Source organism: Streptomyces sp. NPDC045701 (assembly GCF_056432045.1).
Genome location: NZ_JBWKJV010000007.1, coordinates 57,672 through 114,152 on the forward strand (window position 1 = coordinate 57,672; position 56,481 = coordinate 114,152).

Annotated in this window: 52 protein-coding genes (1 of these 52 cut by a window edge); 24 read left to right on the top strand and 28 right to left on the bottom strand. The window is 73.5% G+C overall.

From position 1 onward, the window contains the following. The first annotated feature begins 111 nt into the window (after positions 1-111). The gene (locus AC07DW_RS10860; protein WP_478857306.1) at positions 112-1,302 is read left to right on the top strand and encodes a saccharopine dehydrogenase family protein; all 1,191 of its coding nucleotides are present in this window, start codon (positions 112-114) and stop codon (positions 1,300-1,302) included. A gap of 112 nt (positions 1,303-1,414) precedes the next feature. Here AC07DW_RS10860 and AC07DW_RS10865 read toward each other — a convergent pair whose 3' ends face one another. Both AC07DW_RS10865 and AC07DW_RS10870 read right to left on the bottom strand, forming a co-directional pair. Continuing rightward, positions 1,415-1,792 (bottom strand): VOC family protein, encoded by a 378-nt coding sequence (locus tag AC07DW_RS10865; protein WP_478857307.1) that lies wholly within the window; start codon positions 1,790-1,792, stop codon positions 1,415-1,417. Further along, positions 1,789-2,478 (bottom strand): endonuclease V, encoded by a 690-nt coding sequence (locus AC07DW_RS10870; RefSeq protein ID WP_478857308.1) that lies wholly within the window; start codon positions 2,476-2,478, stop codon positions 1,789-1,791. The genes AC07DW_RS10865 and AC07DW_RS10870 overlap by 4 nt, the downstream gene beginning before the upstream one ends. Positions 2,479-2,558: 80 nt before the next feature. On the opposite strand from AC07DW_RS10870, the gene AC07DW_RS10875 reads away from it, so the two are divergent. Continuing rightward, on the top strand, positions 2,559-2,867 hold the full coding sequence (locus AC07DW_RS10875) for a YciI family protein (protein WP_478857309.1): 309 nt from the start codon (positions 2,559-2,561) through the stop codon (positions 2,865-2,867). A 324-nt stretch (positions 2,868-3,191) separates the two neighbouring features. Here AC07DW_RS10875 and AC07DW_RS10880 read toward each other — a convergent pair whose 3' ends face one another. Beyond that, positions 3,192-4,277, bottom strand: a complete 1,086-nt coding sequence (locus AC07DW_RS10880) for a WD40/YVTN/BNR-like repeat-containing protein (RefSeq protein WP_478857310.1) — start codon at positions 4,275-4,277, stop codon at positions 3,192-3,194. A gap of 149 nt (positions 4,278-4,426) precedes the next feature. On the opposite strand from AC07DW_RS10880, the gene ssgD reads away from it, so the two are divergent. From ssgD to AC07DW_RS10905, 5 genes are all read left to right on the top strand, one after another. Beyond that, positions 4,427-4,843, top strand: coding sequence for a spore wall synthesis regulator SsgD (gene ssgD, locus AC07DW_RS10885; protein ID WP_478857311.1), 417 nt, complete (start codon positions 4,427-4,429; stop codon positions 4,841-4,843). A gap of 290 nt (positions 4,844-5,133) precedes the next feature. Then, positions 5,134-6,768, top strand: coding sequence for an ABC-F family ATP-binding cassette domain-containing protein (locus AC07DW_RS10890; protein WP_478857312.1), 1,635 nt, complete (start codon positions 5,134-5,136; stop codon positions 6,766-6,768). A gap of 234 nt (positions 6,769-7,002) precedes the next feature. Next, positions 7,003-7,779, top strand: a complete 777-nt coding sequence (gene ddaH / locus AC07DW_RS10895) for a dimethylargininase (protein WP_478857485.1) — start codon at positions 7,003-7,005, stop codon at positions 7,777-7,779. 117 nt (positions 7,780-7,896) lie between these two features. Then, on the top strand, positions 7,897-8,868 hold the full coding sequence (locus AC07DW_RS10900; RefSeq protein WP_478857313.1) for an acyl-ACP desaturase: 972 nt from the start codon (positions 7,897-7,899) through the stop codon (positions 8,866-8,868). A 175-nt stretch (positions 8,869-9,043) separates the two neighbouring features. Continuing rightward, a complete protein-coding gene (locus AC07DW_RS10905) occupies positions 9,044-9,985 on the top strand; it encodes a chitosanase (protein ID WP_478857486.1) in 942 nt (313 codons plus the stop codon). Between the two features lie 589 nt (positions 9,986-10,574). On the opposite strand, the gene AC07DW_RS10910 is transcribed toward AC07DW_RS10905, so the two are convergent. Both AC07DW_RS10910 and AC07DW_RS10915 read right to left on the bottom strand, forming a co-directional pair. Then, positions 10,575-10,823, bottom strand: a complete 249-nt coding sequence (locus AC07DW_RS10910; RefSeq protein ID WP_478857314.1) for a WhiB family transcriptional regulator — start codon at positions 10,821-10,823, stop codon at positions 10,575-10,577. Between the two features lie 46 nt (positions 10,824-10,869). Then, the gene (locus AC07DW_RS10915; RefSeq protein WP_478857315.1) at positions 10,870-11,496 is read right to left on the bottom strand and encodes a VOC family protein; all 627 of its coding nucleotides are present in this window, start codon (positions 11,494-11,496) and stop codon (positions 10,870-10,872) included. A gap of 386 nt (positions 11,497-11,882) precedes the next feature. Between AC07DW_RS10915 and AC07DW_RS10920 the strand changes: the two genes are divergently transcribed. Further along, entirely contained in the window at positions 11,883-12,158 is a 276-nt protein-coding gene (locus AC07DW_RS10920; RefSeq protein ID WP_478857316.1) for a hypothetical protein, read from the top strand. A gap of 59 nt (positions 12,159-12,217) precedes the next feature. Here the strand turns inward: AC07DW_RS10920 and AC07DW_RS10925 are convergent, their stop codons facing one another. Next, positions 12,218-13,207: a multicopper oxidase domain-containing protein gene (locus AC07DW_RS10925; RefSeq protein ID WP_478857317.1), complete on the bottom strand. Its 990-nt coding sequence runs from the start codon at positions 13,205-13,207 to the stop codon at positions 12,218-12,220. A 195-nt stretch (positions 13,208-13,402) separates the two neighbouring features. Between AC07DW_RS10925 and AC07DW_RS10930 the strand changes: the two genes are divergently transcribed. Together AC07DW_RS10930 and AC07DW_RS10935 are read left to right on the top strand one after the other, a co-directional pair. After that, a complete protein-coding gene (locus AC07DW_RS10930; RefSeq protein WP_478857318.1) occupies positions 13,403-15,898 on the top strand; it encodes a ThuA domain-containing protein in 2,496 nt (831 codons plus the stop codon). Positions 15,899-15,945: 47 nt separating this feature from the next. Next, positions 15,946-18,108 (top strand): OmpL47-type beta-barrel domain-containing protein, encoded by a 2,163-nt coding sequence (locus AC07DW_RS10935; RefSeq protein ID WP_478857487.1) that lies wholly within the window; start codon positions 15,946-15,948, stop codon positions 18,106-18,108. A gap of 4 nt (positions 18,109-18,112) precedes the next feature. On the opposite strand, the gene ligD is transcribed toward AC07DW_RS10935, so the two are convergent. Continuing rightward, positions 18,113-19,123, bottom strand: a complete 1,011-nt coding sequence (ligD, locus tag AC07DW_RS10940) for a non-homologous end-joining DNA ligase (protein WP_478857319.1) — start codon at positions 19,121-19,123, stop codon at positions 18,113-18,115. A 74-nt stretch (positions 19,124-19,197) separates the two neighbouring features. Between ligD and AC07DW_RS10945 the strand changes: the two genes are divergently transcribed. Beyond that, positions 19,198-20,274, top strand: a complete 1,077-nt coding sequence (locus tag AC07DW_RS10945) for an ATP-dependent DNA ligase (RefSeq protein ID WP_478857320.1) — start codon at positions 19,198-19,200, stop codon at positions 20,272-20,274. Here AC07DW_RS10945 and AC07DW_RS10950 read toward each other — a convergent pair. The 16 genes from AC07DW_RS10950 to AC07DW_RS11025 all read right to left on the bottom strand — a co-directional run bounded on the left by AC07DW_RS10950 (position 20,251) and on the right by AC07DW_RS11025 (position 36,004). Beyond that, entirely contained in the window at positions 20,251-21,591 is a 1,341-nt protein-coding gene (locus AC07DW_RS10950; RefSeq protein WP_478857321.1) for a lytic transglycosylase domain-containing protein, read from the bottom strand. The two genes, AC07DW_RS10945 and AC07DW_RS10950, sit on opposite strands and share 24 nt — an antisense overlap. Beyond that, entirely contained in the window at positions 21,588-22,310 is a 723-nt protein-coding gene (locus AC07DW_RS10955) for a hypothetical protein (RefSeq protein ID WP_478857322.1), read from the bottom strand. Before AC07DW_RS10955 ends, AC07DW_RS10950 begins: the two co-directional genes overlap by 4 nt. Positions 22,311-22,368: 58 nt before the next feature. Beyond that, on the bottom strand, positions 22,369-22,905 hold the full coding sequence (locus AC07DW_RS10960; protein WP_478857323.1) for a hypothetical protein: 537 nt from the start codon (positions 22,903-22,905) through the stop codon (positions 22,369-22,371). A 15-nt stretch (positions 22,906-22,920) separates the two neighbouring features. Then, entirely contained in the window at positions 22,921-23,490 is a 570-nt protein-coding gene (locus AC07DW_RS10965) for a hypothetical protein (RefSeq protein ID WP_478857324.1), read from the bottom strand. A gap of 14 nt (positions 23,491-23,504) precedes the next feature. Next, entirely contained in the window at positions 23,505-24,014 is a 510-nt protein-coding gene (locus tag AC07DW_RS10970) for a hypothetical protein (RefSeq protein WP_478857325.1), read from the bottom strand. Beyond that, complete coding sequence (locus AC07DW_RS10975) at positions 24,011-25,210, bottom strand: MCE family protein (protein ID WP_478857326.1); 1,200 nt, start codon at positions 25,208-25,210, stop codon at positions 24,011-24,013. Before AC07DW_RS10975 ends, AC07DW_RS10970 begins: the two co-directional genes overlap by 4 nt. After that, a complete protein-coding gene (locus AC07DW_RS10980) occupies positions 25,210-26,394 on the bottom strand; it encodes an MCE family protein (protein ID WP_478857327.1) in 1,185 nt (394 codons plus the stop codon). Before AC07DW_RS10980 ends, AC07DW_RS10975 begins: the two co-directional genes overlap by 1 nt. Then, positions 26,391-27,497: an MCE family protein gene (locus tag AC07DW_RS10985; protein ID WP_478857328.1), complete on the bottom strand. Its 1,107-nt coding sequence runs from the start codon at positions 27,495-27,497 to the stop codon at positions 26,391-26,393. The genes AC07DW_RS10980 and AC07DW_RS10985 overlap by 4 nt, the downstream gene beginning before the upstream one ends. Further along, positions 27,494-28,615, bottom strand: a complete 1,122-nt coding sequence (locus AC07DW_RS10990) for an MCE family protein (RefSeq protein WP_478857329.1) — start codon at positions 28,613-28,615, stop codon at positions 27,494-27,496. Before AC07DW_RS10990 ends, AC07DW_RS10985 begins: the two co-directional genes overlap by 4 nt. Further along, complete coding sequence (locus AC07DW_RS10995) at positions 28,612-29,643, bottom strand: MCE family protein (RefSeq protein ID WP_478857330.1); 1,032 nt, start codon at positions 29,641-29,643, stop codon at positions 28,612-28,614. The genes AC07DW_RS10990 and AC07DW_RS10995 overlap by 4 nt, the downstream gene beginning before the upstream one ends. Then, positions 29,640-30,875, bottom strand: coding sequence for an MCE family protein (locus AC07DW_RS11000; RefSeq protein WP_478857331.1), 1,236 nt, complete (start codon positions 30,873-30,875; stop codon positions 29,640-29,642). Before AC07DW_RS11000 ends, AC07DW_RS10995 begins: the two co-directional genes overlap by 4 nt. Next, positions 30,872-31,678: an MlaE family ABC transporter permease gene (locus tag AC07DW_RS11005; RefSeq protein ID WP_478857332.1), complete on the bottom strand. Its 807-nt coding sequence runs from the start codon at positions 31,676-31,678 to the stop codon at positions 30,872-30,874. Before AC07DW_RS11005 ends, AC07DW_RS11000 begins: the two co-directional genes overlap by 4 nt. 2 nt (positions 31,679-31,680) lie before the next feature. Continuing rightward, positions 31,681-32,499 carry an MlaE family ABC transporter permease gene (locus tag AC07DW_RS11010; RefSeq protein WP_478857333.1) on the bottom strand — a complete coding sequence of 273 codons (819 nt, stop codon included), beginning with the start codon at positions 32,497-32,499 and terminating at the stop codon, positions 31,681-31,683. Continuing rightward, on the bottom strand, positions 32,496-33,503 hold the full coding sequence (locus AC07DW_RS11015) for an ABC transporter ATP-binding protein (RefSeq protein ID WP_478857334.1): 1,008 nt from the start codon (positions 33,501-33,503) through the stop codon (positions 32,496-32,498). The genes AC07DW_RS11010 and AC07DW_RS11015 overlap by 4 nt, the downstream gene beginning before the upstream one ends. Before the next feature lie 188 nt (positions 33,504-33,691). Next, positions 33,692-35,230 (bottom strand): DUF6801 domain-containing protein, encoded by a 1,539-nt coding sequence (locus tag AC07DW_RS11020; protein ID WP_478857335.1) that lies wholly within the window; start codon positions 35,228-35,230, stop codon positions 33,692-33,694. Between the two features lie 120 nt (positions 35,231-35,350). Beyond that, on the bottom strand, positions 35,351-36,004 hold the full coding sequence (locus tag AC07DW_RS11025) for a hypothetical protein (protein WP_478857336.1): 654 nt from the start codon (positions 36,002-36,004) through the stop codon (positions 35,351-35,353). A 520-nt stretch (positions 36,005-36,524) separates the two neighbouring features. Here AC07DW_RS11025 and AC07DW_RS11030 point away from each other — a divergent pair. Both AC07DW_RS11030 and AC07DW_RS11035 read left to right on the top strand, forming a co-directional pair. Continuing rightward, on the top strand, positions 36,525-37,754 hold the full coding sequence (locus tag AC07DW_RS11030; RefSeq protein WP_478857337.1) for a PucR-like N-terminal domain-containing protein: 1,230 nt from the start codon (positions 36,525-36,527) through the stop codon (positions 37,752-37,754). A 224-nt stretch (positions 37,755-37,978) separates the two neighbouring features. Beyond that, on the top strand, positions 37,979-38,239 hold the full coding sequence (locus AC07DW_RS11035; RefSeq protein WP_469238568.1) for a hypothetical protein: 261 nt from the start codon (positions 37,979-37,981) through the stop codon (positions 38,237-38,239). Positions 38,240-38,282: 43 nt separating this feature from the next. Here the strand turns inward: AC07DW_RS11035 and AC07DW_RS11040 are convergent, their stop codons facing one another. Then, entirely contained in the window at positions 38,283-38,771 is a 489-nt protein-coding gene (locus AC07DW_RS11040; RefSeq protein ID WP_478857338.1) for a YchJ family protein, read from the bottom strand. 129 nt (positions 38,772-38,900) lie between these two features. Here AC07DW_RS11040 and tgmA point away from each other — a divergent pair, with 129 nt between their 5' ends. The 5 genes from tgmA (at position 38,901) to AC07DW_RS11065 (ending at position 45,358) form a co-directional block, all read left to right on the top strand. Further along, positions 38,901-39,095, top strand: a complete 195-nt coding sequence (tgmA, locus tag AC07DW_RS11045; RefSeq protein ID WP_478857339.1) for a putative ATP-grasp-modified RiPP — start codon at positions 38,901-38,903, stop codon at positions 39,093-39,095. 23 nt (positions 39,096-39,118) lie between these two features. Beyond that, complete coding sequence (gene tgmB / locus AC07DW_RS11050) at positions 39,119-40,057, top strand: ATP-grasp ribosomal peptide maturase (RefSeq protein WP_478857340.1); 939 nt, start codon at positions 39,119-39,121, stop codon at positions 40,055-40,057. A 125-nt stretch (positions 40,058-40,182) separates the two neighbouring features. Further along, positions 40,183-41,967, top strand: coding sequence for a hydroxysqualene dehydroxylase (locus tag AC07DW_RS11055; protein ID WP_478857341.1), 1,785 nt, complete (start codon positions 40,183-40,185; stop codon positions 41,965-41,967). 92 nt (positions 41,968-42,059) lie between these two features. Next, complete coding sequence (locus AC07DW_RS11060; RefSeq protein WP_478857342.1) at positions 42,060-43,388, top strand: 6-phospho-beta-glucosidase; 1,329 nt, start codon at positions 42,060-42,062, stop codon at positions 43,386-43,388. 71 nt (positions 43,389-43,459) lie between these two features. After that, the gene (locus AC07DW_RS11065) at positions 43,460-45,358 is read left to right on the top strand and encodes a M64 family metallopeptidase (RefSeq protein WP_478857343.1); all 1,899 of its coding nucleotides are present in this window, start codon (positions 43,460-43,462) and stop codon (positions 45,356-45,358) included. An 81-nt stretch (positions 45,359-45,439) separates the two neighbouring features. Here AC07DW_RS11065 and AC07DW_RS11070 read toward each other — a convergent pair whose 3' ends face one another. The 3 genes from AC07DW_RS11070 to AC07DW_RS11080 form a co-directional block, all read right to left on the bottom strand. Then, complete coding sequence (locus AC07DW_RS11070; RefSeq protein WP_478857344.1) at positions 45,440-46,228, bottom strand: SAM-dependent methyltransferase; 789 nt, start codon at positions 46,226-46,228, stop codon at positions 45,440-45,442. A gap of 114 nt (positions 46,229-46,342) precedes the next feature. Further along, on the bottom strand, positions 46,343-46,588 hold the full coding sequence (locus tag AC07DW_RS11075; RefSeq protein WP_064072405.1) for a DUF397 domain-containing protein: 246 nt from the start codon (positions 46,586-46,588) through the stop codon (positions 46,343-46,345). Continuing rightward, positions 46,589-47,452: a helix-turn-helix domain-containing protein gene (locus AC07DW_RS11080; protein WP_478857345.1), complete on the bottom strand. Its 864-nt coding sequence runs from the start codon at positions 47,450-47,452 to the stop codon at positions 46,589-46,591. A 215-nt stretch (positions 47,453-47,667) separates the two neighbouring features. Between AC07DW_RS11080 and AC07DW_RS11085 the strand changes: the two genes are divergently transcribed. The 5 genes from AC07DW_RS11085 to AC07DW_RS11105 all read left to right on the top strand — a co-directional run bounded on the left by AC07DW_RS11085 (position 47,668) and on the right by AC07DW_RS11105 (position 54,871). Then, on the top strand, positions 47,668-48,138 hold the full coding sequence (locus AC07DW_RS11085) for an ATP-binding protein (protein WP_478857346.1): 471 nt from the start codon (positions 47,668-47,670) through the stop codon (positions 48,136-48,138). Between the two features lie 5 nt (positions 48,139-48,143). After that, positions 48,144-48,566, top strand: a complete 423-nt coding sequence (locus tag AC07DW_RS11090) for a hypothetical protein (RefSeq protein WP_478857347.1) — start codon at positions 48,144-48,146, stop codon at positions 48,564-48,566. A gap of 667 nt (positions 48,567-49,233) precedes the next feature. Continuing rightward, positions 49,234-51,045, top strand: coding sequence for a S8 family peptidase (locus AC07DW_RS11095; protein ID WP_478857488.1), 1,812 nt, complete (start codon positions 49,234-49,236; stop codon positions 51,043-51,045). Positions 51,046-51,249: 204 nt separating this feature from the next. After that, positions 51,250-54,084, top strand: coding sequence for a helix-turn-helix transcriptional regulator (locus AC07DW_RS11100; RefSeq protein ID WP_478857348.1), 2,835 nt, complete (start codon positions 51,250-51,252; stop codon positions 54,082-54,084). 91 nt (positions 54,085-54,175) lie between these two features. After that, positions 54,176-54,871, top strand: coding sequence for an ester cyclase (locus AC07DW_RS11105; RefSeq protein WP_478857349.1), 696 nt, complete (start codon positions 54,176-54,178; stop codon positions 54,869-54,871). A gap of 89 nt (positions 54,872-54,960) precedes the next feature. On the opposite strand, the gene AC07DW_RS11110 is transcribed toward AC07DW_RS11105, so the two are convergent. Beyond that, a complete protein-coding gene (locus tag AC07DW_RS11110) occupies positions 54,961-56,019 on the bottom strand; it encodes a glycoside hydrolase family 43 protein (protein WP_478857350.1) in 1,059 nt (352 codons plus the stop codon). Positions 56,020-56,241: 222 nt separating this feature from the next. Between AC07DW_RS11110 and AC07DW_RS11115 the strand changes: the two genes are divergently transcribed. Then, positions 56,242-56,481, top strand: partial view of a thiol-disulfide oxidoreductase DCC family protein gene (locus AC07DW_RS11115; RefSeq protein ID WP_478857351.1) — the 5' portion only. The gene runs 150 nt beyond the window's last position; only the first 240 of its 390 coding nucleotides appear in the window; its start codon is at positions 56,242-56,244; its stop codon lies beyond the right edge, outside the window.

The window sequence follows — 56,481 nt, forward strand, 5'->3', positions numbered from 1 at the left end:
CCGCACAACCCCTGTGGACGAGCGAGCGCTCAGCTGGACGCCGGGGCGGTCCCCGCTCCCTCCGCACGCTAGCCTCTGCCTCCGACAACGGCGCGGACGGCGGAGGGCTGGATGGATTCACGGGACGGCACGGGGCGGGCCTACGACGTGGTGCTCTTCGGGGCGACCGGGTTCGTCGGCGAGCTGACCGCCCGCTACCTCGCCGCGCACGCGCCGGCGACCTGCCGGTGGGCCCTCGCCGGGCGCAGCCGGGAGAAGCTGGAGGCGCTCCGCGACCGGCTGGCCGTCGAGCACCCGCGGTGCGCCGACCTCCCGCTGGTGACGGCCGACGCCTCCGACGCGGGCTCCCTGCGCGAGCTCGCCGGATCGGCCCGGGTCGTGGCGACCACCGTCGGGCCGTACGTCTGGCACGGCGAGCCGCTGGTGGCCGCCTGTGCCGAGGCGGGCACGGACTACGTGGACCTCACCGGGGAGCCGGAGTTCGTGGACCTGATGTACGTGCGCCACGACGCGCGGGCCCGGGAGACCGGGGCGCGGATCGTGCACGCCTGCGGCTTCGACTCGGTCCCCCACGACCTGGGCGTGTACTTCACCGTGGCGCGGCTGCCGAAGGACGTACCGCTGGCCGTGGACGGGTTCGTCCGCTCCAACGCCGTCTTCTCCGGCGGTACGTTCGCCTCGGCGATGACCGCCATGGGGCGCGGCCGGCACATGCTGCGGGCGGCCCGGGAGCGCCGGCTGCACGAGCCGCGCCTGGTGGGGCGGCGGGCGCGGGCGCCGCTGGGGGCACCGCGGTTCAGCCGGGAGACCGGCACCTGGGCGCTTCCGCTGCCGACCCTGGACGCGGCGATCGTGGGGCGTTCGGCGGCGGCCCTCCCCCGGTACGGGCCGGACTTCCGCTACCGCCACTACGCGGCGGTGAAGGCCCTGCCGGTGGCGGTCGGCGGGACGGCGGCCATGGGCGCGCTGTTCGCGCTCGCCCAGGTGCCGCCCGCCAGGCGGTGGCTGATGGGCCGTTACGAGGCGGGCCGGGGACCGGACGAGGAGCGCCGGGCGCGCAGCTGGTTCACGGTGCGGTTCGTCGGCGAGGGCGGCGGCCGGCGGGTGTTCACCGAGGTGTCGGGCGGCGACCCCGGTTACGACGAGACGGCGAAGATGCTCGCCGAGTCGGCGCTGTCCCTGGCTTTCGACGCGCTGCCGCCGACCGCCGGCCAGGTCACCACGGCGGTCGCGATGGGTGACGCGCTGCTGGAGCGGCTGAGCCGGGCCGGTATCCGCTTCCGGGTCGCCGACTCGCGCTGAACCGGCGTCGCTCCGGCACCGGCACGCGCCCGCGCGCCGGGCGGGGCGGCCCACCCGGCGGAGGGGCGTCCGTCCGGTGCCCGCGGGCGCCCGCGGGCGCCGGACGGCGTCCTCAGTCGCGTACGAGGCAGAAGGGGTGCCCCGCCGGGTCGGCGTAGACGTGCCAGCCACGCGCTGGGTCGCCGTCGTCGAGCGGGGCGGCGCCCAGGTCGAGCACCTGCCGCCGCGCCCGGGCGAGGTCGGGCACGCCCAGGTCCAGGTGGAACTGCTGCGGGCGGGCGGGATCGGGCCAGGCCGGCGGGTGGTGGGGGTCGGCCCGCTGGAACGCCAGCACCTGTCCGCCGTCCAGGTGCAGGGTCGCCCAGTCCGCGTCGAGCGACCAGCGGCGGTCCGGGCGGTCCACCTCTCCGCCGAGCAGCCCCTGGTAGAAGCGGGCCAGGGCCCGCGGGTCGGGGCAGTCCAGAACGGTGCACTGCAGCCGGCCGATCATGCCGTCGCCTCCTTCAGGGCGCGTCTGCACAGGGAGTCCGCGCGGCGCGTGGTCTCCGGGATCCGGTAGCGGGGCGCCAGGTGCAGGGTGTGGGCGCAGGCGTTGTCGAGGGTGACCCGGTGGCCGGCCGAGACGAACACCGGCTTGACGCCCTCCTGGGTACGCAGCGCCCGGCCTACCTGCTCGCCGTCCGCCATCAGCGGGGCGGACGCCCCGCGCTCGGGGGCGGGCTGCTCGTACGAGAAGGTGAACGGGTTCTTGGCGACCCCGATCACCGGCAGCCCGGTGAGAACGCCGAGGTGGCTGGCGAGGCCGAAGCGGCGCGGATGGGCCCGGCCGTAGCCGTCGCACACCACCAGTCCGGGCTCGCCCCGCAGTGCGGCGAGCGCGGCCAGCACGGTCGGTATCTCACGGAAGGCGAGCAGGCCGGGGACGTACGGGAAGGACACCCGGCCGACCGCCGTGGCCTCCTCGACGACGGTGAGCGTCCGGGCGTCCAGGACGACGGCGGCCGCGGCGACGAGGTCGCGTTCGTCGTCGTAGGCCACGTCGACACCGGTGACCAGGCCGGTGCCGGGCGGCGGGCCGGGCTCGTCGAGGACGACCCGGTCACGCAGTTCGTCCTGGACGGCCAGGGCCGTCGCCTCGTCGGACGGCCAGTCGGCGGGCTTGTCGATGATCGTCATAGTGACCGTCAGCCTACGGGCGCCACCGCTGAGGTTAGACCGTCGGCGGGCTGCCGGTGGGGCGCGGTAGCGTCGCGGGCATGTTCGTACTGGAATTGACCTACACCGGGCCCCTCGAGCGGGTGGACGAACTCCTCCCGGAGCATGTCGCCTGGCTCGACACCCACTACGCGTCGGGGGTGTTCATCGCCTCCGGCCGCAAGAACCCGCGCGACGGCGGCGTCATCCTGGCCGTCGGGGAGGACCGCGCGCGGATCGAGGGGATCACGGCGACCGATCCGTTCGTCACCGGGGGTCTGTGCGAGTACCGCGTCACCGAGTTCCTCGCGACCAGGACGGCGCCGGACCTCTCCGCCTACCGCCAGCCGCTGCCCGCGCCGGGGCGGTGACCCCCGGCGCCGCCCGCACGGCCCACCGGCGGGCGCCCGGCCGACGCCGGGCGGCGGCGCCACGGTCCCGCCGGGCGCCCTGTGGCGGTGGCGCCACGACAAGCCCCTCGCCGGGCGGGCGGGCCCGGTCCTCGGCCGACCGCGCCTGCCGGGCGCACCGGGCGGCCGGTGCCCGTCCGGGTCTCCGGATCCGCCCGCGGGGCGCCCGGCCGGCCATCCGGGCGTCGGTGAACCGGGGCGCGTCCCCCGACAGCGCCGACGGTGCCCCGGCGGGCCGCCCGTCCGGGGCTTGGCCGGGCGCGGGCGGTGCCCGCCGTGCTCGGTTCACCGCTCCAGGCGGGCGACCCGGCCCTTCTCACCCGAGGCCCAGCAGCCGGAGCGGGGGCCGGCGGCGCAGTCGACCGTGTCGTACGACCCGGTGTCGACGGTCCGCCAGGTGCGGCCGCCGTCCGTCGTCAGGTCCGTCCCGGTGGGGCCGACGGCGAGGGCGGCCGACCGGCTGTGCGGGAGCCAGGCCACGCCCGAGCGGTACGCGGGCGGTGGGGTGTGCGCCGGCCGCCAGGTCCGCCCGCCGTCCCGGCTGACGGCCCCCGCCCGGGGGGACGGCTGCCCGGTGCGGTAGTCGCCGCCGACGGCGATGCCGTGCGCGCGGTCGCGGAACGCCAGGGCGAACACCCCGCGCGCCGGGTCGCCGGCGGGGATCGTCGATTCGGCGACCGTCCAGTGCAGGCCGCGGTCGGAGGAGTGGAACACGCGCGCGGTGGCGCCGCCGCCGGTGGCCAGCCACACGTCCCTGGGGCCGGAACCGACCAGGCACTGGCCGCTCGCCGCGAACCCGGCCTCTCCCGGCAGCGCGGCGGGCATGCCCGCGTCGGGCAGCACCTCCCAGGTGCGGCCGCCGTTCGCGGTGGACAGGATGCGGTACCTGCCGTCGACCGGGTCGCTCATCGCGAGGCCGTGGCGGCTGTCGAGGAACGTGACGCAGTCGTAGAAGGCCCGGGGGTCGGTGTTGCGGAACGACTCCGTCCAGCTCTCGCCGCCGTCGTCGGTACGGAGGATGCGGGAGGCCTCGCCCTCGCCGATCGCGAGCACCACCGCCCGGCGGCCGTCGAACGCCTCCACGTCCCGGAACTCCAGCTCGGCCGCACCGGGAGGCGAAACGTTCCGCCAGGTCCGGCCGCCGTCCGAGGTGCGCAGCACCGTGCCCTTGGAGCCCGCCACCCAGGCGGTGGAACGGCTCACGGCCGCGAGGCCCCGGAAGCGCACGTCCGTCCCGGTCGGCTTCACCTGCCAGCCGTGCGCCCCGGTGGCGGGGGCGGCCCGGGCGGGTGCGGCGGTGAACGCGGCCGCCAGCACCGCCCCGCACAACCCCGTTGCCACCGTTCGTATCGTCTTCCCCATCGACGTCATGGCGCGGGAACGTAGCCCACCGCGACGGAGGCGTCCAGAGCGCGCCGGTGACGCAGGTCACACCGTTCGCCAGTGCACGCCTCCGCGGAATTCGTCGTCCTCCCTGGTGCAGGAGACGTACCGCCGAGCCGTGTGTGAGGGAGCTGGCCTTGTCCACCGTCATCGAGCAGGCCGTACGGGCCCGCCTGGTAGCGTCCGCGCCCCGCATGGAATCCGTCGCGGTCACGCTGCGCTACGACCGCGGGAACCCCTTCGCCGTGAAGATGTCCTTCCCCCCGCGGGCCACCCTCGAAGGGATCGAGGTGGCCTGGGAGTTCGCCAGGGAACTGCTGGTGGCGGGCCTCGACGAGCCGGCCGGGCTCGGCGACGTACGCGTACGGCCCTATGGCTACGACCGTACGGTCGTGGAGTTCCACGCCCTGGAGGGCGTCGCGGTGGTCCACATCCGCACCTCCGAGCTGCGCCGCTTCCTCAAGCGCACCCAGCACCTGGTGCCGGCCGGCCGCGAGCACGAGTTCCTGGACCTCGACCAGCGCCTGGCCGAACTGCTGCGGGACGCCCGCTGATCCGCCCGCGCCGCGCGGCCGGCGTTCACACGGCCGGCGTGCGCGTGCGGCGTGCGGCATGCGGCCGATCCCGCGGCCGGTAATTCCGTTGCCGCCCGGACGGGACCGGGCGTAACGTCGTTCCCGCCCTTGTTGTCGCCGAACGGAGCGGGACGTTGCTCTTCTGAGGTCTCGAGACACCGTGTCGCACCGCCGCGTCAGGCGCCGTGCGCCCCGTTGTGCGACCTCGGCCATGAGCCGTCCCGGTGTCTCACCCGTTGCCCCTTTCCACACGCAACAGGGAGACCCGTATGTCTACCTTCCCCACCTTCATCACCTGCACCGACCTGTCGTTCTCGTGGCCCGACGGCACCGAGGTGCTGGACGGCTTCCAGCTCGCGGTCGGGCCGGGCAGGACCGGCCTCATCGGCCTCAACGGCTCCGGCAAGTCCACCCTGCTGAAACTGATCGCGGGGGAACTCACCCCCACCGACGGCACGGTCCGCACGGCGGGCGAGATCGGTCACCTGCCGCAGAACGCCACCCTCGACACGGCACTCCGCGTCGACCAGGCCCTCGGGATCGCCGCCACCCGTGCCGCGCTGCTCGCCATCGAGGGCGGGGACGCGAGCGAGGAGCACTTCACGGCGGTCGGCGACGACTGGGACGTCGAGGAGCGGGCGCGTGCCACGCTCGACCAGCTCGGCCTCGGGCACATCGGCCTGGACCGGACCATCGGCGAGGTGTCGGGCGGCGAGTGCGTGCTGCTGCGGCTGGCCGCCCTGTTGCTGGCCCGGCCCGACGTCCTTCTGCTCGACGAACCGACGAACAACCTCGACCTGCACGCCCGCCGCCGGCTGTACGCGGCCGTCGAGGCCTGGTCCGGCGTCCTGGTCGTGGTCAGTCACGACCGCGAACTGCTGGAGCTGGTCGACCAGATCGCCGACCTCCGCGACGGCGAGGTGACCTGGTACGGCGGCACCTACTCGGCGTACGAGGAGGCGCTCGCCGCCGAACAGGAGGCGGCCGAGCGCATGGTGCGGGTCGCCGAGGCCGACGTGCAGCGGCAGAAGCGCGAACTGGCCGACGCGCAGGTGAAGCTGGCGCGGCGCAAGCGGTACGGACAGAAGATGTACGACAGCAAACGCGAGCCGAAAATCGTCATGGGCGCGCGCAAGCGGGCGGCGCAGGAGTCGGCCGGCAAGCACCGCACCATGCACTCCCAGCGGCTCACCGAGGCCAAGGACCGCCTGGACGAGGCGGTGGAGGCGGTGCGGGACGACGACGAGATCCGCGTCGAACTGCCGTACACCACCGTCCCGCCCGGCAGGGGCGTGCTCCTGCTGAGCGACCTGGAGCTGCGGTACGGGGCGCGGGTCGGCGGCGAGTGGGAGCTGCGCGGACCGGAGCGGGTCGCGCTCGTCGGGCGCAACGGCGCCGGCAAGACGACGCTGCTGCGCACCGTCGCCGGTGAGCTGGAGCCGGTCGCGGGAGAGGTGGTGACGCACGTCCCGCTGCGCTTCCTGCCTCAGCGGCTCGACGTCCTCGACGACGACCTGAGCGTGGTGGAGAACGTCGCGCGGTTCGCGCCCGAGGCGACCGCCAACCGGATCCGGGCGCGGCTGGCCCGCTTCCTGTTCCGGGGCGCGAAGGCCGACCAGCGGGCGGGGACCCTGTCGGGCGGCGAGCGGTTCCGGGCGGCGCTGGCCGCGCTGCTGCTGGCCGAGCCGGCCCCGCAGCTGCTGATGCTGGACGAGCCGACGAACAACCTCGACATGGTGAGCGTCCGGAAGCTCGTCACGGCGCTCGGCGCGTACGAGGGGGCCCTGATCGTGGCCAGCCACGACGTGCCGTTCCTGGAGTCCATCGGCATCACCCGCTGGCTGCTGCTGGAGGACGGCGAGCTGCGCCCGACGACGGCGGACGAGGTGCTGGCGGACCGGTGACGTCCCGGCGGACAGCCCGGGCACGAGATGCCGGGGTGTCCGCCGCACCCCGCCGTCCGCCCCCGCCCCCGCTGTCCACCGGCGCGGTGGCCGGGCACTCGTCCACCGCCGCGTGCCCGGCGGAGTCCGGCCCGGCGGAGTCCGGCCCGGCGGTGGCATGACCGGCGGTGGCATGACCGGCGGCCGGCGGGGTAAGGGACGGCGGTCACCGACTTCGGGAGGCCGCCCATGCGCGTGCCCAGCGGGAGAGCCCTGGTCCGCCGTCCGAGCCCGCGCCTCGCCGAGGGCCTGGTCACCCATGTCGAGCGGGCCCCCGTCGACCCGGCCCTGGCGCTCCGCCAGTGGGAGCGGTACGTCGGCGTCCTGCGCGAGCACGGCTGGGAGCCCGTGGAGGTGGAGCCGGCCGACGAGTGCCCCGACGGGGTCTTCGTCGAGGACGCGGTGGTGGTTTTCCGCGAGGTGGCGCTCGTCTGCCGGTCCGGCGCGCGGTCGCGGCGCGCGGAGACGGCGGCGGTCGAGCGGGCGGTGGCACGGCTGGGCTGTTCGGTGCGCCGTGTGCGGGAGCCGGGCACGCTCGACGGGGGCGATGTGCTCAAGATCGGCGACACGGTGTACGTCGGACAGGGCGGGCGTACCGACGCCGAGGGCCTGGCGCAGCTGAGGGCGGCCTTCGAACCGCTGGGCGCGCGGGTCGTCGCCGTACCGGTGAGCCGGGTGCTGCACCTGAAGTCGGCGGTCACGGCGCTGCCGGACGGCACGGTGATCGGGTACGAGCCCCTGGTGGAGGCGGTCTCCCTCTTCCCGCGCTTCCTGCCGGTGCCGGAGGAGGCGGGCGCGCACGTGGTGCTGCTGGGCGGCGGGAAACTGCTGATGGCGGCGAGCGCGCCGAAGTCGGCGGAGCTGTTCGCCGGTCTCGGGTACGAGCCGGTCGTGGTCGACATCGGCGAGTTCGAAAAGCTCGAAGGGTGCGTGACATGCCTCTCGGTACGCCTCCGCGAGCTCCGCCCATAACGGCACGTAAACAACCATCCCCGGACCCGGGCTTGGCTCGCGCTTACGGCCCCCTTAACCTACGGTTTCGTAACCTACGAGCCCGTAGGTATTTCTCCCGTCCCCAGGAGCACCCGTATGACCCTCACCTCTCCCCACCTCGGCAGTTCGGACGCGTGGACCGACGCCCGGCTGCTGTACGCCTTGGAGGAGGTGGTCGAGAAGGAGCTCAACCGCCATCTCAAGGTCGTCAAGGACTGGATGCCGCACGAGTACGTCCCGTGGTCGGACGGCCGGAACTTCCCCGGCTTGTTCGACGACGGCGAGGCCTGGGAGCCGCAGCAGTCCAAGGTCACCGACATCGGCAAGATCGCCCTCGTGGTCAACCTGCTGACCGAGGACAACCTGCCCAGCTACCACCACGAGATCGCCTCCCTCTTCGGGCGGGACGGCGCGTGGGGCACCTGGGTGCACCGCTGGACCGCCGAGGAGGGCCGGCACGGCATCGTCATGCGCGACTACCTGCTCGCCTCGCGCGCGGTGGACCCGGACAAGCTGGAGCAGTTCCGGATGTCCCACATGAGCGAGGGCTTCGAGTCGGACAACCGCCACTCGATGCTGCACTCGGTGGCGTACGTCGCCTTCCAGGAGCTCGCGACCCGCATCTCGCACCGCAACACCGGCCACCAGTCGGGCGACCCGGTCTGCGACCGGATGCTGGCGCGCATCGCGACCGACGAGAACCTGCACATGGTCTTCTACCGGAACCTGCTGGGCGCGGCCTTCGAGCTCGCCCCGAACCTGACGATGCAGGCGGTGCGCGACGTGGTCGTGAACTTCCGCATGCCGGGCCACGGCATGCCGGGCTTCGAGCGGATGGCCGCGCAGATGGCGATCGGCGAGATCTACAACCTGCGCATCCACCACGACGACGTCCTCCAGCCGGTGCTGCGCTTCCTGAAGGTCCTCGAGATCGACGGACTGGGCCCGGAGGGCCTCAAGGCGCAGGAGGAGCTGGGCCTGTACATGGCCGGCCTGGACGCGGAGGCGAGCAAGTTCGACGAGAAGCTCGCGGCCCGCAAGGCCCGCATGGCGGCCCGCGGCCGCTGACCGGAACCGGCGCCCGGCGCGGGCGCGGAGCGGTGCCCCCCGGCACGGAGACGGACGTCGGCCCCGGTAGGGGCGGGCGCCCGCCCGTACCGGGGGTCCTCGGCCACGGCGGGTGCCGCGCAGGGCGCTCACAGGGGGCGCGCGGCCGCGTCGTACGCTGTGGCGCGTGAAGCCTGTGACACGCTTTTTCCTGATCGGCGCTCCGATAGCCGTCGTCGCCTCTCTCGTCTTCGGCGGAGGCGACGGTTCCGTACGCCCCGCGGACGTGGCCGACGAGAGCGCCGTCCCGGGGGCGTCCCACTCCACCGGGGCACTGAACCCGCTCAAGGCGGGCACGGCGGACGAGCAGAAGGCCCGGGAGGCCCGCATCGCCGCGATGCCGCCCGGCCTCGCCGCGCCCGGCAAGAAGGAGATCGCCGCCCGCCTGGTGGCCAGCGCGGACAACTCGACCCTCGACTGGCGCAGCGCGTACGACGACATCGAGGACATCGGCGACGGCAACGGCTACACCGCCGGGGTGATCGGATTCTGCTCCGGGACCAACGACATGCTCCAGCTCGTCGAGCACTACACCGAGGAGCACCCCGACAACCCACTGGCCCCGTATCTCCCGGCGCTGCGCGCGGTCGACGGCACCGACTCGCACGAGGGCCTCGACCCCGGCTTCCCGGCCGCCTGGCGGAAGGCGGCCGAGGACCCCGCTTTCCGCGAGGCGCAGGACGTGATGCGGGACCGCGTCTACTTCGACCCGGCGGTGCGGCTGGCGAAGATGGACGGGCTGTCCACGCTCGGCCAGTTCGTCTACTACGACGCGATGGTGCTGCACGGCCCGGGTGTCGGGCCCGACGCGTTCTACGGCATCCGCGCCGCGGCGATGAAGAAGGCGCGGACCGCGGCGGAGGGCGGCGACGAGAAGGCGTACCTCGACGCCTTCCTGGACGCGAGCCGCGCCGTGATGAAGGCCCAGAAGACCGAGCGCGAGCGCGACACGTCGCGTATCGACACCGCTCAGCGGGTGTTCCTGCGGGAGGGGAACATGGACCTGAACCCGCCGCTGACGTGGCGGACGTACGGCGAGACGTTCCGGATCACCACGCAGCCGGCCGGTAGCCCTTGAGGAAGACCCCGGCGACCGGGTCGCCCGCCTCGCGCCGCACGATCGGGTCGTAGACGCGGGCGGCGCCGTCCACGACGTCCAGTGGCGTACGGGTGCCGGCGGCGGCGGTACGGGCCTTGCGGGGCGCGGGGTTCTCGTGGACAAGGCGCGGCGGGCGGCGTTGTCGGCGGCGCAGGTGGGGCAGAGGCGGTGGTAGAACGCGTCGGCCCGCCGGTACGGCGCTTTGCGGACGTAGCAGTGGCGAGGTCTGAGGAACTCCCCCACGCTGCCCCGCCGGGTCGTCGGGGGTGTGTCCTCACGCCGGTCGAGCGCACCGGTCGGGGTGGCGGCGCTGAGCCGGGCGTCGGCCTCGGACCTGTCCCGCTGCCGGGCCTCGCGGCGCTTGTTGCGGCTCTCGCGGGCGAACGACGCGGCGAGTTCCTCGGCCAGCCTCCGCAGGTGGTCGTCCAGGGCAGCGCCCGCAGCCGCCCCACCGTACGGCCGAAGGCGGCCAACTCGTCGTCCGCTCACCGTGCTGTACTGCTGCTCCATGCGCAGGTGATCTTACGGGCGGGCCGGCCGGGCCGGCACCCGGTGGTCCGCCTGGGGCTCAACGCCCCTGCCGGCGAAGCGCGTACCGCTCCTTCTCCGACAGTCCGCCCCAGACGCCGAAGCGCTCGTCGTGCGTGAGGGCGTATTCGAGGCAGGCCTCGCGGATGTCGCAGGCGGCGCAGAGGCGCTTGGCCTCGCGGGTGGAGGAGCCCGGGTCCGGGAAGAAGAAGTCCGGGCCGGTCTGGGCGCACAGGGCGGTGTCCTGCCAGGAGAGTTCGTCGCTGGGAGCGGTGCTGTTCATCGGCATGGCGCATACGCTGCCCCGCCGCGATAAACGGCACGTCAACGAACGATCAACGGTCCCAGGGGGCGGGGGGCGCCGGTCCGCTCCGTAAGCATGGGCTTCCATGGCGTGCTGGGCAAGGGGTGCCGCCGCCCGCCGGGTTGAGGAGGAGATGGCCACCGGTGCCGCCGGGCCCGGGGGCCGAGGACGACTCGATGCCGAGCACCGCCCCGTAGAAGGCCATGGCCGCGGCCGGGTCGCGGGTGTGCAGCTCGGTCCAGCACAGGGTGTGGGGAGCGCCGACCACTTCCAGACCCTCGTGGGTGCCGGGCTGCCAGACGGCGAAGCGGGCTCCCGCCGGATCGGTGAAGACCGCTCTGCGGCCGAGGCCGAGGAGGTCCGCCGGCGGGGACAGCACGGTTCCGCCGCCTGCCCGTACCGCTGCCGCGGTGGCGTCGGCGTCGGGTGTCCGGAAGTGGACCAGCCACCCGGACTGCGCCTGCTCGGAGGGCACGGTCCTGCCGCCCGCGACGGTCCTGCCGTCGAGCCGGAACGTACCGTAGCCGCCCGCCTCGGGGCCGGCCGGCCGGAGAAGCCAGCCGAACAGGGCGCCGTAGAAGGACGCGGCGCCCCGGAGGTCGGGCGCCCCGAGGTCCAGCCAGTTCGGGGCGCCGGTGACGTACCGGGTTGTCAGCATGGTGCCGAGTCTGGTGCCGCCGCCGGAGCGCCGCACCGGGAGGGCGCCCGCGCGTATGACCGGCTCCGGCGACCGGGCCCGGCCCGTACCGTGGGACAAGTGACCGCGTCCTCGCGGCGGGCGGAGACGACGGATCCGGCGGCGCTGCCCCGGTGCCGTGACCGTCCCGGCCGCCGCTGCCGCTGTGGCGGCCGGGACGGCCGGGGCGGGTCCCGACAGGGCGCCGGCGGTGACCACCGGGTCCACCCACCCGGGCGACGGCGTCCGGGTGGCCGGGGACACCCCGGTGGTCCCGCCCCTGGGGACCACGAGCCGGGCCCGCCGGGAGGAGGCTCGCTCCACGTAGCCGCGCATGTCGTCCTTCGGCCGCTCGCGCAACCCGAGCCGTGCGCGCAACGCGTCGAGCGGTGGCCGAACTCGGCGACGCCTCCCATGCCGCCGAACCGGCGCGCCACGACGCCGTCCTGAAGGGCGGCGAAGGAGGCCGGCACCCCGAAGGAGTGCGCGACGACGGCGTCGAAGGCCCGCCCGGGAGCGTGGCAGCTCACGGGGCTGCCCCCGGGTCGTGGAGCGCGGTGATGCACGCGCTGAGCCAGGAGTCGCGCGAGGACCGGCGGTGTGCCAGGAGCACCGGCGGCTGCCGTCGTCCCACGCGTACGTGACCTCGACGGTCGGACCCGCCACGGTCACCCCCGGGGCGGGCACCGGTCGGCGCGGCCGTTCAGTGGGTGTGAGCGCCGGGGGCGGCCGGCGGCGGATGGTGCGGCTCGTACCCGGGGATCGTGCCGTCCGGCTTGGCCACCAGGAACAGGCCGGCCATGCCCATGTCGGAGTGGCTCTGCACGTGGCAGTGGTACATCCACGCGCCGGCGCCCACGTGTTCGCCGGCGACGATCTGGAAACCGAACGAGTCGGCGGGTCCGGTGATCTTGTTGTCGACGACCCTGCTGGGGTCGTCGGGGCCGGTGAGCAGACCGGTGCGGTTGTCCGCCCACCGGTGACCGTGGATGTGGAACGTGTGGTAGTACTCGCCGTGCGTGATCATGATGATCTCGACCCGGTCGCCCACGGTGGCCCGGAAGTCCGGACTCTGGTGGCCCGGCCTGTTGTTGATCGTCATGTCGTTGAAGACGATCGTGAACTGCTTGTCGGGCAGGATGTCGCCCTGACGGCGCACCACGACCGGGCCGTACAGGCCCTTGCGGATGCCTCCCGTGCCGTGGTCCGTTCCCACGACGTGGTCGTGGTAGTGCCAGTAGCCCGCGCTGCCGGCGCGCCACGTGCCGTCCTTGCGGCGGCCGGGGGCGTGGGTGCGCCAGGTGTAGGTGCGGGTACCACCGGGCTCCACATGGCTGCGGTTCATCCTGGTGCCGTCGCTCGCCACGTCATAGTCGACGCCGTGGACGTGCAGGCTGGCGGGCACGTCCATGGTGTTCTCGAACTCGATGTGGAGGGTGTCCCCTTCGTTGAGCTCGATGAGCGGCCCGGGGATGGTGGCCCTGCCCTTCTCCAGCCCGTAGCCCATCTGACCGTCCGCCAGTTTCTCCGCGTACAGCCTGAGATGCCGCACCCGACCGCCGGCCGGGGCGGTCGGCGCGGGTGCCTCCGCCGCCACCGCGACGGGCGCGGAAGCCTGGGACAACGATGTCACGCCGGTCGCGGCAACCGCTCCCCCGGCGAGGAGCCGCCGGTTGAAGCTCCGTCTGTCCATGCCGAACTCCCCAGTGCGATGCGGAGGATGACGGGGCGAGGTGCCCCCGGGACGGGCACACCGTAGCCGGGTGAACCCTGGTTCATCCACAGCCAGGACAAAGTTCGCGGGATTGCTGCCAAGCTATTGGCGCGCCGCGGAAAGAGGTCTAGCTTCATCGTCGTTTGCTGTGACCACAAAGGGGTGGGTGAACACATGCACCGTGCACCACATCACCGGTCGAGAACCCGCCGCGGACCGGCGGCGGCGCTCGCCGCCGGCGCCCTGGCGGCCTCCCTGCTCAGCGGTACGGCGGCCACCGCCGAACCCAACCCGGGCGAGCCCGGGCCCAGCGTTCGGACAACGTTGTCCCTCCCTTCGCCGCCCGGCGGGGCCGATGTGCGGGTGCTGGTCTTCCACGCCTCGGCGACGGCCGAGTCACCGGCCGTCGACGCCGGTATCGCGGCGATCGAGTCGATCGGCCTGTCGGGCCCGACGGCGCAGCGGTTCCGCACCGACGCCACCGACGACGCCTCGGTCTTCACCAGCGCCCGCAAGCTCGGCCGGTACAACGCGGTCGTGTTCCTGACCGGCGGCGGTGACGTCCTCGACCCCGAGCAGGAGGCGGGCCTGGAGGCGTACATGGAGGCGGGCGGCGGCTTCCTGGGCGTCCACGACGCGGCGCGCACCGAGCCGTACTCGGACTGGTTCACCGGCCTGGTCGGGGCCCGGCCCGCCGCGAACAGCCCCACGGCCGTGCAGCGCGCCACGGTGGAGGTGGGTGACCGGCAGCATCCGGCCACGCAGCGGCTCCCGCTGAACTGGAAGCGCCCGGACAAGTGGCTGAACTGGACGGTCAACCCCTCGGGCAGCGTCCACACGGTCGCACGCGTCAGGGAGAGCACCTACCAGCCGGGGCCGAGCGCCAACGGCTGGGACCACCCGGTCTCGTGGTGCCGTGACTACGACGGCGGACGCTCCTTCTACACCGGCATGGGCGGCACGGCCGACTCGTTCGCCGAGACCGACTTCCGTGACCACCTGCGCGGCGCGCTGCTCTGGACGACCCGGCTCTCACGCGCCGACTGCAAGGCCACCATCGACGCCCACTACACGGCGGAGCGGATCACCCGGCCCAACCAGCCCGGGCTCAACGACCAGATCGGCGAGCCGCACGGCCTGGTCGTCGCCCCGGACGGCCGGGTCCTGTACATCGGGCGCGGTGGCGCGGACTCCTCCCACCCGGTGGTGACGGACTGGAACGACCCGGACATCGGCAAGGGCAGGGGCGAGATCCACGTCTACGACCCGAGAACGGGGAAGGTCCGCCTCGCGGGCGCGCTCACGGTCTTCGGCAACAAGGGCGGGGGCGACGAGCTGACCAAGAACGAGGAGGGGCTGCTCGGGATCGAGCTGGACCCTGACTTCATGACCAACGGCTGGGTGTACCTGCACTACACACCGCACTCGCGGATCAACCGCGACACCCATATGGCGGAGCGGTACGTCTCCCGGTTCACCCTCGACCCCGCCACCGACACCCTGGACCCGGCGAGCGAGAAGGTGCTGCTCAGGTGGCCGGTGCAGATCCACAGCTGCTGCCACGCGGGAGGCGGCATGGCGTGGGACTCCAAGGAGAACCTGTACATCGCCACCGGTGACAACAACTCCAGCGGCTTCAGCTCGGGGTACTCGGGCAACAACCCGGAGCCGGACTTCCGGGGTGTCTCCTTCGCCGACGCCCGCCGCACGGCGGGCAACACCAACAACCTCAACGGGAAGATCCTCCGCATCCACCCGGAGGACGACGGGACGTACACGATCCCGGAGGGCAACCTCTTCACCGGCGACGAGCCGGACGAGGGGGGCGGCAAGACCCGTGGCGAGATCTATGTGATGGGCGTGCGCAACCCCGCCCGGATCTTCGTCGACCAGCGGACGGACATCCTGTACGCGGGGTGGGTCGGCCCCGACGCCGGAGCGCCGTCCACCACTTGGGGCCCGGCGAAGTACGACACCTTCGCCGCGATCACCAGGGCGGGCAACCACGGCTGGCCGTACTGCATGGGCAACAACCAGCCCTACCGGGACCGCAACCTCCCCGACCCGGCCAAGCCGCTGGGCTGGTACGACTGCGCCAAGCCGAAGAACGAGTCGCCCAACAACGACGGCCTGGTGAACCTGCCACCGGTCACGCCGAACACCATCTGGTACTCGCCGCAGGGCGGCGGCGTGGACTACCCGCGCGACGCGAGCGGCGTGCCCAGCTACCGGACCGAGGAGCAGAAGCTGCTGCTTCCGTGGCTCAAGGGCGGCGGCCAGGCGACCATGAACGGGCCGGTGTACCGGTACGACGCGGCGTCCGGCAGCACGGTCAAGTGGCCGTCGTACTGGGACGGCAAGTGGTTCGTCGGTGACTTCTACGACGGTGACCAGCCGCGGCACGCCGTGCTGACCGACCCGAGGACGGTCGGCAGGGGCGGCCTGCCGGTGCACGCCGAGTCCCTGAAGAAGATCATCCCGGTGGGGGCGAACGGCATCCGCAACCTGATGGACTGGAAGTTCGCGCCGGACGGCTCGCTGTACGTCCTGGACTACGGGCGCGGCTTCTTCACCTCCGACTCCAGGTCCGCGCTGTGGCGCGTGACGTACAAGGGCGGCGAGCCGACGCCGGCCGCCGACGGCCTCGCGAGGAAGGCGGCCACCCGGTGAGACACCGTTCCCTGAGGCTCTGGACGGCCCTGGCCGGGGCGCTGCTGATGGTCCTCGGCCTGACGTCGACCGCCGCGTACGGGCGACCGGACAACGGGCCGGCGGCCGTGGCGGACCAGGTGCTGACCTGGACCGCCGGTGACCCCATCGACCGTTACCTGACGTTCCCGGCCACGGCGGTGGCGGGGCCGGCGACGATCGTCTTCGAGAACAGCGCGGCCACCGGGAACACCACCGGGATGCCGCACACCCTGACGTTCGACGTCTCGGACCCGGAGTACAACGACGACGTCCGGCTGAACATCCTGGCCAACCCCAACGACGACCAGGGCGGCAGGCACACCGCGCAGGTCACGCTGACACCCGGCCGGTACCGCTTCTACTGCACCATCCCGGGCCACGGCTCGATGCAGGGCATCCTCACCGTGACGGACGGGGGCGGCGGCGAGGACACCACGGCGCCGGAGACCTCCGCGAAGGTCGAGGGCGAGCGGAACGCGGACGGCGCGTACGTCGGCCACGCCAACGTCACCGTCTCGGCGACCGACGAAGGCGGCTCGGGCGTGGACCGGGTCGAGTACGCGGTCGGGGCGGACGGCGCCTGGCAGGCGTACACCGCCCCGGTGATGGTCCACCAGGTGGGCACCCACCGGATCCGCTACCGGGCCACCGACAGGGCGGGCAACACCTCGGCCGAGAAGGCCGTGGACCTCACCGTCGTCGCGCCCCCGACGGACGACAGGACGCCACCGGAGACGTCGGCCACCGTCAGCGGCGAGAGGAACGAGCAGGGCCAGTACCTGGACATGGCGACGGTGACCGTCAGCGCGTCCGACACCGGCTCGGGCGTCAACACCGTCGAGTACGCGATCGGGGCCGGCGGCGCCTGGCAGGCGTACACCGCCCCGGTGATGGTTCACCAGGTGGGCACCCACACGGTCCGGTACCGGGCCACCGACCGGGCCGGGAACGCGGCGGCCGAGAAGTCCGTGCAGTTCACCGTCGTCGCCCCGCCCGCCCAGGACACCACCCCGCCGGAGACGGTGGCCGCGGTGACCGGGAGCAGGAACGCGGACGGCGCGTTCGTCACCAGCGCCACCGTGACGGTGACGTCGTCCGACACCGGCGGCTCGGGCGTGGACAAGGTGGAGTTCTCCCTGGACGGCGGGCCGTACCTGGCGTACACGGCGCCGGTCGTCGTGGACCGGGTGGGTCACCACACGGTGCTGCACCGGGCCACCGACAAGGCCGGCAACACCTCGGCGGCCGGACGGGTGAGCTTCGACGTCGCGGAGGGCGGCGGCGTACCGGCGCCCCACTGCCCCGAGTACGACGAGCGGCTCACCGTCATCGTGGGCACGGTCGACAGCGGCGTACCGAACCGGATGACGCGCGGCCGGTGCACGATCAACGAGCTGATCGAGGACGAGAAGGACTGGTCGTCGCACGCGCTGTTCCTCAAGCACGTGGACACGGTCCTCGACCGGCTGCTCGCCGAGGGCGTGATCGACGCCCGCGAGCACCGGACGGTCTACCGGGCGGCCAGGGAGTCCGGCATCGGCAAGCCGGGGCAAACCACCGGCTACCGGACGCTGTTCGACGGCTCGGCGGAGTCCTTCGCCAGGTGGCAGCACGTGGGCGGGGGCAGGTTCGGCCTCAACGGCGACGGCTCGATGACCAGCAGCGCCACGGTGCCGGGCATGGGCATGCTGTGGTACCCGCAGCGGCGGTACGGGGACTTCTCGCTGAAGCTCCAGTGGCGCGACGACGCCCCGGGCACCGGCAACGCCAATTCCGGGGTGTTCGTCCGCTTCCCGAACGTGCATGACCACCCGGAGGAGTCGCGGCCGGAGTGGGTCGCCATCAAGTTCGGTCACGAGATCCAGGTGCTGGACCGGCCGGACGGCGACATGTACAAGACGGGATCGGTCTACGGGTTCGACCGGGTGGGCCTCGGTGGCGCGGGTGTCACCCCGAAGGGCACCTGGAACGACTACGAGATCCGGGTGGAGGGCCAGCACTACTCGGTGTTCCGCAACGGTGTCCTGATCAACGAGTTCGACAACGACGGCGGCCAGGAGTTCTCCCCGCCGCGCGACGGCGACCCGGGAACCGACGGGCGGCGGTACGCCACCGGCCACCTGGGGCTCCAGGTCCACGGCACGACGGACGTCATCTCCTACCGCGACATCCGGATCAAGGAGCTGTGACCGGCTAGCCGGTCTTCTTGGCGCGGCTCGGCTGTACCCGCTTGGGCTCACCCGGCATCTTCGGGTAGTCCGGCGGGTACGGCAGGTCCGCCAGGCCGTGGTCGCGCTCGTCCCGGGCGGCCAGCTCCAGCAGGCTGTCCAGCGAGAAGGCGTGGTCGTCCATGTCGGCGTGGATGTCGCCGTGGTCGGCGTAGCGCACGGGCATGGTGGCCAGGTCGAAGTCGCGGGGGTCGACGTCGTCCAGTTCGTCCCACCGCAGCGGGGCGGAGACGGGGGCGTGCGGCTTGGGGCGGATCGAGTAGGCCGAGGCGATGGTCCGGTCGCGGGCCGTCTGGTTGTAGTCGACGAAGATCCGTTCGCCGCGCTCCTCCTTCCACCAGGCGGTGGTGACCCGGCCCGGCATGCGCCGTTCCAGCTCGCGGCCCACGGCGATGGCGGCGCGGCGGACGCGGGTGAAGTCCCAGCGGGGCTCGATCGGTACGTAGACGTGGAGGCCGCGTCCGCCGGAGGTCTTGGGCCAGCCCCGCAGTTCGTGCTCGTCGAGCAGGGCGCGCAGTTCGTGCGCGGCGGCCACCGCCTCGGCGAAGCCGGTACCGGGCTGGGGGTCGAGGTCGATGCGCAGCTCGTCGGGGTGGTCGGTGCCGGTCCCCCGGACGGGCCAGGGGTGGAAGGTGAGGGTGCCGAGGTTGGCCGCCCAGATGACGGCCGCGATCTCGGTGGGGCGGATCTCGTCGGCGAAACGGCCGCTGGGGAAGGTGATGTGGGCGGTAGGGATCCAGTCGGGGAGGTTCTTGGGCGCGCGCTTCTGGAAGAAGGACTCGCCGTCGACTCCGTCGACGAAGCGCTCCAGGGTCGTCGGGCGGTCCCGCAGCGCGCGGGTGATGCCCTCGCCCACGGCGAGGAAGTAGCGGGCCACGTCCAGCTTGGTGAAGCCCCGCTCCGGGAAGTAGATCTTTTCCGGGTTGGACAGACGTACGGTCCGCCCGCCGGCCTCCAGCTCCACCGCGTTTCCCATAGGCGTCACAGTAGGGCGCCCCGAGGGACATCGCATATCGGGCATAGCACCCAAGGGTCGGGCAGAATCGAGCCATGGACCTGCCGGTGATGCCACCCGTGAAGCCGATGCTGGCCAAGTCCGTGAAGAAGATCCCGCCCGGTATGCACTACGAGGCCAAGTGGGACGGCTTCCGGGCCGTCGTCCACCGGGACGGCCCCGAACTGGTGATCGGCAGCCGCACCGGCAAACCCCTCACCCGGTACTTCCCCGAGCTGGTCACCGCCCTGCCGCCCCGGCTCCCGGAACGCTGCGTCGTGGACGGCGAGATCGTCATCGCCCATGAGGGGCGGCTGGACTTCGACCGGCTCACCGAGCGCATCCACCCCGCCGCCTCCCGCGTCGCGATGCTGGCCGAGCGGACCCCGGCGCGGTTCATCGCCTTCGACCTGCTGGCCCTGGGCGACGAGTCGCTGATGGACAGCCCGCTCGTCGAGCGCCGGGCGGTCCTGGAGGAGGCCCTGCGCGGTGTCGACGCCCCCGTCCACCTCGCCCCGTCCACCACCGACATCGACGTGGCCCGGGGCTGGTTCGAGCAGTACGAGGGCGCCGGGCTCGACGGGGTGATCGCCAAGCCCCTGGACCTGCGCTACCGGCCCGACGCCCGGCTGATGTACAAGATCAAGCACGAGCGGACCGCCGATGTGGTCGTGGCCGGCTACCGCTTCCACAAGAGCGGCCCGGTCGTCGGGTCCCTGCTCCTCGGCCTGTACGACGACCACGGCGCCCTCCAGCACGTCGGCGTGTGCGCCGCCTTCACCGCGAAACGTCGCGCGGAACTCGTCGACGAGCTGGAGCCGCTGCGTATGGACCCGCCCGAGGGCCACCCCTGGGCCGCCTGGACGGACGAGACGGCGCACGAGACCGCCCGGCTACCGGGCGCCCCGAGCCGCTGGTCCGGCAAGAAGGACCTGTCGTGGGTGGCGCTGCGGCCCGAGCTGGTGTGCGAGGTGGGGTACGACCACATGGAGGGCAGCCGGTTCCGGCACACGGCCCAGTTCCGCCGGTGGCGGCCGGACCGGGCGCCGGAGAGCTGCGGGTACGGGCAGTTGGAGGAGCCCGTCTCGTACGACCTCGGTGAGGTGCTGTCAGGAGGCGGGGGCGGGGTTTGAGCACGGTTCGCCGGCGAGGGTGCCGGCGGGCGCCGGTTCCGTGGCCGGGCCCGGGGCCGGGTCGGGGTCCGGGTTGCGGGCCGGGTCCGGAGGGGGCGGGCCGGTCGGCGGCGGGCAGGTGGGGTGCGACGGTTCCGTGGGGGTGGGGGTCGGGGTGGGCGTGGGGGTCGGGGTGGGCGTGGGCGTCGGAGTGGGCGTGGGCGTGGGCGTCGGGGTGGGCGTCGGAGTGGGCGTGGGCGCCGGGGTCGGGGACGGGAGGGAGGGCGACGGCCTGGGCGGGGACGGGGAGGGGTGCGGGGTGACGGGCGGCCGGGACGGATGCGTGGGCCGGGCGGGAACGACGGGCGGGCGGGGCGAGGGCGGCGGGCCCACCACGATCCCGCCGCCGGGCGGGGCGGGACGCGGGGCCGGCTTCGGGACCTTGCCACCGCCGGTGACGGCGGTGCCGCCGGTGCCACGGCCCGCGCCCGGGCTCACCGGGAGCACGCCCGTGGTGTCCGGCACGGCGTGCGCGCCGCCCTGGTAGAAGGCCAGCCAGGCCAGGACGGTCCGCAGGTAGGCGCCCGAGTGGTTGTAGCTGAGCACCGCCCGGTCCAGGTCCGCCTTGACCGTGAGGGTCCGCTCCCCCGCGCACAGGTAGTGCCCGGCGGCCAGGGCGGCGTCGTGGACGTTGCCGGGGTCCCGGCGGCCGTCGCCGTTGGCGTCCGCGCCCCAGCGGGCCCAGGTGGAGGGGATGAACTGCAGGGGGCCGACCGCCCGGTCGTACACCGTGTCGCCGTCGTACGCGCCGCCGTCGGTGTCCGTGATCCGGGCGAACCCCCGGCCGTCGAGGACCGGACCGAGGATCGGCTCCAGCGTGGTGCCGTGCGCGTCCACCCGGCCTCCGCGCGCCTGACCCGACTCGACCTTGCCGATCGCGGCGAGCAGCTGCCACGGCAGCCGGCAGCCCGGGTCGGTGCGGGCGACGGCGGCCTCGGCGCGCCGGTAGGCGGCCAGGACGGTGGCGGGTATCCCGGCGTGGGCGGCGGCGACCGGACCGGCCGGGCGGACGCCCCCGGCCCCGGACGGGACGCCGCCGGGCCCAAGCGCCCGTGACGGCGCGGGCGGGAGAGCGAGCGGGGGCAGCTCCGTGTGGTACGCGCCGTCGTCCGCCGGCCGCGGCACCGGGGCCCCGGCAGGGCCGTCCGCCGCCGCCGGCACCGGCGGCGTGAGCGCACCGGGAGCCTGCGACGCGGTCAGCGCGGCCATCGCGGCGACGGCCGCCACCGTCCCGCCGACTCCCCGGCGCACGTTCGGCCGCCGTCCTCGTGACCTCATGAGCCCGCTCCCAGCGTGTCGATGACGGCGATGCGCCACGTGCCGTCCTTCCGGACCGCCTCCACCGCGAACATCGCGGCGCCGTACGTCGTCTCGGCCTTCTTGGCCGCCGTGCGGGTGTTGCTCTGGTCCGCGTAGACCAGCACCCGCGCCCGGTCCCCGTCGATCAGCTCCACCCCGCTGTGGGTGACGGTGGTGGTGAGGACGAGCTTCTGCCCGGCGGCCTGCGCCCGGACCGGTGCGAGCATCGCGCGGTGCTGCCCGACCGCCTTGCCGGTGAGGTGGGCCCGGACGGCCCTGTCGGCCGGGGCGGTGGCCGCGTAGTCGTACGAGAACAACTCGTTGACCGCCTTGGTCACCCGGCCCTTCAGCTCACTGGTACGGGCGATGTCGGTGAGCGCGGCGTTGCGGGCGGCGGGTGTGTCGCGCAGGGCGGCCGCCTCCCCGGTGGCCCAGGCGGCGAAACCGCCCAGGAGGACGGTGAGGACGCCCAGCGCGGCGGGCAGCCGCCGGCGCGGCCGGGCCCGTGGCGGTGACGCCCCTGCCTCGTCGCGGGGGTCGGGCGCCGCTGCTCGGTCGGGGAGCCCGGCACCGTGGGGCCGGCCGGCGCGGTCGGGCCGCTCCGGGCGGTCGGGGCGCGGTGGTGGTGCCGCCGGGCGGGTGGCCTGCGCTGCCGTCAGGCGGCGTTGGCGGTTGATGAGGTGTCGGGTCGTCGACATGGTGCCGGGTCCTCTCGGTTCCTCGCGGTTCCGCGCCGGGGTCCTTCGCAAGGCGCTCTCAGTCGGCGGTGGCCCCGGTGCTGCCGACCGGTGCCTGGCCGAGGGCGCTGAGCTTCCAGCCCTCGGGGGTGCGGGTGAGTTCGCCGAGCATCCGGCTCTCCTTGGCGGCGGGTGCGCCCTTGGGCGGGGTCACCGTGATCCGGAGGGCGACCATCACGCTCGCGCGCCCGGCCCGGGTGTCCAGTTCGGTCACCGCGCCCGACAGCACCTTCGCCGAGGTCACCGTCCTCGCCTGCCGGATCTGCCGCTCGAACTGCGGCCGCCCGCCGGTCAGCTGGGCCAGCAGCTCCCCGGTGGCGGAGTCCTCCCAGGTGTCCAGTCCTCGCCGCAGGTCGCGGTGGTCGAGGGTGTTCATGTTCTGCACGGCCTGCTCGCCCGCGGCGAGCGCCTCGTCGCGGGCGGTGGCGTACGCGGCGGACTCGTCGTGCGCCGCCGCGTACCAGGACCAGCCGCCCCAGCCGGCGCCTCCGGCGGCGAGGAGGGCCAGTGCGGCCGCCGCCGTCAGGAGCGGGTTGCCTCTCGTGGTGCGGGCCATCGGTGCGGGTGCCCCCTATCGCGATCGGATGTCGACGATCCGCCAGCGCCCGTCCCGCGCTTCGGCGGTGACGGAGAGCTGCGCGGCGACCGTGGTGGCGCGTTTGCCGGTGCGCTGGGCGACCTGGTCGAGGAAGACCAGGAGGTGCGCGCCGCGGTCGTCGAGCCGGGTCACCCCGGCGCGTACGACATGGGTGGTGAGCGTCAGTCCCTGCAGCGCCGCCCGCTGTTCGACCTGGCCGAACAGCGCCTCGTACTGGCGGGCCGCCCTGCCCGCGAGCAGCCGGCGCGCGGCCTCCCGGGTCGTGGCGGTGTCGCCGGGCCCGTACGAGAAGACCCGGGTGAGTGCTCCGCCGACCTCATCGGCCACCCGGGAGGTGGCGCCGGTGTCGGACAGCGCCCGGTTGTGCAGGGCGGGCGCCCCGGTCAACTGCTGGGCGCGGAACAGCAGCCCGGCCCCGGCGCCGAGGAGCGCCACCACCAGCACGACGGCCGTCCAGGGGCGCGAGGTCCGGGGGCTCTCGGGCACCGGCGGCGCGGGGTCGTCCTCGGTGGACGCGCGCGGCGCGGGTATCAGGGTCCTCACCTCATGGGCTCCCTTCATGGTCCGCCCACCGGTACGGCGGTCAGGGCGGTGACCTTCCAGCCGCCGCCGGTGCGGGCGAGGGAGGCCTCCAGGCGTTTGCGGTCCGTGCCGCCCGGCCGGCCGCCGACGGGCGAAATCTCCACGCTCACGGTCGCGATGAGCTCGGCCGTGCCGGCCCGGTCGTCCAGGGCGGTGAGGGCGGCGTCGGTCACGGTCGCGCGGGTGGAGGCGCCGCCCGTGTCCTTCCGCGGGTCGGTCGCCTTCAGCCGCGCGTGGAGGTCTCCGGTGGTCGCGTCCAGCCACTGCGCCCGCACCGCGTCGGGGCGCGCGGCGTCCACGCTGCTGAGGCGGGCGACGTGGCCGCGCCCCGCCGCCAGGGCGTCGTCCCGCTCCTCGGCGTACGCCCGCGTCCCGTCGGCCGCCGCCCGGGCGTACGACCAGCCGGCCAGGCCGCACAGGAGCGCCGCCACCGCGACCGCGGCCCACCGTCCGAACCGGGCCCGCCCGCCCCGCCGGCGGTTCACCGGCCGTCCCCGAGCCCCAGCAGGCCGCCCATGCCGTCGGCTGCGGCCGGGGCGCCGCCGGGCGCCGTGGCCGGGGGCGGGAGCGGGCCGCCCCGGGGGGCGTTGGCGGAGCCTCGGACGTTGACGCCGCTCGACGGCGGGGAGGCGCAGCGGGCCCCGGTGTTGAGGGCGGGCGGCGACGACAGGTCCAGGCCGTTGCGGTACCGCGTCCCGCCGTACCCGGCCGTGCAGGGCAGCGGCTCGAAGAAGGTGACCGACATGCCGAGGTTGACGCCCTGGGGGGTCACGGCGGTCGCTCCGGCGGCCACGACGGCCGGCATCCGCACCAGGAACTCCTCCATGCCCCGCTGGCGGGTCACCGCCACCTCCGAGGTGGTGAGCAGGTTGGCCAGGACGACGCCGAAGGCCGGGTCGAGGTCCCGCAGCAGTCCGCTGACCTGGCCTGCGGCGTCCGGAGCCGCGGTGATCAGGGCGCGCAGGTCGGCGTCGGAGCTCTTGAGCCGCGCGGCCAGCTCCTTGGCACCGGCCGCGAACGAGGTGAGCGCCTCGCCTTCCTCCGCCTGGGTCCGCAGCACCGTCTCGCCGTCGGTGATCAGCCGGGAGGTGGCGGGCAGCGCCTCGTCGGCGGCCGCCACGAGGTCGCTCCCGCTGTCGATCAGTGCCTGGAGGTCGTCGCCGCGCCCGTTGAGGGCCGTGCCGAACTCGTCGACCACCGTGCGCAGCGCCTCCAGGTCGATGGAGGCCGCCAGGTCGCCCACCCCGGTCAGCACGGTGGTGACGGGTGCGGGTGTCCGGGTGTCGGAGCGGGCGACGACCGCGCCGTCGCGCAGGTACGGGCCGCTGTCGGAGGCCGGGCGGAGGTCGATGTACTGCTCGCCGACGGCGGAGAGGTTGGCGACGACGGCTTCGAGGTCGGCGGGGATGGCGGGGGCCGAGTTCTTGATCCGCAGTTCGGCCTCCACCCCGTCGTCGGTGAGCCGGATCGGCCCGACGCGGCCGACGGAGACGCCCCGGTAGGTGACGTTGGAGTGGGTGAACAGCCCGCCGGTGGAGTCGAGCCGGACACGGACGGTGTAGTGGTCGCGGAGGCCGACGAGGTGCCCGACGTCCGCGTACCGCACGCCGACGACCCCGAGGACGAGAGCGCCGATGAGGAGGAAGGCGAGGTTCTTCAGCCGGATGGCGGGGGTGAGCATCAGTTCCTCCCGGCGGGCGGCAGGGGCGCGGACGGCACAGGGCCCGACGGCAGGGCCGCGGGCGGCGCCGCCGGCAGGAGTCCCGAGGGCAGGGGCAGGGGCGGCCCGGTGGTCCGCGCGGTCGGTGCGGTCTCGTCCGGGGGCGTGAGCGCCGGGACGATCTGCGTTCCGGGGGCGGCGGTGAGGTCCAGGTAGACGTTGAGGTAGTCGCCCTTGACGCCGCGCAGCACCTCGTCGGTGAACGGGTAGGTGAGCAGCACTTCCAGCGAGTCGGGCAGGGCCTTGCCGGAGTCGGCGAGCGCCTGGAGGGTGGGGCCGAGGGCCTTGAGGTCGGCGATGATGTCGGCCTTGCTCCTGTTGACGGTGTCGACGGCGACGCCCGAGAGGGTGTCCAGCGCGCCGAGCATGGTGAGGAGCGAACCGCGTTGCTTCTGAAGGACTTTCAGGCCTGGACCGAGACCGGTGAGGACCTTGTCGACGTCCTGTTCGCGGGTGGCGAGGGTGGCGGTGAGCCGGTTGACGCCGTCGAGTGCGGCGGTGATGTCGCTCTTGTTGCTGTCGAGGGCGGCGACCAGGGTGTTGAGCCGTTCGAGCAGGGAGCGGACCTCGGGCTCGTTGCCGCCCAGGGCGGTGCCCAGCTCGGTGGTGATGGTGCGGAGCTGCTGGATGCCGCCGCCGTTGAGGAGCATCGACAGGGCGCCGAAGACCTCCTCGACCTCGGGGTTGCGGTTGGTGCGGCTCTTGGGGATGCGGGCGCCGTCGGTGAGGCTGCCGTGGGCCTTGGGGGGTGCGGTGAGCTGGATGTACTTCTCGCCCAGCAGGCTGGACTGTTCGAGGTGGGCGTAGGCGTTGGCGGGGAGCCGTACGTCGCCGTTGACCCGCATGGTGACGGTGGCGGTCCAGTTGCCGCGGTCGAGGGCGATGCCGGTGACGCGCCCGACGGCGACGTCGTTCACCTTGACCGCGGACTGCGGGACGAGGCTGAGGACGTCGGCGAACTCGGCGGTGATCTCGTACGGGCGGTCGCCGAGGTCGGCCCCGCCGGGCAGCGGCAGCTGCTCGATGCCGGACAGTTCCAGGCCCCCGGCGGGCGTGTCGCAGCTCGTGACGGTCACCGGGATCCCGACGGCGAGGGCGAGGGCGGCCGCGATGCCGGCGGTGGTGGTACGGGACGGCCGGTTCACCGCGCACCGCCCTTCCCCGGTGTCCCGTAGACGGTGCCGACCGCGGGCAGCGGGAGCGCGGGCAGCGCCTTGCGCCGGTCGGGGGTGACGGGGACGAGGCCGTCCGGCGTGGCCGCCGCGCCGCCGGTGCCGGGGACGCCGGTGCCGAAGCTCAGTTCGTTGATGTTCGCGCGGCCGTTGAGCGTGCGGTGGACCGGGTCGTACGCCTTGAGGGCGTTCCCGGCCGCGAGGGGCGCGGTGTCGAGTGCCTCGGCGAGCGAGGCGCGCTGGTCGACGAGGGTCCGGGTGAGCGGGACGAGGAGGTCGACGTTCTTCTTCAGGCTGCCGCGGTTGTCCTCGATGAAGGTCTTCACCTGGGCGAGGGCGGTGCCCAGTTCCTTGAGCGCGGCACCCAGGTGCTCCTTGTCCTCGGCGAGGAAGCCGGTGACGGTCGCGAGCCGCTGTTCGGCCGTGCGGACGTCGCCGTCGTTGTTCTTCAGCATGGTGGTGAAGGCCTGGAGGTGGGTGAGCGTGGCGAAGAGGTCGCCGCTGCTGCGGTCCAGCGTCCTCGCGGCCTTGCCGAACTGCTCGATGGATTCGCCGATGGCCTTGCCGTTGCCGCGGAGGTTCGCGGCGCCGGTGTCGAGGAGCCCGGCCAGGGCGCCGTCGGCGTTGGCGCCCTTGGGACCGAGGGCCTCGCTGAGTTCGGTGATGGACGCGTACAGCTGGTCGACCTCCAGGGGGGTGGCGTTGCGGGCGGCCGGCAGGACGGCGCCTTCCCGGATCTCCGGTCCGCCCGTGTAGGCGGGGGCGAGCTGGATGTAGCGGTCGGCGACGACGCTGGGCGCGACGATGACCGCGTGGGCGCCGGCGGGGACGCGGACGCCCTCGTCGATCAGCAGGGTCACCTCGACCTCCTTGCCCTCGGGGCGTACGGGGCCGACGCTGCCGACCCTGACCCCGAGGACGCGGAGGTCGGAACCCTCGTACACGCCGGTGGCCCGGTCGAAGCGGGCGGTGATGCGGGTGGTGCGGGACTCGTCGAGGGCCATGACGCCGGAGGCGCCGGCGACGGCCATGAGGGCGAGTCCGGTGGTGATGCCGAGGGCGCGTCGGAGGTTCACCGGGCACCGCCTCCTGTCGGCTTGGGCGGCAGGCACCCGGTGGCCGGGGGTGTGCCGGGTGCCAGGTAGTTCCGGGGGACGAGACCGCAGACGTACGTGTCGAACCAGCGGCCGTTGCCGAGGGTGTTGCCGACGAGCCGGTAGTACGGCCCGGCCAGCGCCAGCGTCTTGTCGAGGCTCTCGCGGTTCTTCAGCAGGACGCCGGTGACCCTGCCGAGTGCGGCCAGGGTGGGCCCGAGCTGCCGGTCGTTGTCCCGCACCAGGCCGGTGAGCTGGGTGCCGAGGTTCCTGGCGCCGGTGAGCAGCTGGTGGATGGCGTCGCGGCGGGCCTGGAGTTCGCCGAGGAGCAGGCTGCCGTCCTCCAGGAGCGTCTCGAAGCTGCTCTTCTTCCCCTCCAGGGTTCGGGTGAGCTGCCTGCTGCCCTTGAGGAGTTCGGCGAGCTGCGCGTCGCGCGAGGAGACCGTCCGGGAGAGGGCTGACAGGCCGGTGGCGGCGCTGCGCACGTCGGGCGGGGAGTTCGCGAACGTGGCGGAGATGGCCCGGAAGCTCTCGGCGAGCTGCCGGGTGTCGATGGCGTCGATGGTGTCGCCGAGGCCGGTGAGGGCCTGGGTGACGTCGTAGGGAGAGGTGGTGCGGGAGGCGGGGATGCGTTCGGTGGGGTCCTGGGCGCGGCCGCCGAGGGGGTCGACGGCCAGGTACTTCTCGCCGAGCAGGGTCTTGATGGCGATGGCGGCGGTGCTGGAGTCGCCGATCCAGGTGGTGTCGTCGACCTCGAACGCCACCCTGACCTTGGCGCCGTCGAGTCCGATGGCGGTGACCTCGCCGACCTTGACGCCGGCGACGCGGACCTCGTCGCCCTCGTCGAGCCCGGCGGCCTCGGTGAAGTCGGCGGTGTAGCCGGTGGTGCCGCCGGTCAGGGCGTCCACCTGGTACGCGCCGAGGGCGATCAGGGCGAGGAGGAGCAGGCCGACGACGCCGACGGTGACGGGGTCGCGGTCCCGTACGGGTGTGAAGGCCGGCGGCTTCCGCCGTGGCCGCCCCGGGGGCGGGGCGCTCGGGCGCGGCCGGCGGTGGAGCGGGAGGCGGAACCGCGTCGGGCGCGGGTGCGGGAGTCTCATGCGCGGCACCTCGGTTCGGTGAGCGCGATACCGGTGGGGGCCGGGGAGCCGTCGTCGGTGGTGACGCCGCTGACGGTGGCCTCGCAGAGGTAGAGGTTGAGCCACGATCCGTACGAGGCGAGGCGTCCGACGGCCTGCATCTTGGCGGGTGTGGTGCGCAGGAAGTCCTCGATCCGGTCGGTGCTCTCCGCCAGCTGTCCGGACAGTCGGCCGAGTTGGCGGATGTCGGTCTTGAGCGGGGCCCGCCCGTCCTCCAGGAGGCCGGCGGTGACGGTGGTGAGCGATCCCATGGCGGTGATGGCCTCGCCGAGGGGTTCGCGGTCGCCCGCGAAGCCGCTGACGAGCTGCTGGAGGGTGACGACGAGGTCGTTGAAGCGGGCTTCCCGGTCGTTGACCGTCCTCAGCACCGTGTTCAGGTTTTTGATCACTTCGCCGATGACCTTGTCCTTGCCCGCGACGGTGGTGGTGAGCGATCCGACGTGCTCCAGGAGGGCGTCGACGGTGCCGCCCTCTCCTTGCAGGACCCGCACGATCGATCCGGCCAGGTCGTTGACCTCGTCGGGCGACAGGCCCTGGAAGAGCGGCTGGAACCCGTTGAAGAGCTGGGTGAGGTCGAGCGCGGGCGTGGTGCGTTCGAGCGGGATGACCGCGCCGGCGGGCAGCGACCGGCCGACGGGTCCGGTGCCGCGGTCGAGGTCGACGTAGCGCTGGCCGACCATGTTGAGGTACTTGATCGACGCGGTGGCCGAGGCGGGCAGGGCGCGTCCCTTCCTCACGGCGAAGGCGACTTCGGCCACCCGTCGGTCGGCGACCCTGATCGACTCGACCTGTCCGACCTTGACCCCGGCGATGCGGACGCTGTCGCCCTCGACGAGTCCCGTGGCGTCGGTGAAGCGGGCCCGGTAGGTGACGGTGTCGCCGACGCCCTTGTTGGCGACGGAGAAGGCGAGGACGGTGGTGGCGAGGACCGTCACCACGACGAACGCGAGCGATTTGACGAGCGGTCCGGCCAGGGAGCGGCGCTTCACTTGAGGGTCACCTCCGCTCCGCGGAAGACGGGTCCGGTCAGGACGGTGCTCCAGTCGGGGAGGGCCTGCGGGGCGGTCCCGAGGCCCGGGGCGATCAGTTCGTTGACGAGCTGGTTCTCCTGCGGCGAGTTGGGCAGGCCGAGGCCGCGGTCGGCCGCGCGGGACGCGGGGGCGGGCGCGCCGGTGTAGGGGACGGCGTAGCAGTGGGGGCCGCCGGTCGCGTCGTACACCGGCCGGTCCTTGCCGGGGACGTACCGGCCGAGGGAGGGGACGGTCCTGAGGTTCACATGGAGGCCGGGCTCGTCGGTGCCCTTGCCGAGCGCCTTGTCCATGGCGGGGACGAAGCCGGCGAGGGTGCGCAGGGTGCAGGGGAACGATGAGGAGTGGCGGGCGAGGAGTTCCAGGGTGGGGCGGGAGGCGGCGGAGAGCCGGATGATGTTGCTCCGGTTGTCGCGGAGGAAGGACGTCAGGTCCTGGGCGGAGGCGGTGGTGGTGCCGTAGAGGTCCGCGAGCCCGGCCTGCTGGTCGGCGATGGTGCCGCTGGTGGTGGTGAAGTCGGTGAGGGCGTCGAGTACGTCGGGGGCGGCGTCGCCGTACACCCGGCTGACCTCGACGAGGTGGGTGATGTCCCGGTTGAGGGCGGGCAGGTGGGGGTTGAGGCGCTTCAGGTGGCCTTCGAGGGTGACGAGGGTGTCGCCGAGCTGCCGCCCGCGCCCTTCGAGGGCCTGGGCGACGGCGGTGAGGGTGGCGGACAGCTTCTCCGGCTTGACGGCGGTGAGCAGCGGGAGGAGCCGGTCGAGGACCTGTTCCAGCTCGACGGCGTTGGCGGAGCGGTCCTGCGGGATGGTGTCGCCGGCCGCGAGGGCGCGCGGGGACGGGCCGGCGCCGGGCGGTACGAGGGCGACGAACCGTTCGCCGAAGAGGGTGGTCGGCAGCATCTGGGCGGTGACGTCGGCCGGGACCCGGTCGAGGTGCCGGGGGTCGAGGGCGAGGGTGAGCCGGGCGCCGGTGCCGTCGGAGCGGATGTCGCGCACCTCCCCGATGACCACGCCGCGCAGTTTCACCTCCGCGCCGCGGTGCATCTCGTTGCCGGCGCTGCCGGTCAGGACGGTGATCGTGGCGTCCTGGGTGAACTCCTTGCCGTACACCGCCAGCGAGAGCCGGACCAGGAGGACGGGCACGAGCAGGAACACGACCCCGGCGAGGCGTCTGCGTACGGTCGTTGTGTTCATCCGGCCACCTTCACGGTCGTCGTCGCGCCCCAGAGCGCGAGCGAGAGGAAGAAGTCGGTCACGCTGATCAGCACGATGGCGTTGCGTACGGAGCGGCCGACGGCGACGCCGACGCCGGCCGGGCCGCCGGTGGCTCGGAAGCCGTAGTAGCAGTGGGCGAGGATCACCATCACGCTGAAGATCAGGACCTTGAGGATGGAGAGCAGGACGTCGTCCGGCGAGAGGAAGAGGTCGAAGTAGTGGTCGTAGGTGCCCGCCGACTGTCCGTTGAACAGGACGGTGACCGTGCGGGAGGCCGCGTAGGAGGAGAGCAGCCCGATGGCGTAGAGCGGGACGATCGCGACGACGCCCGCGATGATGCGGGTGGTGACGAGGTAGGGCATGGACCGCACGCCCATCGCTTCGAGGGCGTCGACCTCCTCGTTGATGCGCATGGCGCCGAGCTGGGCGGTGAAGCCGGCGCCGACGGTGGCGGAGAGGGCGAGGCCGGCGACGAGCGGGGCTATCTCGCGGGTGTTGAAGTAGGCGGAGATGAAGCCGGTGAACGCGGACGTGCCGATCTGGTTGAGCGCGGCGTAGCCCTGGAGGCCGACGACGGTGCCGGTGAACAGGGTCATGGCGATCATCACGCCGATGGTGCCGCCGATGACGCCGAGGCCGCCGCTGCCGAACGCGACCTCGGCGAGGAGGCGTTGCACCTCCCGGAAGTAGCGCCGCAGCGTGCGCGGTATCCACGCCAGGGCCTTGACGTAGAAGACGAGGTGGTCGCCGGAGCGGTCGAGCCAGGCGAGCGGGGACGCCATCGTCAGGCCCCCTTCGCCGGGACGATCTGGAGGTAGAGGGCGGTGAGGACCATGTTGACGAAGAAGAGGAGGAGGAAGGTGATGACGACGGACTGGTTGACCGCGTCACCGACCCCCTTCGGTCCGCCGCGCGGATTGAGGCCCCGGTGGGCGGCGACGATGCCGGCGAGGAAGCCGAAGATCAGCGCCTTGATCTCGCTGATCCAGAGGTCGGGGAGCTGGGCGAGGGCGGAGAAGCTGGCGAGGTAGGCGCCTGGGGTGCCGTCCTGCATGATCACGTTGAAGAAGTAGCCGCCGAGCGTGCCGACGACGGAGACCATGCCGTTGAGGAGCACGGCGACGAGCATGGTGGCGAGGACCCGGGGGACGACCAGGCGCTGGACGGGCGAGACGCCCATGACCTCCATGGCGTCGAGCTCCTCGCGGATCTTGCGGGAGCCGAGGTCGGCGCAGATGGCGGAGCCGCCGGCGCCGGCGATCAGGAGGGCGACGATCAGCGGGCTGGCCTGCTGGACGACGGCCAGGACGCTGGCCCCGCCGGTGAACGACTGGGCGCCGAGCTGCTGGGTGAGCGAGCCGACCTGGAGGGCGATCACCGCGCCGAACGGGATCGAGACCAGGGCGGCGGGCAGGATGGTGACGCTCGCGACGAACCAGAACTGCTCCACGAACTCGCGCAGTTGGAACGGCCGCCGGAACATGTCGCGCGCCACGGTGGCGGCCAGCGCGAACAGTCGCCCCGTCTCCCGCAGGGGCGCGAGCGCCCGCGTGGGCGGCCGGTACGGGCCCGCGTCCGGCTCGGCTTCCGGGTCCGCGGTCATGAGACGGCACCGCCGACCGCGCCGGCGGGCGCGCCGTCGACCCGGTCACCGGCCGCGTAGCTCCGGAGGATCGCGGCTCTGGCGGGCTCCGGCAGCTGGGGCAGCAGGGCGAGGACCCGCTCGCGGCGGCGCGCCACGGCGGCGCGGGGCGGCAGGCCGGGCGACGGCTCCAGCTGGGGGGCGAGGGTGCGGGGGGCGTACGGGGCGGACGTGCGCTGCTCGCGCGCCAGCGTGGCGGCGTCCTTCTCCTCCGACATGCCGATGGGGCCCTCGCGCCGCCCGCTGAGGAATTGCGCCACGACCGGCTCGTCGCTGGTGAGCAGCACCTCGCGCGGTCCGAAGGTGACGAGGTTGCGGCGGAAGAGCATGCCCATGTTGTCCGGGACCGTGGCCGCGATGTCGAGGTTGTGCGTGACGATGAGCATCGTGGCGTCGATCTGGGCGTTGAGGTCGATCAGCAGTTGTGAGAGATACGCGGTGCGGACGGGGTCCAGCCCGGAGTCGGGTTCGTCGCAGAGGATGATCTGCGGGTCGAGGACGAGGGCGCGCGCCAGTCCGGCGCGTTTGCGCATTCCGCCGGATATCTCGCCGGGCAGTTTTCCCTCGGCGCCGACGAGCCCGACCATCTCCATCCGCTCCATGACGATGCGGCGGATCTCGGACTCCTTCTTACGGGTGTGCTCCCGCAGCGGAAAGGCGATGTTGTCGAACAACGACATCGAGCCGAAGAGGGCGCCGTCCTGGAACATCAGCCCGAACAGTTTCCGTGTTTCGTAGATGTCGCGCTCGGGACTGTTCACCATGTCGACGCCGTCGATGAGGACGCGTCCGCGTTCGGGTTTCAGCAGCCCGATGATGGATTTCAGGAATACCGTCTTGCCGGTGCCCGAGGGACCGAGCATCACGCTGACCTCGCCGGCGGGCAGGGTGAGGGTGACGTCCTGCCAGACATTCTGTCTGCCGAAGGATTTGGTGAGTCCTTCGACGACCACTTCTGTTCCCACCACAACTCCCAGGTCCCGCTCTTGCTGAGGAAGTGACAAAAGTGCGTCGGGAAGCGCACGTTACGGTCACTCGACGGACATCGACAAGCGCCCCGCACGACGCGTTCGGAGTGACCGGATGGTTTGTCACCGGGTGACAAACCGGTTCCGTCCCCTTGTCGCCGGGTGCGTAACGGCACTCGGCCGGATCACCGTTCGGGCTTCGGCTTCGGCGGCTCGGGGCAGTATTCCGGCTGGCCCGGCGAGCACAGCACGCCCTGGGTCATCCTGGTGTGGTTGCCGCCCCCGGACAGCGAGGCCGTGAACAGCCGGTCCAGGTCCTCCGTGACGCCGCAGCCGCTGAACTCCGGAATGGTCGCGGTGCCGGTCAGCGGGCCGCCGGTGACCACGGTGTACCCGTGCGGCCTGCCCTCGGCGTCGTACGAGCCGCGGCCGGTCAGGGACAGTTCCATGGGCCGGGCGGTGCGGCACGCTGGGCCGACGTCGAGCGGGGTCCCGTTCACCTTGACGTCGCTGAGCCGCACCCACAGTCTCGCGGTTCCCCTCGTCACCTCGGAGAACTGGCCGTCGGGTGAGAAGTAGCTGCCGGTGGCGATCTCCATGGGCGCGTCCAGAATGAGTTCCGCGGTGGCCGTCGTCGGCATGAACCCGAACGTGAGGAACGTCGACCGGACGGGCGGCAATTGCGGTTTCCCCCTGTACGAGAACGTGGCGTCGCTGTACATGGTGAAGACCAGCCCGTCGTCGCGCGGGCACTGATAGGTCTGGGTGGCCTTCGCCATGTCCACCTTCATCAGGCCCGGATCCTTGATGAACATGGCCGAGCCCAGTTTCCGGACGTTGGCGAAGCCGGCGATGTAGCCGTGGCTCGGTACCGGATCCTGCGTCGCGGGCGGCTGCTCCACGCACTCGCCGGCCGCGCCCGCCCGGGGTCCCGGAGCCCTGTCCGTGGGCGGGCGGGGCGGTGCGGGGGGCGTCCCGTCCCCCGGGTCGCCGGGGCTGCCGGACGGCTCCGCACCGGCCGGGGGCCGCTCGCCGGGGGCCGGGGGGCGCTCGTCCACGACCGGTGGCCGCTCGCCCGCGCCGGGCACCGCGAGGACGGCGACGCGGCCGATGGTCAGGTCCTGGTCCTGGTCCGGCTCGCAGGTGACGGCGAGCCCCGGCGGCGTGGTCGGGGTGTTGTCGGCCTGGCGCAGGAGCAGGTCCAGGGTGACCGGGCCGGCGGAGAAGGTGAGGTCGCCCCCCGACGAGGCGGTCACCGTGGGCACCGCACCGGCGCCTTCGACGGTGTGCGGCCCGGTGGCCGGGAGGGCGCGGTCCGGGACGGTCAGCTGGGTCCAGGGCAGGTCCGCGGTGTCGTCGCCCTGCGCCACCCGTCCGGTGAGGCGCGCCGCTCCGTTCGCGGTCGCCGCGCCCAGGGCACGGAGCTCGGCCACCGCCTCCGCGGGCAGCTCCACGGCGACCCGCGCGTCCGCGGGCCGTACCGGCCGGCCGGCCGCGACCTGCCGCGGCAGCGCGGTCGAGACCCGCACCCGGGCGGGGTGCCGGCCGCCCGGCGGACCGCACCGGTAGCCGAACTCCGCCTCCACGGGCCGCATGCCCTCGTCCACGGCGATCCCGGTGCCGGTGCCGGGCACGAGCCCGGCCACCAGGACCGCTGCCCCGATCGACGCCGTGCGCGCCCAGGTACGCCGGCGCCGGTCGCCGCCCCGCCTGCTGTCACCCATCGGTCTCACTCCCACATCGCCCGCTGCTGTCCGTCCCCGCGGTGGGCACGGGCCCTCACGTGGCCGTGCGGCCGGTGCCGGCCGACCGCACGACTCGTGACGGGCTCGCCCGTGTGACGCTTACGGGCTGGTGACCGTGATGACCGGCGAGACCTGGTACTTGGCGCCGAACTTGGCCTTGTCGCCGGTCTTGATCAGACCGGCGCAGGAGCCGGACGCGCTGGTGACCGTCAGCGCGGGCGTCGCGTCCGGGACGATCTCCAGCACGCCGGTGCCGTTGGTGTAGCTGCCGGTGTTGGCGGAGCCCTCGATCGTCGCGTTGCAGGTGCCCAGCAGGCTGGTGCCGGTGAGGGTCACCTTGACACCGGTCAGCGTGCCCTTGGTGACCCCGCCGCTGTAGGTCACGCCGTTCAGCTTCATCGGCTGGACGGACTGCGAGACCCACTTCGACCCCAGCGGACCGTTGCACTTCGTGGTGGAGGTGCCGAACGTGGCGTTGGCGATGGTGGCCACGCCGGCACCGCTCGCGTACACGCCGTCGACGGCCGTCCCGCTCGCGGCGTACACCGAGCAGGTGATGGTGGCGCCGGTCGTGACGTTGGTGAGTACGGCGTTGACCGCCGCGACGTTGGTGGCGCTGAAGGTGTCGTTGGCGGCCGGGTTGTTGACGGTCCACTGCGCCTGGGGGGCGGCCGAGGCGGTCGTCGCGGAGATTCCGGCGGCGGCCAGTAATGCGGCGGCGGAAATGGCTGAGATTCTGGTAATGCGTCGCACGGGCTGTTCCCTCCTGAGGGATGGGGGGTACCTGATGACCGCTTCTCCACCCCGCGTATGCGGCTCGTACGCGGCGGGGAAAAGCGGTGGCGGCTCAATTCACGGAACACGGGGCCTGATTCGGACGGCCACCAGGTCGAGCACGTTGCGCGATTGACGCTACGAGCGAGTAACCGGCCGCGCAATACTCGCCCGTAAGTTTTCCCCGCCACTCTTACCGACGGGTATTTTCTTGTCGCCCAGGCCACAGATCGCGTGGGTTTCTTGTCCAACAGTGAGTACTCCCGCCCCTCCGTCCCCGCGCCGCCCTTCTCCGGGCGCGGGTGACGGTCGGGCTTCGGCCAGATCCGCGCCCCGCACGCGCGGCCATGGTCGGAACTGATGCGCGGCCGGCGGCTCCTGGTCTATGTTCGGCACCCACGAAGTGCTCGAACCCGCCCGTACGTGGGAGTGCTTCCCCCCACGCGCCCCCGCACCACCTCCCCCACCGGCACACCCGGAGAAGGAGGGGCAACCCGCCATGCCCCGGTCCACCACCCAGCCGTCGGACGCGGGCGAGCCACTGGGGCCGCTCCCCCAGGAGTTCGCCGCCATCATCCGGCCCGAACTGCCCAGTCTCATCAAGGAGATAGGCATCGAGGTCACCCGCGCCTACCCCGAGTACGCCCGCCTCCTCAACGGCCCCTACGCCCAGGCGATCCGCCTGGGCGTGGAGCAGAACATCTCCGTCTTCGTCGACCAGGTCGCCTCCCCGACGGCCCCCACGACCCTGCGGGACGAGATGTGCCGGAGGTTCGGCCGGTTCGAGGCGTACGAGGGGCGCACCATGGAGACCCTCCAGGGCGCCTACCGCCTGGGAGCCCGGGTGGCGCTGCGGCGGGCCAAGAAGGTGGGCCGGCGCTACAACCTCTCCCCCTCCCTGATGCTGAGCTTCGCCGACGCGTTGTTCGCGTACGTCGACGAGCTGGAGGCGCTGTCCCGCGAGGGCTACCTCCAGGTACGGGCCGAGACGGTGGAGGAGGCCGAGGCGTTACGCAGGCGGCTGCTCCACCTCGTTCTCGCCGGGCCGCCCGTGCCGCGCACCGCCGTCACCGAGCTGGCCGAGCAGACCGGCTGGCCGCTGCCGGACCGGGTCACGCTCGTCGCCCTGCGCCCGCCGGCCCGGCTCTCCCGGTCCGGGAAACTCGACAACGATGTCCTGATCGACCTGAGCGACCCGCAGCCGCACCTGCTGCTCCCCGGCCCGCTGGACGAGGCGCGAAGACGGGATCTGGAGGCGGCGCTGCCCTCGACCCGGGGCGCCGTCGGCCTCACCGTCCCGACCGCGTCCGCCGCCGACTCGCTCCGCTGGGCCCGACGCGTGCTGGAGCTGATCGACGCCGGGGTCGTCGAGGACGCCCCGCTCGCCCTGGCCTCCGACCACCTGATCACCCTGTGGCTCCTGGCCGACCCCGCCCTCGTCGACCAGCTCGCCGAGCGTGAACTCGCCCCGCTCGCCGGGCTCACCCCCACCCGGAGGGACCGGCTCATCGAGACCCTGCGCATCTGGCTGGACACCCGCGGCACCGCCGCCCAGATGGGCGAGCTGCTCGACGTCCACCCCCAGACCGTGCGCTACCGGATGCGCAACCTGGAGGCGCGCTTCGGCGGCCGGCTCGCCGACCCGCGCTCCCGGTTCGCGACCGAGGCGGTGCTCCGCGCCCTGCACCTGCGCGCCGCGGGGACGCGCGGCCGGCGCGGCGGCGGCTGAACCGCCGCCGCACGGGCGGCTCCTCGGCCGATGGCCCGTGGATCACCCGTGGCCGGCACGGTCCGCCCGGGTTCGCAGAAACGGAAAAGTACGGTCTCCGGGGCAAACGGTTGCAGCACAGATACAAACCCTTGGGGAAAACGCGAACTTGATGCTGTACCCATGGAGGGAGCACAGCAAACAGACGACTGCCACAAGCAGGCTTGACCTACGAAGGACTCCACGTGACCGCGTCGCCCCTCGTCCCCGTCCCGATCCCCGACCGGGTCGCCGCCCTCATCGGGTCGTGCATGCCGATCGGCATCCTTCAGGCGGAGGTCGACGCCGAGTGCGCGGCCCGCGAGGTGTACCGGTTCCGCGCACCGCTGTGCACCGAGGACCAGGCGGACCGCGAGCACGCACTGGCGGCGCTGGCCAGGGCGAACAAGGTGCTCGGCGCCTACAACCCGGGGCTGCTGCTGCGGCCGGGCGCGGCCTGGCGCTGATCGGCGGGCGCGGCCGATCGGTGCGGGTACCGGTGCTCTCGCTTCACGGCCCGGCCGGCCGCTCGTCCCCGTCGACGTACAGCCAGGCGCCGTCCGCCTTCTCGAAGCGGCTGTGCTCGCGCATCGCGCCGGGCTCGCCCTGGTGGGTGCAGCGGGCGACGAAGGTGACCGTGCCGGTGGTGTGGAAGAGGGTGCCGTCGGTGGTGGCGACGACCTCCAGACCGGTCCAGCGCATGGCCGGGTCGAAGTCGACGCCCGCGGGCCGGGTTTCCGGCGCCCAGGTGCGCAGGAGGTACGGCTCGTCGCCGACGACGAAGGCGCTGTAGCGGGAGCGCATCAGCCGTTCGGCGGTCGGGGCGAGGGCCTCACCGCTGTGAAACCGGCCACAACAGTCCGCGTAGGCGGCGGGCAGGCCGCACGGGCAGGGGTCGTCGGCGCGCACCCGGGGGACGGGCCGGGGACGACCGGCGGACCGTGCGTCGCGGGAGGTGGGGCGGGGGGTGGTGCGGCGGGCGGAGGCGCGTCGGGACATGCGCCCCATTCTGCCGGTCGGCGGTGGGCGCGCGACCCGGTGCCCGCGCCGCTACGGAGAGTAGTGAGATCGGGGCCCGTCGGCCGCGTACCGTCACCTGACCGAAGTTGACGAGTGATGGAGGGGATCATGCAGCCGTTCGCGTGCAGCTACGCGCGTCCGCAGAAGGCTTCGGAGGACGTCACCGCTCGCTATGTCTACGACCCGGCGCTCCAGCTGAACGTCCTGCCTGACGGGCGTCCGGCGATCAGCGACCGCGCGGTGCTGCTGGCCGCCGGGACGACGACGTCCACCGCCGGTTCCCAGACGCACTTCGACGACTGAGCGACCCGGTCGGGTACGCGCTGATGACCGTACTGGTCCTGACGAGCCCTCAGGACGTCACGGCGGATTTGGTGGTGGCCGAACTGCACGAGCGGGGCGTGCCGCTGGTGCGGCTGGACCCGGCGGATCTGCCCGGCGGGGCGGACCTGTCGGCCGAGTACGTCCACGGGGACTTCCACTGCTACCTGTCGGCCCAGGGCCGCATGGTCGGCTCCGGGGCCCTGCGCTCCGTCTGGGTGCGCAGGCCCGGCGAGCCGGCGGCGCACGCGCCCGGGACGTCGGCCTGGCTGGGCGCCGAGACCGCGCAGGCGCTGTACGGGATGCTGTACTCCACGACCGCGCGCTGGATGAACCACCCGCGGCAGGCGGCGCAGGCCCGGTACAAGCCGTGGCAGCTGCGGGCGGCGCACCTCAGCGGGTTCGCCGTGCCGCCCACCCTGATCACCACCTTCCCGAGGGTGGCGGCGGAGTTCACGGCACGGTACGGCCCGGTCGTGGTCAAGTCCCTGTCGGGGCCGCCGCGCACCGACCCGCCGGTCGCGCTGCCGACGACGCTGGTGGAGCCCGGCGCGGATTTCGCGGGGGTGGCGGCCTGCCCGACGCTCCTCCAGCAGTACGTGGCCAAGCGGGCCGACATCCGGCTCACCTGTGTGGGCGGCCGGCTGTTCGCCGCCCGCAAGGCGTCCGCCGAGGGGCAGGTCGACGGGCGGTACGGCGACACCGGGCACGCGTGGGAGCCGGCCGGGGTGCCCGACCGGATCGCCCGGCCGGTGCGCGAGTTCATGGACCTGGCGGGCCTGGCGTACGCCGCGTTCGACTTCGCCGAGGACGCCGAGGGCCTGTGGTGGTTCCTGGAGTGCAACCAGGGCGGGCAGTTCGGTTTCGTGGAGCTGGAGACCGGTCAGCCGATCGCCGGGGCGGTCGCCGCCTGGCTGGGCGCTCCGCCGCCCAGGTGTCCGTGACCGCGGGCCGGCGGGAACCGGCCATTGTGCGAAGGAGGGACGCACGGTGGTTCCGGGGTCCGGCGGGACGGCCCTAAGCTCCTGCGTCCGACGGGACGTTACCGCGGGTAAGAGGTGGGTGGGGCATGCACCGTACGGGTACGACGCGACGCACCTTCATGGCGGGCGCCACCGCCGTCACCGGGGCGGTGGGGGCGGGCGCCCTGCCGGCCGCCCCCGCCGTGGCGGCGACCGCGGCGGCGGAGGCGGCGGAGGCGCCGTCGGTCGCGGTGTTCGGCGGTGGCGTCGCCGGGCTCACCGCCGCGCACGAGCTGGCCGAGCGCGGCTTCCGGGTCACCGTCCACGAGCGCCGCGCCCTCGGCGGCAAGGCGCGCAGCATGGACGTACCGGGCAGCGGGCGGGGCGGGCGCGGACCGCTGCCGGCCGAGCACGGTTTCCGCTTCATCCCCGGCATCTACCACAACCTGCCCGACACGATGCGGCGCATCCCCTTCCCGGGCAACGCGCACGGCGTGTACGACAACCTGGTCGCGCCCCGCGAGATGATGTTCGCCCGCACGGGCCGCGAGGACCTGCGGATGTCCATCCCGTGGCCGGGCCACCGACCGGAGCGGCTCACGCTGGACGAGATCCGCCGCGCCCTCACCGCGCTCGTCGAGACGGCCACCGGACTGCCCCTCCACGAGGGCGCGTACTTCGTCAACCGCGCGCTCGTCTTCCTCACCAGCTGCGACGAGCGGCGCGACACGGTGTGGGAGCGGACGCCCTGGTGGGACTTCACCCGGGCGGCGCGCATGTCGGAGACGTACCAGCGGATCCTGGCCGTCGGCGTCACCCGCAACATCGTGGCGACCAAGGCGGAGGAGGCGAGCACCCGCACGGTCGGCACGCTCGGCGAGGCGTTCGTCTTCAACGCGCTCGGCCGCGGCGCGGACGGCCCGCCGGACCGGATCCTCAACGCGCCCACCAACGAGGCGTGGATCGACCCGTGGGTGGCGCATCTGCGCTCCCTGGGGGTCGAGTTCGAGATCGGCTCGACCCTGCGCGAGGTGCGGTACGGGGACGGGCGGGTCACCGGCGCGCTGGTCGAGGACCCCGGGGGCGTTCGCACCACGGTCACCGCCGACCACTACGTCTGCGCGCTGCCGGTGGAGCACGCGCGGCGCACCTGGGGCGCGGCGCTGCGCGCGGCGGACCCGCGGCTGGCACGCTGCGACGGGCTGCGGACGGACTGGATGACGGGCATCCAGTTCTATCTGACGGAACGGCCGCCGATGGTGCGCGGCCACGTCAACTGCATCGACTCGCCGTGGTCGCTGACGGCGATCGCGCAGGCCGGGCACTGGCCGGAGCGGGACTTCGCCGCCGACTACGGCGACGGCGTGGCCGTGGAGTGCCTGTCCGTGGACATCTCGGAGTGGGACAGGCCGGGGGTCCTGTACGGGAAGACCGCGAAGCAGTGCACCCGCGAGCAGGTCGCCCGCGAGGTGTGGGCCCAGCTCAAGGCGGCCCTCAACGACACGGGCCGTACCGTGCTCAAGGACGGCGCCCTGCACTCGTGGTTCCTGGACCCGGGCGTGGCCGGCCTCGGTACGCCGAACCCCACCAACGAGGACGAACTGCTGATCCACCCGGCCGGCACGTTCCACCTGCGTCCCCCGGCGGCCACGGCGGTCCCGAACTTCTTCCTGGCGGGCGACTACGTGTCGGTGGACATCGACCTGGCCACGATGGAGGGCGCCAACGCCGCCGCCCGCCAGGCGGTCAACGCCCTGCTGGACCGCACCGGTTCCGACGCGCCGCGCTGCACCGTGAAGCCCCTGTTCCGGGCTCCGGAGATCGAGGCACTGAAGCGCCACGACCGCACCCGCTACCGGCTGGGCCTGCCCAACGCGCTGGACCTCGGCTGAGGGACGACGCCGGGGCGCCCGTCCGGGGCACGACGGCCGGGCGCCCGGTGGCCGTCCCCGGGCACGTCCGCGCGGCCGAGTAGCGTGACGGCATGAAGCTGACGATTCTGGGTGGCGGCGGGTTCCGGGTGCCGCTGGTGTACCGGGCGCTGCTGGGCGACCGCGCGGAGGGGCGGGTCACCCGGGTGACGCTGCACGACGTGGACGCGGGCCGGCTGGCGGCGATCGGCGGGGTGCTGGCCGAGCAGGCGCGGGGCGTGCCGGACGCGCCGGCGGTGACGGCGACGACCGACCTCGACGAAGCCCTGCGGGGAGCGGACTTCGTGTTCTCGGCGATCCGCGTCGGGGGCCTGGCCGGGCGGGCCGCGGACGAGCGGGTGGCGCTGGCCGAGGGCGTGCTGGGGCAGGAGACGGTGGGCGCCGGCGGGATCGCGTACGGGCTGCGGACGGTCCCGGTGGCGGTGGACATCGCCCGCCGCGTGGCGCGGATCGCGCCTGACGCCTGGGTCATCAACTTCACCAACCCGGCCGGCCTCGTGACCGAGGCCATGTCCCGGGTCCTGGGCGACCGGGTGATCGGCATCTGCGACTCGCCGGTGGGCCTGGGGCGGCGGGTGGCGCGCCTGCTGGGCGCCGACCCGGACGAGGCGTGGTTCGACTACGTGGGCCTGAACCACCTCGGGTGGCTGCGCGGGGTGCGGGTCGCCGGGCGGGACGAGCTGCCGCGGCTGCTGGCGGACCCGGAGGCGCTGGGCTCCTTCGAGGAGGGGAGGCTGTTCGGCGCGGAGTGGCTGCGGGCACTGGGCGCGATCCCCAACGAGTACCTGCACTACTACTACTTCAACCGCGAGGCGGTCCACGCCTACCGGGAGGCCGCGCGGACGCGGGGCGCGTACCTGCGCGAGCAGCAGGCCGCGTTCTACGGCTCGCCCTCCCTGGGGAGCTGGCAGGCAACCCTCGCCGAGCGCGAGGCCACCTACATGGCGGCCAACCGCGAGGCGGCCGCCGCCGGTGACCGCGCCGAGGAGGACCTGGAGCCGGGTGGCTACGAGCGGGTCGCCCTGGCGCTGATGCGGGCCATCGCCCGCGACGAGCGCACCACCCTCATCCTGAACGTCCGCAACCGCACCACCCTGTCGGTCCTGGACGCGGACGCGGTGGTCGAGGTGCCCTGCTTCGTCGACGCCAACGGCGCCCACCCGGTGTCCGTGGCACCGCTCCCCGGCCACGCGGCCGGCCTGGTGACGACGGTCAAGGCGGTCGAGCGCGAGGTGCTGGCGGCGGCGGAGAGCGGTTCGCGGGAGACGGCCGTCAAGGCCTTCGCCCTGCACCCGCTGGTCGACTCCGTCTCCGTGGCGCGCCGGCTCCTGGACGCGTACGCGCACGAGCACCCGGGTCTGGGCCACCTGGCACGGCGGTGACCCGCGGTCGCCGATGGTGGCCAACGGCGGTGTCTTTACGGCACGTTGGGCACACCGTACGCTCCGGCCCCATGGTTGCCCAACGCCTTGGACGAGCCGCCGCGCTGATCGGCGCGGCCTCCCTCCTCACCACCGCCCTGGTGGGCTCAGGACCGGCCACCGCCGGGGAACGCCCACCGGTCACCGCGTCCGCCACCGTCGTCCCCGTACAGACCACCGGTCCCGCCGACAAGCGGTTCAACCTGGTACTGCTCGGGGACGGCTACACCGCCGCGCAGCTCCCGGAGTTCCGGGCGGACGCCGAGAAGCACCTCAACGTCCTGTGGAGCATCGAGCCGTTCGCCTCCTACCGCTCGTACATCAACGTGTGGGCCGTCGAGGTGCCCTCCCCCGAGTCGGGCGTCGACTGCGACCCCGGCCTGGACGCGCCACGCCGTGACACACCGCTCGGCATGGGCTTCTGGGGCGGCTGCGACGCGGGCAGCGTGCAGCGGCTGCTGACCGTCGACAGCGGCGCGGCGAACGCGCTCGCCGACCTCGTCCCCGGCACGACGGGCGCCAACCGGCAGATCGTCGCCCTCGCCAACAGCGACACCTACGGCGGCGCGGGCGGCACCTACGCCACCGCGTCCGGCGGCAACGCGCTGTCGTCCCTCATCACCCCGCACGAGATCGGCCACTCGCTGGGCGGGCTCCAGGACGAGTACGATTACTACCAGCGCGGTGTGCCGGGTGGCGGATACGAGGGCGGAGAGCCGTCGTCGGCACACCACACCGTGCTCACCGAGGCGCAGATGCGGGACCAGCGGGCCAAGTGGTGGCGCTGGCTGGGCGAGCGGAGTGAGTCGGGCGGCGTCATCGGCCGGCACGAGGGCGGTCTGTACGGCACCCGGGGGGTGTGGCGGCCCAGCCGGCACTCGATCATGAAGACCCTCGGCTACGCCTTCGACCAGGTGGGCCGCGAGGTCATGGTGCGGGCGATCTCGTCGAAGGTGAACCTGGTGCAGGGGCACACCCCCAACGCCGCGCCGGTCGGCGCCGACCGGACCGTGTGGGTGGAGACCCTGCACCCGACCGGCGGCGAACTCGACGTCACCTGGCGGCTGGACGGACGCCCCGTGCGGCCGGCGGCCGGTGCCCGCACGGTCGACCTGCGGAGGCTGGACGTGGCGCCCGGCCGGCACGCCCTGACGGCGACGGTCACCGATCCGACGCCGTTCGTGCGGGACCCGGCGGTGCGCGCGTCCGAGGCGCTGACCCGCAAGGTCACCTGGACCGTCGACACGGCGGTCACCACCCGGCCGGCCCCGGTGGCCGCCGGCTTCACCGGGCACACCGCCACCGGCGCGCCGGTCGGGGCCCGGTCGGTCGTGTACGCCGACACCACGCACCCCGACGACCGCGCCCTTGCCGTCCAATGGCGGCTGGACGGCCGGCGGGTGGCCGACCGGGGCAACGACCGGGACCTGGACCTGTCGGCGCTGCGGCTGCGGCCGGGCTCCGCGCACACGCTGACCGCCCGGATCGCGGGCACGGACCACGAGCTGCGCTGGACGGTCGACGCGACGGCCGCCACGGCCGCCTACGAGCTGTCGCGGCCGCTGCGCACGATCCACCGTCCGGGCCGTCCGGTGGAGTACGTGTACGACGGCCCGTTCACCATGCGGCTGACGGCCCGCGACGACCGGCCCGGGTACGTGGTCAGCCAGTTCCGGGTGGACGGCGACGGCTGGTACACGTACTACGGCTGGCCGACGGACGCGGACGCGCCGTTCCGGTTCACCCCGGGCGGCACGGAGATCGACGGCCTGGTGTACGGCAAGCTGGGCACCCCGCGCGTGGTGCCGTGGGACGACGCGACGCCCGAGTACGGCACGCACACCGTGGAGTACCGGACGATCGACTCCGCCGGGAACACCGGCCCGGCGAAGAGGTTCCTCATCACGCTGGTGCCCCCGGCGGCGCGTTAGCCGCCGGGGAGGGTCCGGCACGTGTCGGCGTCCGCCCCGAAAGCGGGGGTCGCGGGCCGGGCGGGGCTTTCCGGACCCGCCCTACGGCTTGCGGGCCACGCCGGCGTACCCCGGGATGGGGTCGTCGCCGGCGACCGGCACGACCTCGCCGAGCTCCGGGTGCCAGTCCGCCGTGAGCGAGACGCCGGGCTCCGCGAGCTCCAGCCCGTCGAAGAAGCGGGCGAACTCCTCGCGGGTGCGCGGCCGGAGCGTCAGGCCGCGCCCCCGGTACATCGCGCGTGCCTTGGCGGCGCCCTCGGGGTCGAAGTCGCCGGTGACGTGCGACAGGACCAGGTGACTGCCGGACGGCAGCCGATCGACGAGCCGGCGGAGCAGCTCGTACGCCCCGTCCTCGTCGTCGACGAAGTGCAGCAGGGCGAGCATGGACAGGGCGACCGGCCTGGTGAAGTCCAGGACCTTGCCGGCCTCTTCGAGGATGCTCTCCGGCTCGCGGGCGTCCGCCTGGATGTACTCGGTCACCCCTTCGGGGGTGGAGCGCAGCAGCGCCTCGGCGTGGGCGAGGACGATGGGGTCGTTGTCGCAGTAGACGACCCGCGACTCCGGGGCGACCTGCTGGGCGATCTGGTGCAGGTTGGGCTCGGTCGGGATGCCGCTGCCGATGTCCAGGTACTGCCGGACGCCCTGGCCGCCGAGCCAGCGGGTGGCCCGGTGCATGAAGGCCCGGTTGACCCGCGCCATGTCCCGCCCCCGGGAGTCGATGGTGAGGAGCTGCTTGGCCATCTCCTCGTCGACCGGATAGTTGTCCTTGCCGCCCAGGAACCAGTCGTACATACGGGCCGGGTGTGGCTTGCTGGTGTCGATCCGGGTCATCTGACGTTCCCCCTGGTGATGTGGACGGACGTGAACGCTGACACTGGCGCCGGCGCTGACGACAGGTCAGGTGAGGCGGGTGGTCAGGTGGTCGGGCAGGTCGAGTCGAGTGGGTCAGGTGAGGAGGAAATCCGCCTTGCCCGACTTGGCCCCCTGGATGAACGCGGCGATCTCCCCGTGCGTGTAGATCAGCGCGGGGCCGTCGGGGTCGGCGGACTGGCGGACCGCGACCCGGCCGTCGGCCAGCTTCATCGCCTCGACGCAGTTCCCGCCGTTCCCGCCGCTCCACGGCTTGTGCCACCCCTCGGCCCCGAGCTCCGCGGCGGGCATGCCGTTGTATATGCGCTCTGCGCTATCCATTCACAGCTCCTTGCGGAAATCCTTGAGGATTTCCTTCGTGCGTTGTGCCGTGGCGGCCTGCGCCGCCATGCGGTCCATGACCTCGAGGTGCGAGGCCACCTCGGGGCGCGCGTCGAGGTAGACCGCGCCGGTCAGGTACTCGCTGTAGACCATGTCCGGGAGTTCGGGCACGGCGAAGCGGAAGAGGACGAACGGTCCGTACGTGCCGGGGTGGTGACCGGTGGAGAACTCGGCCACCTGGAGGGTGACGTTCGGCAGCTCGGCGGCCTCCAGCAGCCGGTCGATCTGCGCCCGCATCACGGCCGGGCCGCTGCCCACGGGACGGCACAGCACCGTCTCGTCCATGATCACCCAGAACTTGGGGGCGTCGGCGCGGGTGAGCAGGGCCTGCCGTTCCATCCGCAGGGCCACGTGGCGCTCGATGTCGTCGTCGCCGACCTGGCCGACCGCGCCGCCGCGCAGGATCGCCCGGGCGTACTCCTCCGTCTGGAGGAGGCCGGGGACGAACTGCGGCTCGTAGGCCCTGATGACGCTCGCGGCGCCCTCCAGGCTGACGTACATGCTGAACCAGCCCGGCAGGACGTCGTGGAAGCGCTGCCACCAGCCGGGCCGGTTCGCGTCCTCGGCCAGCCGGACGAAGCCCTCCGCCTCGCCCGCCGGCACCCCGTACGCCTGGAGCAGGAGCTGTACGTAGGGGATCTTCAGCGCGACTTCCGCGGTCTCCATCCTGCGGATCGTGGCCGGGGCCACGCGGAGCACCTTGGCGGCCTCCTCCCGCTTCAGGCCCGCCCGCTCCCGCAGATCCTGCAGACGCTTGCCGAGTACGACCTGTCCCACGGTGGGGGCGGACCGCGGCTCGCTCACTTAAGACCTCCCCACGCGCTTTTTTCGATGAGTGTGCCATGCGACAAGCACAGAGAACACCACACTCTGCAATTTTCAGAGTGCCACTTGCCAAGTGTGCGTGTCGGGAGGAAAGTATTCCGGTGAACCAGTTGGTGAACCAGTTCACGCGGCTGCCGCGCTCTGCCACGGGAGAGGCGACGTACGGCGCCGCTCCCCCACGTTAGGAATCGGTCGTGGCTCCTGGTAACGCGCTCACCCCCCCGCTCAGAGCCCCGCGCCCCCCGATCTCCGCCGACGTCCGCCGCTTCTCCTTCGAACTTCCCGCGCGCGCGGAATCGGTCGCCAGGGCTCGTCACCTCGTCGAGGAACGACTGGTGCTGTGGGAGGTGGACGGCACGCTGTGCGAGGCGGTGACCCTGGTGGTCTCCGAACTCGTCACCAACGCCGTGGTGCACACCGTTAGCCACCGGGTGGTCTGCGAACTCCGGGACTGCGGCGAGCGGTTGCGCGTCTCGGTGCAGGACGAGGGCTGCCCGGCCGCCGCGCCCCGGCTGCGCCGCGGCTCGCCCGAGGAGGGCGGCCGGGGCCTGCTGCTCGTCGACGCCGTCAGCAGCGCGTGGGGCGCGCACCACGCGCGCCAGGGGGCCGGGCGCGTCGTCTGGGCGGAGCTGGGGTACGGCGGCGGCGCGGCGGGGCCGTGCTGAGGACGATGGCCACGCTGCTGTCGGCACGCGGCCGGCGGCAGGCGGCGGCCCGGTACGCCGACCCCGGGGGCGAGGTGCGGCTGCCTTTGCCGCCCGCCCTGCCCGCCACGCTGGGCTGCGACGCGGTGGGGGTACCGGCACGGTACGGCTTCCGGCTGCTGTCGCGGCTGCCGGGCGGCGGCTGCGTGTTCGCCGACACGGAGTGGTGGTGGTGGATCGTTCCGGCCGGATCGGACGCCGACCTGCGGTGGCCGCTGCCCTCCTGTTACGCGGTGGACGCGTACGTCCCCGACCGGCGGCCCCGGCTGATCCAACGACCCGGCACGATGTCGCCGTACACCCCGCCGATTCCGCTGTACCTCATGATCTGCCAGCTCACCGGGGTCGCCCCCGCCTGGACCGTCCCGGGCGTCGGCACCCGTCTGTGACCCCTCCGACCGCTGTGGCCCCGGCCACGGCGGCCGGCTCGCGCGGCCCCGGCTGGGGGGCCGGGCCGCGCGAGCCGCGGGTACGCCGACCTGTCCTCGTCCGGCCCGAGAGGCTCGCCTGCGGCGCCGCGCGCCGGCCTTCCCTGCGCCACGCACCGTCCGTCGCCGCCGACCGCTGCGGGGGCGGCCCCGTACGGCCCCGCCCCGGCCGTCGCGCGGCTGCGGGCAGGGGGCGACTTTCTGCCGTTCCGCTGCGGGGGCGCGCGGATGGGGGCCCTTCGGGCGGGCGCGAAGGGGCAGGTGGGTCGGGGGATCCCCGGGTCTGCCCTCGGGCCGCGCGGGGGTGACAAGGGTTTTCCCCGTATCGGGTGCCTCGCGGGTTTCCCTACTGTCTGCCGCACCGGCGGTTCCCCTCCACCTGAATGTCAGGTGCATGTAATACGTGGGTTCCACCGGTGACGGCCCCGCCCCAGGGGTCGTCGCGTCGGCGGCGGCGCAATGGGCGTACCCGGCCCGGGGAACACGGGGTGCCACCCCCACGGCACGTCCGCTTTCCCCATGCGCCCGCCGCCCGTCGCGCCCTGCACCGTCAGCCGCTCCGGGAGTCGCCGGAGCTGCCCTGAAAGGGAACACCTTGAACGGTTCCAGGCGGAGACTCATATCCGTCGTGGCGGCGAGCGCCACGATCCTCGGCGTGACCGCCACCTCCGCGGTGGCCCTCGCCCACGAGGCCACCCCCACCCCGAAGCCGGCGGCCCCGGCCTCGCAGGCCATGTCCGCTGCCGCGCTGCCCAGCGCCCCCGTGGACAAGGTCATCGTCACCTACAAGTCCCGCACCGCCGAGGCCACGTCCAACACCGCGGCCAAGAGCGACGCCGCGGCCAAGGGCGCGGAGACGGGCGAGAAGCTCAGCTTCGAGCGCCGCCTGGCGAGCGGCGCCGCGCTGGTCGACCTCGGCGCGGACGCCACCAAGCAGGACGTCACGGAGGTCATGGACGCCTTCCGCGCCGACCCGCAGGTCGCCTCCGTGGAGGCCGACATCCGCGCCTACGCGATGGCCGTGACGCCGAACGACACCGAGTACGCCAAGCAGTGGGACCTCTTCGAGACCACGGGCGGCATGAACGTGCCCGGCGCCTGGGACAAGACCACCGGCAGCGGCGTCACCGTCGCCGTCATCGACACCGGCGCCGCCACGCACAGCGACCTCACCGGGAACACCGTCGCGGGCTACGACTTCATCTCCAGCTCCACCGACGCCCGGGACGGCAACGGCCGCGACGCCGACCCCAAGGACGAGGGCGACTGGAACGCCACGGACGGCGAGTGCGGAACCGGCTCCAAGGCGAGCAACTCGTCGTGGCACGGCACCCACGTCGCCGGCACCATCGCGGCGACCACGCACAACGCCAAGGGCGTCGCGGGCATCGCGTACGGCGCGAAGGTCCAGCACGTCCGCGTGCTCGGCAAGTGCGGCGGCGCGTCCTCCGACATCGCCGACGCGATCACCTGGGCCTCCGGCGGCAGCGTCCCGGGCATCCCGGCGAACCCGAACCCCGCCAAGGTCATCAACATGAGCCTCGGCGGCGCCAGCTCCACCTGCCCGACCGTCTACAAGAACGCCATCGACGGCGCCGTCGCACGCGGCACCACCGTCGTCGTCGCGGCCGGCAACAGCAACGCCAACGCGTCCGGCTTCACCCCCGCCAACTGCGCGGGCGTCATCAACGTGGCGTCCACCAGCCGTGAGGGCAACCGTTCGTACTACTCGAACTACGGCACCATCGTCGACGTCTCGGCCCCCGGCGGTGAGACCCGCCGCGCCACCGACACGCCCGGCACCGTCACCACCCCCGAGAACGGCATCCTCTCCACGCTGAACTCGGGCACCACCACCCAGTCGGTGGAGAACTACAAGCCCTACCAGGGCACCTCGATGGCCGCCCCCCACATCGCCGGCCTCGCCGCCCTGCTGAAGGCGGCCAAGTCGACGCTGACCCCGGCCGAGATCGAGTCCGCGATCAAGACAAACGCCCGCCCGCTGCCCGGCACCTGCACCGGCGGCTGCGGCACCGGCATCGCGGACGCCACCAAGACCGTGAACGCCGTGACCGGTACCACCACCCCCGGTACCGGAACGGCGTTCACCAACAGCACGGACGTGACGATCTCGGACAACGCCACCGTGACGTCCCCGATCTCCGTCACCGGCCGCACCGGCAACGCCCCCGCCGCCCTCAAGGTCGACGTGGACATCAAGCACACCTGGCGCGGCGACCTGGTCGTCGACCTGGTGGCCCCGGACGGCACCGCGTACCGGCTGAAGAACTCCAGCAGCAACGACTCGGCCGACAACGTGCTCGCCACGTACACCGTCGACGCCTCCGCCGAGACCGCGAACGGCACCTGGAAGCTCCAGGTCAGGGACGTGGCGTCGGGTGACACCGGCTACATCGACTCGTGGGGCCTGACCTTCTGACAGACCCGCGGTACCCACGTCTTCACAGGTCAGGGGCGTGCTCGTGGCAATTCGCCGCGGGCACGCCCGCTTGTGTGTTCGTCCACATACCGGACAGGGCACCTGGACTCCCGTGGCCGAGTTCGTATGCTGCGCTCGCGAGACAGATCACGGACAGGGGGTTCGTGGGCAGGGGGTCCGCGCGCCGGAGGGTGGTGGTCGCAGGTGAGGTCGACGCCGTACCCCTCCGCGCCGTACGTCCCTGGGCAGGGCGACCGGGCCGCGCCCGTCGGGCGTGCCGAACTGCTGGCCCGGCTCGAACGCGTCCTGTTCGGCCGGGGGCGCGCCCTGCTCACCGGGCCCCCCGGCGTCGGCAAGACGGAGGTCGCCCAGGCGGCCGCCGACCAGGCCACGGCGCGCGGCGAGACGGTGGTGTGGCTCGCCCCGCAGCCCGCCGACCACGACATGCCCGGCGCCGCGGCGGCCGCGCTGATCGCCTCGGTGCCCGCCTTCGCGCTGGACGGCCTGCCGGGTCCGCAGCGGGACGCCCTGGCGGTGCTCTGCCGGGAGGCCGCCGCGCTGGAGAGCGGCTGGGACCCCATCGCGCTGCGGCTGGCCGTCGCCGGTGTCCTGCGGAGCCTGGCCGAGCGGTCCCCCGTGCTGCTGGTCGTCGACGACGCCCAGCGCATCGACGCCGACAGCGCGGACCTGCTCCGCTTCGCCCTGCACCTCGCGCCGCCCGCGCTGCGGGTCGTCGCCGTCGAGACACCGGCCCCCTACGCCGCGGGCGGGGCCGACAGCGGCGGCGCGCCCATGCCGCTGTGGGTGGCCTCCGAGGCGGACGTCCTGCTGGTCCCGCCGCTCCAGGCCGACGAGATGGCCGAGCTCCTGGTCCACCACCGGCTGCCGTCCCGGCTCGCGGGGCGCATCCACCGCGCCAGCGGCGGCAACCCGCGCCTCGCGCTCGCCGTGGGCCGCTCGCTGGCCGACTCCAGGACGCCGGTGCACCACGCCGAGGCGCTGCCGCTGTCGGGACGCGCCCGGGACGTGGCGCGCCGGATGCTCGCGCCCGCCTCCGCCCCGGTACGGGCCACGCTGCTGCTGGCCGCCCTGGCGCTGCGCCCGACCACCGCGCTGCTGCGCCGCGCGGGCCGCCCGACGGCGGAGGCGGAGCTGGCCGCCGCGGAGCGCGCCGGGCTGATATCGCTCACCGAGGACGGGACGGTCGCCTTCACGGCCGGGCTGCTGCCCTCCACGCTGGTGCACGACACCTGCTGGACCGAGCGCAGCCGGGGCCACGCGGCGCTCGCCGCGGTGGCCGACGACCCGGTGGAGGCGGTACGGCACCGGGCCCTGGCCAACGACGTGCCGGACGAGGACCTGGCCGCCGAGGTCGCGGCGGCGGCCGACACGGCGCGCCGGCGCGGCAACAGCGCGCTCGCCGCCGAGCTGGCGCTGCTCGCCGCCGAGACGACGCCCGCGGGGCTGGGGCGCCGCCGGCTGGAGCGGCTGGTGGACGCCGCCGAGGAGGCGGCGCGGGCCGCCCGCGCGGACCTCGCGATGCGCGCGGCGGCGGACCTGCTGGCGCGGGACGCGACGCCCGCCGACCGGGTCCGGGTGCGGCTGGCGGTGCTGGACACGGCGGGGCAGGGCCTGACCGACCTGGACGAGATCTACGTGCACGCCATGGAGGACTCCGAGGGCGACCCGGCGCTGCGGGCGGCCGTGCAGCTGCGGCTGGCGGTGAAGTACGTCCTGGCGGACGGCGACCCCGTGCGGTCGCGGACGGCGGCGGTCGAGTCGGCGGCCCTGGCGATGTCGGTCGGCGACCGGCACACCGCCGCGCACGCGCTCACCCAGCAGGCCCGGATGGACCGGGTGCTCGGCTCGCCGGACGCGGAGCGGACCCTGGCCGAGGCGCGCGCGCTGGAGATGACGGACCGGCCGCTGGGCGTCCGCAACACGGCCCAGATCCTGACGATCCGTCACGCCCTGTTCGACGACCGGCTCGCCGAGGCCCGCGACCAGCTGTACGCGCTGCTCCCGCTGGTCGAGCGTCGCGGGCCGGTCGAGGACGCGATCGAGCTGTTCCGTACGCTCGCCGAGGTCGAGGCCCGGCGCGGCCAGTGCGCGGCGGCCCTGGCGCACGCCGGCCGGTCGCTCGCCCTGACGCTGGAGGCCGGCCTGTCCCCGGGGCCCGCCTGGTACGCGCTGGCGCTGGCCGAGACGGCGGGCGGCAGCTTCGCGCGGGCGGCCGGGTACGCGCGGCGCAGCGTCCGGGCGTCGGAGGAGGAGGGCGACCACGTCTTCCTCTCCCGCAGCCTCTACGCGCTCGGCCGGGTCCAGCTGGTCACCGGCGACGTGGCGGGGGCCCTGGAGACGCTGCGCCGGGTACGGGACGGTGAGAGCGCCCAGTGCGCGGTCGACCCCTCCATGCTGCGCTGGCACGAGGAGCTGGCGGAGGCGCTGCTCGCGGGTGACGCCCCGGAGGAGGCGCGGGCGCTGCTCGCCGACGTCGGCCCGGTCGCGGAGCGGCTGGGGCGTACGACGGTGCTGCTGGGGTGCGACCGGGTGTACGCGCTGTGCCTGGCGGCGGGCGGGAAGACCGACGAGGCGGTCGACCTGCTCGTGGAGACGGCCGACCGGTTCGCCGGGCACGGGCTGGTCCTGGAGCAGGGGCGCTGCCTGATCGCCCTGGCACGGGTGGAGCGGCGGCGCCGCAGGCGGTCGGCCGCGCAGGCCGCGATGCAGGCCGCGGCCGCCGTCTTCGAGCGGGCGGGTGCCGTGCCGTGGCTCGGCCTGACGGCGGAGAGCCCGTCCCCGGCGGACTCCGCGGCCGCCCCGGCCGCCGGGAGCGCCCTGGCCCGGCTGACCGAGGCCGAGCTGCGGCTCGCCCGGCTCGTCGGGGAGGGGGCGAGCAACCAGGAGGCCGCCGCCCGGCTGTACCTGAGCGTGAAGACGGTGGAGGCGCGGCTGACCCGCATCTACCAGAAGCTCGACGTCCGCTCCCGCGCCCAGCTGGCGACGGCCCTCAACGGGCTCGCCGCGCCCTCGCGCTGACCCGGGGCGGACGGGCGGCGGCCGTCTGCCAGGTCCGGCCGACCGGCATAGGCTGTGAGCAGCGCAGTCGTTTCCGATGTCGGGAGGCGTCATGACATTCGTCCAGATCATCGACTGCAAGACGGACCGGGTCGAGGAGATGAACCGGCTGCTGGACAGCTGGGCCGAGGCGACCCGGGGCAGGCGGACGGCCACCCACGCGATGATGGGCCGGGACCGCTCGGACTCCACGCATGTGCTGGAGATCGTGGAGTTCCCCTCGTACGAGGAGGCGATGGAGAACTCGAAGCTGCCCGAGACCGACCGCATCTTCCGGGAGATGACGGCTCTCTGTGACGGCGAACCCACCTTCACCGATCTCGACGTCGTCCGGGACGAACAGCTCAACAAGCTGGTCGTGCGGAAGTTCGTCGACGAAGTGATCAACAGGGCCGACAGCGACGCGGCCGACGAGCTGTGCACCCCGGGCTACCGGGAGCACGACCCGTCCCAGCCGTCCTACGACATGGACCTGGAGGCCGCCAAGGCGGCGAACCGGGAGATCATGGAGGCGTTCCGGCCGACGTGCACCATCGAGGGGCTCGTCGCCGAGGGTGACACGGTGTGCCTGCGGATGTCGTTCGAGGGACGGCACGTCGCGGCGTACCAGGGCCTGGAGGCCACCGGCCGGGAGGTGACCGGCACCGGTCACGCGACCTTCCGCTGCGAGGGCGGCAGGATCGCGGAGAGCTGGTGGAACGTGGACGACATGGGTCTGATGCGGCAGCTGGGCGTCGTACCGGAGTAGGGCCGGGAAGGCCGGTGCCGGACGGCGCCGGCGTGCTGCGTGCACGGGGTGCGCCCGCCCCGGCGGGATGTCGGCGCGGGCGCGCCCGGTCATGCGCCGGATCCGGGGCCGTCCGCGACCGGTACACCGAAGTCCGGGGTGCCGTCCGGCTTCCAGCCGAGCCGCTGGATACGGGTGTGGCGGTTGGGGTCGTTCAGCGGGTCGCCGCTGATCTCCTTGTACGGGCGGGCGTGGTAGACGAGGACGTCGGTGCGGCCGTCCTCGGCGACGGTGAAGCAGTTGTGCCCGGGGCCGTACTGACGGGTGGTGTCGTCGCTGGCGAAGACCGGCCGGGGCGACTTGGTCCAGGAGCGCGGGTCCATCAGGTCACTGGTGGCGTCGGCGGTGAGCAGGCCCATGCAGTAGTTGCTGTCGGTGGCGCTCGCGGAGTACGTCATGAAGACGCGGCCGCCGCGCCGGATGAACGAGGCGCCCTCGTTCACCTTGAAGCCGACGCACTCCCAGTCGTACTCGGGTGTGGTGAGGCGGACCTGGGGGCCGGTGAGCGTCCAGGGGCCGGCCATCCGGGAGAGGAAGACGGCGGTGTTGTTGTCCGTGCCGGGCTCGTGCTGCGCCCAGGCGAGGTAGCGGGAGCCGCGGTGGGTGAAGGTGGTGGCGTCGAGCGAGAAGGTGTCCCAGGCGGTGACGATCCGCCCCTTCTCGGTCCAGGTTCCCTTGAAGGGGTCCTCGCCTGCGTTCTCCAGCACCCACATGCGGATCTTCCATATGTCGTCCGCGGGGGCGGCGGCGAAGTAGATGTACCACTTCCCGTCGATGTGGTGGATCTCCGGCGCCCAGATGTGGGCGCCCATGTCACCGCTGTCGTGCTTCCGCCAGACGACCGCCTCCTCGGCGGTCGCCAGTCCGCGGAGCGTGCGGGAGCGGCGCAGGATGATGCGGTCGTACTCGGGGGCGGTGGCGGTGAAGTAGTAGGTGCGGTCGGTGTGGCGGTGGATGTGCGGGTCGGCGCGGTTGCGCACGAGGGGATTGCTGTACGCGCGCTGTGCGGGGGCGGCGCTCGCGACCCCCGGCACGGCGCCGAGCGCGCCTGCGGCCAGGGCCCCCTGGAGGAGCAGTCGGCGGGTGGGGTATGTCGGGTCGTGGCTCATGCGGGTGTCTGCCCTTCCGTCCCGGTGCCGGGTGGTCCAACGGCCGCCTACCGGCCGCCCGTTCGGCATCCCGAACGTCATCTGCGATACCGAACGGCGAAACGGTAAGGGCGTGGCACGGGAAGGTCAACGGGTCGCGCGCGATACGCGCGGCCGCCGTGCCGCGGGGTGGCGGCCGGGACGCCGGGGCTGTGCCACCGGCGGGTTCGGCATCATGGACGGATGCGGACTCGACCTGTGCTCGTCTACGACGGTGACTGCGGCTTCTGCACGGCCTGCGTGAGGTTCGTCGAACACCGGCTGCGCCCCGACTGCGTCGTCGTGCCGCGGCAGCGGGCGGACCTGGCCTCGCTGGGGGTGACAGCCGAGCGGGCCGGCCACGAGGCGCTGTGGGTGACCCCGCTCGGCGCGGTGTACGGCGGCGCCCGAGCGGTGGCGAAGATCCTGCTGCGCTCGGGCCGG

Coding starts and splice junctions, on each gene's coding strand:
- AC07DW_RS10860 (WP_478857306.1), top strand. CDS start 112: ATGGATTCACGGGACGGCACGGGGCGGGCCTACGACGTGGTGCTCTTC.
- AC07DW_RS10865 (WP_478857307.1), bottom strand. CDS start 1,792: ATGATCGGCCGGCTGCAGTGCACCGTTCTGGACTGCCCCGACCCGCGG.
- AC07DW_RS10870 (WP_478857308.1), bottom strand. CDS start 2,478: ATGACGATCATCGACAAGCCCGCCGACTGGCCGTCCGACGAGGCGACG.
- AC07DW_RS10875 (WP_478857309.1), top strand. CDS start 2,559: ATGTTCGTACTGGAATTGACCTACACCGGGCCCCTCGAGCGGGTGGAC.
- AC07DW_RS10880 (WP_478857310.1), bottom strand. CDS start 4,277: ATGACGTCGATGGGGAAGACGATACGAACGGTGGCAACGGGGTTGTGC.
- AC07DW_RS10890 (WP_478857312.1), top strand. CDS start 5,134: ATGTCTACCTTCCCCACCTTCATCACCTGCACCGACCTGTCGTTCTCG.
- AC07DW_RS10900 (WP_478857313.1), top strand. CDS start 7,897: ATGACCCTCACCTCTCCCCACCTCGGCAGTTCGGACGCGTGGACCGAC.
- AC07DW_RS10910 (WP_478857314.1), bottom strand. CDS start 10,823: ATGCCGATGAACAGCACCGCTCCCAGCGACGAACTCTCCTGGCAGGAC.
- AC07DW_RS10915 (WP_478857315.1), bottom strand. CDS start 11,496: ATGCTGACAACCCGGTACGTCACCGGCGCCCCGAACTGGCTGGACCTC.
- AC07DW_RS10925 (WP_478857317.1), bottom strand. CDS start 13,207: ATGGACAGACGGAGCTTCAACCGGCGGCTCCTCGCCGGGGGAGCGGTT.
- AC07DW_RS10930 (WP_478857318.1), top strand. CDS start 13,403: ATGCACCGTGCACCACATCACCGGTCGAGAACCCGCCGCGGACCGGCG.
- AC07DW_RS10935 (WP_478857487.1), top strand. CDS start 15,946: ATGGTCCTCGGCCTGACGTCGACCGCCGCGTACGGGCGACCGGACAAC.
- ligD (WP_478857319.1), bottom strand. CDS start 19,123: ATGGGAAACGCGGTGGAGCTGGAGGCCGGCGGGCGGACCGTACGTCTG.
- AC07DW_RS10945 (WP_478857320.1), top strand. CDS start 19,198: ATGGACCTGCCGGTGATGCCACCCGTGAAGCCGATGCTGGCCAAGTCC.
- AC07DW_RS10950 (WP_478857321.1), bottom strand. CDS start 21,591: ATGAGGTCACGAGGACGGCGGCCGAACGTGCGCCGGGGAGTCGGCGGG.
- AC07DW_RS10955 (WP_478857322.1), bottom strand. CDS start 22,310: ATGTCGACGACCCGACACCTCATCAACCGCCAACGCCGCCTGACGGCA.
- AC07DW_RS10960 (WP_478857323.1), bottom strand. CDS start 22,905: ATGGCCCGCACCACGAGAGGCAACCCGCTCCTGACGGCGGCGGCCGCA.
- AC07DW_RS10975 (WP_478857326.1), bottom strand. CDS start 25,210: ATGCTCACCCCCGCCATCCGGCTGAAGAACCTCGCCTTCCTCCTCATC.
- AC07DW_RS10990 (WP_478857329.1), bottom strand. CDS start 28,615: ATGAGACTCCCGCACCCGCGCCCGACGCGGTTCCGCCTCCCGCTCCAC.
- AC07DW_RS11000 (WP_478857331.1), bottom strand. CDS start 30,875: ATGAACACAACGACCGTACGCAGACGCCTCGCCGGGGTCGTGTTCCTG.
- AC07DW_RS11005 (WP_478857332.1), bottom strand. CDS start 31,678: ATGGCGTCCCCGCTCGCCTGGCTCGACCGCTCCGGCGACCACCTCGTC.
- AC07DW_RS11010 (WP_478857333.1), bottom strand. CDS start 32,499: ATGACCGCGGACCCGGAAGCCGAGCCGGACGCGGGCCCGTACCGGCCG.
- AC07DW_RS11020 (WP_478857335.1), bottom strand. CDS start 35,230: ATGGGTGACAGCAGGCGGGGCGGCGACCGGCGCCGGCGTACCTGGGCG.
- AC07DW_RS11030 (WP_478857337.1), top strand. CDS start 36,525: ATGCCCCGGTCCACCACCCAGCCGTCGGACGCGGGCGAGCCACTGGGG.
- AC07DW_RS11040 (WP_478857338.1), bottom strand. CDS start 38,771: ATGTCCCGACGCGCCTCCGCCCGCCGCACCACCCCCCGCCCCACCTCC.
- tgmA (WP_478857339.1), top strand. CDS start 38,901: ATGCAGCCGTTCGCGTGCAGCTACGCGCGTCCGCAGAAGGCTTCGGAG.
- tgmB (WP_478857340.1), top strand. CDS start 39,119: ATGACCGTACTGGTCCTGACGAGCCCTCAGGACGTCACGGCGGATTTG.
- AC07DW_RS11055 (WP_478857341.1), top strand. CDS start 40,183: ATGCACCGTACGGGTACGACGCGACGCACCTTCATGGCGGGCGCCACC.
- AC07DW_RS11060 (WP_478857342.1), top strand. CDS start 42,060: ATGAAGCTGACGATTCTGGGTGGCGGCGGGTTCCGGGTGCCGCTGGTG.
- AC07DW_RS11065 (WP_478857343.1), top strand. CDS start 43,460: ATGGTTGCCCAACGCCTTGGACGAGCCGCCGCGCTGATCGGCGCGGCC.
- AC07DW_RS11070 (WP_478857344.1), bottom strand. CDS start 46,228: ATGACCCGGATCGACACCAGCAAGCCACACCCGGCCCGTATGTACGAC.
- AC07DW_RS11075 (WP_064072405.1), bottom strand. CDS start 46,588: ATGGATAGCGCAGAGCGCATATACAACGGCATGCCCGCCGCGGAGCTC.
- AC07DW_RS11090 (WP_478857347.1), top strand. CDS start 48,144: ATGGCCACGCTGCTGTCGGCACGCGGCCGGCGGCAGGCGGCGGCCCGG.
- AC07DW_RS11105 (WP_478857349.1), top strand. CDS start 54,176: ATGACATTCGTCCAGATCATCGACTGCAAGACGGACCGGGTCGAGGAG.
- AC07DW_RS11110 (WP_478857350.1), bottom strand. CDS start 56,019: ATGAGCCACGACCCGACATACCCCACCCGCCGACTGCTCCTCCAGGGG.